The sequence below is a fragment of the Shewanella sp. Isolate13 genome (assembly GCF_022398325.1).
GTDB lineage: Bacteria > Pseudomonadota > Gammaproteobacteria > Enterobacterales > Shewanellaceae > Shewanella.
Genome location: NZ_JAKEVD010000012.1, coordinates 57,672 through 115,342 on the forward strand (window position 1 = coordinate 57,672; position 57,671 = coordinate 115,342).

The following is a 57,671-nucleotide window of genomic DNA, read 5'->3' on the forward strand; positions in this document are numbered from 1 at the left end:
AGCGCACTGGTCGTAACCCACAGACGGGTAAAGAGATCAAAATCGCTGCAGCAAACATTCCAGCATTTAAAGCTGGTAAAGCTCTAAAAGACGCTGTTAACTAAGAAAGTTAGCAATGCAGCCTTTGTAAGGCTATTGTAAGAAAGCACTGCTTGGCAGTGCTTTTTACAAATAGAGAGGGCAATAATTGAGGTTACCCTTAATTTTGCCAGCAGGAGTCTGAAGAGATTACTTTTCATCTCCTTTAAATTACAAAAAGGCGCATCCAGACAGTGATGCGCCTTTTTATTTTATCCATCGCAACCAGCGAGAAGTCTGATGTTAGAAAAGATTCGCGAAGGCTCACAAGGTGTAATTGCAAAAGGCATTTTAATCCTTGTGATACTTTCATTTGCATTTACAGGCGTGAGTAGTTATTTAGGTTCTTCAACTGAGGTTGCAGCAGCTACCGTAAATGGTGAAGAGATCAGCAACTCAGCGTTAGAACAAGCCTATCAAAACGAGCGTAACCGCTTAGAACAACAATTAGGTGATATGTTTGCCACTCTGTCTGCCGATGACAACTATATGCAGAGCGTAAAGCAAAGTGTATTGGAACGCTTAGTTGCAGATAAGCTACTGGATCAAAATGCTGCAGAGCTTGGATTACGCGTATCTGATGAGCAGATTAAAGCCGCAATCATGAGCGAGCCTGCTTTCCAAACTGATGGTGTCTTTGATAACGACCGTTACCAAGCGATTCTGCGTCAGTTAGGCTACCAGGCAAACACTTTCCGCGACATGATGCGTACCGATATGACTCGCCGTCAGCTTGTTGCGACCTTGGTGGGTTCTGAATTCGTTCTTCCTGGTGAAGCCAAGTATTTGGCCGATCTACAAGGCCAGACCCGTGATATTGACTACAAGGTTATTGACGCGACTCCGTTCCTTGCTGACATCAGTGTTACCGATGAGCAGATCAAAACTTATTACGACTCTAATCTAGATCAGTTCATTCGCCCTGAAGTAGTTAGTCTTGACTATATCGAGCTAGATGCAAAAAATTTAGCTAAAGATGTAAAAGTGACTGATGCTGAAGCACAAGCATACTACGATGAACACAAAGCAAATTACACACAAGCTGAGAAACGCTTAGCTGCACATATCCTTGTTCAAACAGGTGACGATGACGCAGCGGCTAAAGCGAAAGCTGAAGCCATCTATAAGCAACTTCAAGACGGTGCTGACTTTGCTGAAGTCGCTAAGGCTGAATCTGAAGATACCTTTAGCGGTGAGCAGGGCGGTCAACTAGATTGGTTTGAAGCGGGCGTTATGGAGCCTGAATTTGACCAAGCACTGTTTGCGCTTAACAAAGGTGAGTACTCAAATGTTGTGAAAACAGACTTTGGTTACCACATTATCAAGGCTCTTGATATTCAAGCCGGTGCTCAAGCACCATTTGCTGACGTTAAAGAAAAAATCATTGCTCAGCTTCAAGATAAGCAGGCAGTAGATAAGTTCTATGAGCTACAGCAAGTTTTGGCTGACACCAGTTACGAAGTACCTGATACGCTAGCTGAGGCGGCTAAGGACCTCGGTGTTGATGTTAAGACAACTCCGGAGTTCACACGTACTAATCCGCCAGAGTTGTTCTCTAATCCTGAGCTATTAAAAGCGGCATTCTCTTCTAACGTACTACTCGATGGTATGAACAGTGATGTACTAGAAGTTGCGCCTAATCACGTTGTTGTGATCCGTGTTAACACCCATAAGGCTGCTGGCACTATGGAGCTAGCCGACGTTCGCAACGCGATTGCTAACCGCTTAAAGCAAGAGCAGGCTAATGAAGCTGCGCGTAAGCAAGCACAAGAAGCGATGACTGCTGTTGAAGCTTCAGGTGTAACAGCTGACTTTATTGTTAAAGACAAGCTAGGTCGTTTCGAGCAAGACGTTGATGGCGCAATCGTAAATAAAGCATTTGCTATGGCTCAGCCAAGTGATAAGCCTTCAGTTGATACTGTTGCGCTAGCAAACGGTTACGCGGTAGTGGTATTGAAGAAAGTTAATCCAGCTGAAGGCGTTGATGCAAATCTTCTAGAAGCACTTAAGCAGCGTTTAAGCTCTCAATACAGTGAAAACGATTACCGTGCAGTGATCGCTTCTCTAAAGGCTAAGGGTGAAGTACTTTACCCTGTTGCTGAATAAGAGTCGCTGAGTAAGCGTTACTGGTTAAGTATCAGTGAGCCTCACATGAAGCATTAAAAAAACCGGCTAAGGCCGGTTTTTTTATGGGCGCGAAATGAGGTGGCTAAAATATTTCTACTTGTGAAGCCATATAGGCTGGCTCAAGGGGCACATGACTTGTCATCAAGCGCTTCGCTTTAACGAAGAGCAGCGAGGAAAAGCTTATGGCTTGAGCTGTTGCCTTACTTCTTAGCGGTGAGTTTGTGGCTTTCAGTGTTTAATCGTGAGTCGATTAATCCCATCAGAAGTGGTCACAGCAATGCCTAGAAGTAGTGAATGGGTAATAAAAAACGCCGCAATGTAATATTGCGGCGTTTAACTTTCAGGCTAAACCAGCTATTGCTAGTTAGATTGAAACTACGTCAAACTCAACGTGTGGATTGACGTCTGCTTCGTAGTCGATCCCTTCGATACCGAAACCGAATAGCTTTAGGAACTCTTCCTTATATTCGCGGTAATCGGTTAGTTCCGCTAAGTTTTCTGTAGTCACTTGTGGCCACATATCACGGCAATGTTGCTGGATCTCTTCACGAAGCTCCCAGTCATCTAAACGAAGACGATTTGAATCATCCACGTCTGCCGCGCTACCATCAGCCTTATATAGGCGCTCGCTAAACATACGGTTAATCTGCTCGATACAGCCTTCATGTAGACCTTCTGCGCGCATCTTCTTAAATACCATAGCGATGTATAGTGGCATAACAGGAATTGCCGAGCTCGCTTGTGTTACAACGCTCTTAAGCACTGCAACGTTAGCGCTACCGCCAGTTGCTGAAAGCTTATCATTTAGGGCATGTGCTGCGCGGTCAAGATCCATTTTGGCTTTACCAAGTGCGCCGTGCCAGTAAATAGGCCAAGTAAGCTCGGTTCCGATATAGCTATAGGCAACGGTCTTGCAGTCGTTGCTTAGCACGCCAGCTTCGGATAGCGCTTGCATCCACAGTTCCCAGTCTTCACCGCCCATGACCGTCACTGTATCGGCAATTTCTTGCTCTGTTGCCGGTTCAACACTGGCTTCGATGATGGTGTCTTTATTGGTATCAACCGCTGTAGCAGTATAAGTCTCACCGATAGGTTTAAGTGATGAACGTACAAGTTCACCGCTATCTGGCATTTTACGCACTGGTGATGCTAACGAGTAAACCACCATATCGACTTGACCAAGGTCTTGCTTGATAATCTCAATGGCTTTTTGTTTAGCTTCATGGCTGAAGGCATCACAATTGATGCTCTTAGAGTAAAGCCCTTCCGCTTTAGCAAACTTATCGAACGCAGCAGAGTTGTACCAACCAGCTGTGCCAGGTTTAGTTTCGGTACTTGGCTTTTCAAAAAACACGCCTAACGTGGCGGCATCGCTACCAAAAGCTGCAGTAATGCGTGAAGAAAGACCGTATCCACTTGAAGAGCCAACGACTAAGACTTTCTTAGGGCCATTAGCAATTTTACCTTTAGCTTTGGTAAAGTTGATCTGTTCAAGGACATTGGCTTCACAACCAACAGGATGGGTCGTAGTACAAATAAAGCCACGGATTCTAGGTTTGATGATCATATTTTTTGATTCTCTTAAAAAATTGTCTCTAGGATAATTAAACCGACATCAAATGGCACTCGTTTTTCTTGAAAATCGGCTTTTTTATCAGTGGTTGGAGCAGTTTACTCGTTGCAAACAACATGGTCTTGTATGTTGCCGACATACATAAGACATTCCCTTCATTCCTGAAGGACTGATGTTGTGAGAGCCATTAATGCAGAAGCAATTCACGGCGTTGCTTCAAAATAGCTAAACTCTCACTCAGCGAATACATCTCTATAAAGATTAGTATTATTTCTTACGTGTAAACAGGCTTTGCTCTTGAATTAACCTTTGGGTGTACTCATGTTGCGGTTGATTAAATAGTTGCTCTGTTGTTGCCTTCTCAACCATGACCCCTTTTTTCAGCACCATGATTTTATCGCTAACATGACGAATGATATTCATATTATGGGATACGAATATATAAGACAGCCCCATCTCTTGTTGTAGCTCTAACAGCAGGTTGAGGATCTGTGATCTTACCGAAAGGTCCAGCGCGGTTAAGGCTTCATCAGCGATGATAATTTTAGGATCAAGCATCAAGGCGCGAGCGACTGCTACGCGTTGTTTTTGTCCCTCTGAGATCATATGGGGATAGAAATCGGAGTGCTCAGGCAATAGGCCTACTTTTCTCAGCTTATCCATGACCTGAGCTTTGCGCTCGCTGCTGTCCAAGTCGGTATTGAACTTTAAAGGCTCATCTAATAGCTCACCAATGGTCAACCTTGGATTGAGTGAGGTATTTGGGTCTTGGAAAATCATCCGAATAAGGCGGCAGCGTTGCTTAAGATCGTGTTTATCTAGTGGCTCACCTTCAAAGAAGATCTCGCCGCCACTTCTGATCTCTGCCCCCACCAAAATACGGGCAATAGTGGTCTTGCCTGAGCCAGCTTCACCCACTATCGCCAGTGTTTCACCTCGATTGAGTTCAAACGACACAGGCGATAAGGCATGGTTATATTGGCGCTTAAACCGCTTGTAGCCAGCGTAATAGCTTTTGCGGAGATCATTAACTTTAAGAAGTGGTGTCGTCATTACATGGCTCACTGTGATAAGGAAAATGACAAGCGAAATAGCGGTCTTTTTTGTGGCATAGGCTAGGTTTACTGACGCAGCGCTTTTGCGCCTGCGGGCAGCGTGGCCCTAAGCGGCAGCCGATAGGCAGATGCTGCAAGGCCGGGGCGGAACCAGGCAAGGTACGCATCACCGATTTATGGGCAAGGGCACCGGAATAGTCAGGCATATTGTCCAGAAGTGCTTTGGTGTACGGATGAAAAGGCTGCTCGAGTACTTCGGCTGTAGGGCCTGACTCCATGACTTGGCCACTGTATAGAACCGTGAGTTGATCGCACCAACCGGAAAGGGTATCTAGCTCATGGCTAATTAGAAGGATAGATACGCTGTGTAGCTGATTGAGCTTACTTAGAAGTCTAAAAATTTGTGCCTGAGTGCTTAACTCCATCGAGTCTGTGGGTTCATCGGCAATCAACAATCGCGGCTGGTTGGCAATCGCCATGGCGATCATCACTTTTTGGCATTCACCCGCAGAGAGTTCCCATGCATAGCTGCTCATGACCTCTTCAGTATTCTTTATGCCGACTTTATGTAGCCATTTTTGTGCGGTAGCCTTACGTGTCTTGTTCCGCTTCCAGAAGGGAACTTGCTTATCCTTTGGCATGGCTTCGATAAGTTGACTACCCACTGAGATGGCTGGATCTAAGCTACCTGTGGGGTCTTGGAAAATAACCGCAATCTCGCTGCCCATTAGGTTGCGCCGCTGCTTAGCCGACATATCCATTAGGTTTTGGCCATCCCACATCATGCGGTCAGCAGTAATACTCCAGTTATGGCCTGGTACTCCTAAAATGGCACGAGCCAGCAGGGTTCGGCCAGAACCTGATTCACCCACTAAACCATGTAGCTCACCGGGGTTAATGGTTAGGCTGACACGTTCCAATGCTTTGACACGTCCATGGGGCGTATCCAGTTCGATGGTAAGATTTCGAATATCGAGTAATGGCATAATATTAGTTTCTGATGGGCGATAACGCCGATCTCAATCCGTCACCAACTAAGTTGATAGCCAACACACTACATAATATAGCGACACCAGGAATTGTTACCGTCCAAGGGGCGGTCAATAAATTATCGAGTCCTTGTGACACCATGGCTCCCCACTCTGGACTTGGGGCCTGAGCGCCAAGGTTCAAAAAGCCGAGGGCGGCAATGTCCAAAATGGCGGCAGAGATAGCGAGTGTGGTTTGAATAATCACAGTTTCCCATACGTTAGGCATAATCACGTACCAGAAAATCTGAATTGAGTTGGCGCCATCGAGTTTCGCCGCTGTCACATAATCTTTTTGCAGCTCCTCATGTACCGCTTGATGAATGGCTCGTACAAATTGCGGAGTCAAGGCGATACCGACGGCCCAAAACACGTTTTCTAGACCCGGTCCCATGACGGCAACAACCAAAATGGCTAATAGCAGTGACGGGATCGATAATAAAGCGTCCAGTAGGTGACTTAATATCGAAGACTTAAGTCCCTTCATCATGCCGGAAATAGAGCCGATGATAAAACCGACCACTAATGAGGCCAGTACGATTCCGAGTGCCATGCCAAAAGTCAGGTGAGCGCCATGGAGTAGGCGACTGAAGATATCTCTGCCTAAGTCATCGGTGCCAAGGAAGTGCTCAACCGTACCGCTAGCATCCCATGATGGCGGCAACAGCAGCGCTAACGGATCTTGTTGCTCCGGAGAGAAGGGGGCAATCCAAGGACCAAAAATCGCTAGGGTGAGCATACAACACACAGCCCAAAGGCCTATCAGTGCAAATGGGTTATCGGAAAACGCCTGCCATACCTTTTGTGTAGGTGAGAGAATATGGTCTTCTTGATAAATTCTAATTCGCGGCATAGATCTCTTTCCTGCTTAGCGGATTATAAGCGTTGTGTATGACTTCAATTAAGATACTCAGGAATATAATGGTCAATGCGACGCCTAATACACCACCTTGAATAACCGTGTAATCTCGCTGGTAAATACCAGATACCAACCAACTTCCTACGCCAGGCCATGAAAAAATCACCTCAACAATCATGGCATAACTGGCAAAAGTACCTAACATCAGGCCCATATTCTTTAAAACTGGGATCAGCGCGTTTGGCAGTGCATGACGCAACACAATCGTACTGGTATGTAAACCCCTAGCTTCGGCTGCCTTAATATAGGGCAGTTCCATGATGTTTAGCATGGCCGCACGCGTGATACGCACAACCACAGTAAAGGGCAGTACGGCCAACGTTATCGAGGGTAAGATGATATGAAATAGCGCATCTTTAAAGGCTGAGAACCGATAGACGGAGTCCCAAAGTAAGGTGTCGATAAGCATAAATCCGGTAACAGGTTCGATTTCGTATAGCAGGTTGATCCGACCTGATACGGGAAGCCAACCCAGCTTAACCCCAAACCATAAAGACAGGGTTAGTCCTAGCCAAAATACCGGAATGGAATAGCCTGTTAGGGTGATCGCCATGATGCTGTGTTGGGTAACCTTGTTTTTGCTCAGTGACGCAAACACTCCTAGCGGTACGCCGAGAAAAACCGCAATTAACCCTGCAACCATCGCAAGCTCAAAAGAAGCTGGAAGTGCCTGAGTTAGCTCCTCAATGACAGGGCGCTGAGATGTGATAGAGACCCCTAAATCACCGCTCAAGCGGTTTTTGGCGTAGGCGAAAAACTGCGACAGCTGGTTTGAGTTTAACTGGTATGCCTCTTCGATATCCTGTATTTGCGCCGATGTGGGGGCGGTAATACCGGTTAGCGCAACGAACTTATTGGTAGGAAAGTAGCCCGTCGTGATGAATAGAACCGCTATCAAGACAAAGCTGGTAGCTAGAAACAGATTCAATCTGCGAAGAAGATAACGACCCATTATTGCGTTTCCTCTACTGTAATTTTCTTAGCACGTTCAAATGAGATCCCACCAAAAGGCGTAAGCTGTGTTTGCTTAATATCCTTGCTCTTAAAGGTCAGCTGTGTGGCATGAGCAAATGGCATCATAGGAACATGTTCGATAAACAGCGACTCTGCCTGTTGATATAGGGCTTTTCGCTGTAACTCTGAAGTTGTTGCTTTGGCCTGCGCTAAGATCCTGTCCATTTCTAGATTGCACCACTGGGCACGGTTACTCGATGATTGTAGTGCATCACAGCTCATCATAGGTGAGAAGAAGTTGTCGGGATCACTATTATCGGCATTCCACCCGATCAGTACCGAGTCATAGTCATTAAGGCTGAGCTTTTGGTTAAATACACTCCAATCATAGGTGACTATGTTGACATCCACGCCTATATTGGCCAAATCTGCTTGAATAAGCTCGGCGGTTTTCAGAGCGTTGGGATTATAAATGCGTGCAACCGGCATCGCCCAAATATCGATGCTGAGCTTATCTATGCCAGCTTCATCTAATAATGCTCGTGCTTTTTCAGGGTTATATTGATAAGTGCTCTTATTATAGTGATAGGCCCATGATTGCGGTGGTAGCATACCAGTCGCTTTAATTGCCGTCTCTTGGTACACCGCGCGCAGAATATTTTGCTTATCAACGGCGTAAGCCAATGCTTGACGCACTCGGACGTCATCGAAAGGCTTTTTCTTGGTATTAAACGCCCAAAATGCAACGTTGAAGCCCAATTGAGTATCTAATTCCAGATTAGGATGCTCTTTGATGACGGGTAACTCGCCAGCTTTTGGCAGTGCCGATACATTGCAGTCTCCAGTGATTAACTTGGTTAATCTCGCGCTGCTTTGGGGCGTAATATTAAAGACTAATTGCTCAAATTCCGGCAGGGCACGCCAAAAGTTATCATTGCGGTGATAGCGAATAAGTTCATTCTTCACGTATTTGACTAACTTAAAGGGACCTGTGCCGACAGGGTTTCTATCCAATAGCTCCGGTGTACCTTGAGCCAAGAGATTATCGGCGTACTCTTTAGAGAGAACCACTGAGAATCCGGTTGCCAGATTGGAAAGGAATGAGGCGTCAGCTTGATTCAAGTGAAATACCACTTCATCATCGGCGACTTTTTCAATTTCGGTGACGCTTTGGCCAAAGCCGATACTTTGAAAAAACGGATAACCAGTTTTGGAAATCCTATGATATGGATTGTCACTATCGATAATTCGATTAAAAGAGAACAACACATCATCGGCATTAAAGTGACGAGTCGGCGTAAATAGTGGCGTTTGATGAAACTGTACCCCATGGCGCAATTTAAAGCGGTAGCTTAGGCCGTCATCAGAGGTTTCCCATGATGTAGCAAGCGCTGGTACTATTTCACCAGAAACAGGATCGTAATCAACTAGACTGTCGTAGAGTTGTTGCGAGGTCGCATCAATCGTGGTTCCTGAGGTCACCAGTTGCGGATTGAAGGTCTCGGGATTGCCTTCAGAGCAGTAGACTAGCCCTGTAGGAACTTGCTGTGGGCCACAGGCGGTGAGTAACAAGTTAATCGCAGAGATCCCAGTGATTAACTTTATTCTCTTTAGCAGCTGTTTCATTAAGCCATCATTTTTGAGCTGAACGTTATTAGCTATTTTAACAGTGCCCGCTAGCTAACAGCAATTATTTATCCAGCAAGTTGTATTTCTTTAAGATCCCGCGCAGTTGATGGTAGCTTAGCCCCAGTAGTTCAGCGGTTTTCTTTTGATTAAATTGCCCGGCTTCTAACGCTTGTTTTAAGATGCGTACCTCACCTTGCTCACAGTGGGTTTTAAAGTCGATAGGAAAGCTTAACGAGGCCTCTGTTTGAGGGCCATTGTTAGCACTCACTACTGTATTGCAATCGGCTACACTAGGCTTGGCATCGCTTGATGGCGTTTGTTGGCGTTCTTTTGTTTTGACACGCTTAGTTGGTCGGTAAGGTGAAGCGAATGGGTCGATAATTATCTGTTCTATCGCGGCATTGGTATCGGCGTTTCGATAGACGCTACGCTCGACCACGTTTTTAAGCTCACGAATATTGCCCGGCCAATGATATTCCATTAGTTGCCGGGAGGCAGCGCTGCTAAAGCCTTCAAACAATTCCAATTTTAGCTGTCTTGCCATGCCTACTGCGAAGTATTCTGCTAACGGCATGATATCTTCCGCTCTGTGCCTTAATGGTGGCAAAGTGATTACATCGAAAGCCAGCCTATCGAGCAAGTCCGGTCTAAATTCACCCGCTTCAGCTAAAGAGGGCAAATCTTCGTTAGCGGCGCAGATAAGCCGAACGTCTGTTTGCACGGTTTTGCTGCCGCCGACCCGCTCGAACTCGCCGTACTCAATGACGCGGAGTAATTTTTCTTGAATAAGGCCAGAGGTATTAGCCAGTTCATCTAAAAATAGTGTGCCGCCATCGGCACGTTCAAAACGGCCCTCATGTTTCTTATTGGCGCCGGTAAATGCCCCTGCATCATGGCCAAATAGTTCACTTTCTAGTAAGTTTTCACTTAAGGATGAACAGTTGAGTTTAATAAAGCTCTGATCCCAGCGCTTGGACAAATAGTGTAATCGCTCGGCGATAAGTTCCTTACCTGTGCCGCGCTCACCAATAATTAATACTGGCTTAGATAAAGGCGCCACTTGTGAAATATGTTCAAGGACTTCCAATAGGGCATTGGACTGTCCGATAAGATTATCTTGCTGAAATTGATTGGTCACAGTAAGTTTTAGTCTTTCACGCTAATTATTGGTGAAAATAATAATATGATGCCCAGTTTATAAATGAAAGAAAAAGTTAAATATTTGTTTAAGTGTATGTATAGTATTGAAAAGTTAAAGTTGGCACGGAATATGGATTGTAATTATCGAATCCAACGTTAATTTAGAGGAAATCATTATGGGAATCTTTTCACGCTTTGCAGACATCATTAACTCGAATATCAGTGCATTACTCGATAAGGCTGAAGATCCGGAAAAAATGGTACGTCTGATCATCCAAGAGATGGAAGATACGTTAGTTGAAGTGCGCTCTACCTCTGCAAAAGTTTTAGCCGAGAAAAAAGAGATCATTCGTCGTATCGCTAAAGTGCAAGAGCAAGTACAAGATTGGGAAAGCAAAGCTGAGCTAGCCTTATCGAAGGACCGTGAAGATCTTGCTAAGGCGGCTTTAGTTGAAAAGCAAAAAGCCAACGACCTAGCGCAAAGTCTTGCCGATGAGTTAATTGTGGTTGAAGAGCACATTTTACGTCTTAAGGATGAAGTGAACTTACTGCAAGAGAAATTAGCCGATGCTAAGGCGCGTCAAAAGACCATTATCATGCGTAAGCAGACAGCTTCATCTCGTTTAGAGGTGAAAAAGCAGCTTGATTCAAGCAAGATTGATAATGCGATGAATAAGTTTGAGCAATATGAGCGTCGTGTAGAAAGCCTTGAGTCCCAAGTTGATTCTTATGATTTAGGCAATAAGAAGACGCTTAATGATGAGTTTGCAGCGTTAGAAGCTGAAGATTCAGTGAATGCAGAGCTTGAGGCGCTTAAGGCGAAAATGAAGGGAAGCAAAACCAAAGCTAAGTAATAAACGAGATCAGAGGTAAGTTATGAACATGGATATTTTGATAGCCCCAATTATTGTTTTTCTGGGATTTGTGGCTCCGATATGGCTGATACTTCATTACCGCAGTAAGCGACAGGTTAGCCAGGGACTTACTGAAGAAGAGTTTAACCAGCTAAATGAACTAATCGCTAAGGCGGATAAGATGTCGCAGCGCATCGAAACCTTAGAAGCCATCTTAGATAGTGAGGCACCGCAGTGGAGGAGTCGTAATGATTAAACATAATCGACTCATTGCAGTAGGTAAGCGTCACTATTTAATGAACTAACAAGGAGGAAGTAGAGATGAACGAAGGCAATAGAACGTTATATCGAATTCCTCAGTCGGGTAAAATTGCGGGTGTTTGTGCGGGCATTGCAGATTACTTTAATTTTGAGACTTGGCTAGTCAGAGTGTTAGCCGCTTCCATCTTTCTATTAGGTGGTTCGGGGATTGTCCTGATTATCTATGTGCTGCTTTGGATGATATTGGATATCAAACCTGGCACAGGGAAGAATGATTCTCTAAATAAAGAAATTGGACTAAAGAAGAAGGTTTGGCAGTCTGGCGAACCAGCTAAAATGGCATTAAGGGATGTGAATAGCCAGTTTAGAGCGTTAGAGGTACGGTTACAGAACCTAGAGCGCCATGTGACTTCTGATAACTACGATCTTAAAGATCAAATTAACAATTTATAGTCAATCATCTATAGCCAATCATCTATAGTTCAATGACGGGGCAGGCTATACTGCCCTAGAACTATCTCATTACGGGTTTCACTTCATTTTATGGCGAGTCTTAAACAGTCACTTAGAAAACTCGGTAAGAATACTCAAGCCGTCGCGCTAAGAACCACAGATAGAAATTTACGATTAGCGGTCACGGGGTTAGCCGGAGCGGGTAAAACAGCCTTTATTACAGGGTTAGTTAATCAACTGCTTCATTCCGGCATTGCCGAGACAAGCGCTCAATTACCTTTATGGCAAGTTGCTAGAGACGGTAGACTCTATGGCGTTAAGCGCGACATGCAGCCTGACTTGACCATCCCAAGCTTTAATTATGATGGGGCAATAAAGTCCTTAACGACAGAACCGAAATCTTGGCCTGTTTCCACCCGCAATATTAGTGAGCTACGACTCGCTATTAAGTATCGTCCTGCAAAAGGTCTGTTAGCTAAAGTCACCGATAGTGCGACCCTGTATTTAGATATTGTCGACTATCCAGGAGAGTGGTTACTGGACTTGCCGATGCTAAAGCAGTCATTTCAGCAGTGGTCTAATACGCAGCTCGAACGAAAATCAGTCTTTGAGCGTTCGATGCATTTTAGTGCCTTCTCACAGGCGCTAGATAGTGTCGATCTTGCAAGCCCTGCCGATGAACTGAAGCTGCAGGAGATAGCAGACCTTTACCAAAACGTATTACAGGACTGCGTGAGTAATCATGGATTTTATTACGCGCAGCCCGGACGGTTATTATTACCAGGTGAGTTAGATGGCACACCCGTGTTGGCCCTATTTCCTCTGATTAATATCGATGATGAAGGGGTTCAATCGTTGGAGCAGTCACAGTCCAATAGCTTTTATCACACCTTAAAGCGGCGCTATAAAGAGTATGTCAGCCGTGTGGTTAAACCTTTCTATCAGGATTACTTTGCCAAGTTTGATAGGCAACTGGTATTGGTTGATTGTTTTACGCCGCTTAATCGTGGCCGTGCTCAGTTTGATGATATGAAGTCGGCGATTCATGCGGTGATGGAAAGTTTTCACTTCGGTCAATCGAGTCTACTGAAGCGATTATTCTCACCTAAAATCGACAAGTTACTGTTTGCCGCAAGTAAGGTTGACCATGTGACGCGAGATCAGCAGGGCAATGTATTGTCACTGCTAACTCAGCTTGTGCATCAGAGCCAACAATACGCCAAATTTGAAGGCTGCGAAGTCGAGACGATGGCAATCAGCGCGATTAAGTCAACCAGTCACGGCATGGTGAAGCAAGATGGCAGAGAGATTGAAGTGGTTCGGGGCTGTGAGCTTGGCCAACAGCAATCTGTGACGCTGTTTCCCGGAGAAGTGCCTAAGTCTCTACCCGCTGCCGATTTTTGGGATAAGCAGGGATTCGAGTTTATCAACTTCGCCCCCGCTACTAATCAACATATCCAGCGCAGTAATGCCGATTTTGAGCACATACGTTTAGATCATGTGTTGCAGTATTTGCTGGGAGATAAGTTAAAGTGATTTTGAGTAAGTGAGTCATTATGTCACACGGTGATAATTCCATAAGAAAGCAGCAGCGATTTGATAGCGATGCTAACGAACCAGAACCCAAGCTTGCCCACGGCGTCAGCTTCGAGTCCAAAGTTGAATTTATTGAAACTGAAACGATAGCCGAACCTGAGCTTAATACCCTTGTCGATGAGCATTTCTGCGGTTTTGAACCCGTTGATTTAGAGCAAGACAAACCCGCTAAGGCTAAACGTAGCTGGTTAGGAAAATTATGTTTAGCTGGCGTTGCAGTGGTGATTTCAGTAGAAGCCTTTTTGGGGCTGCAAGCGGCTTTTACACAAAGTAGTTGGTTATTCGGCTTATATGCCGGTGTAACGGCATTAGTCATGCTTTGGGCGGGCAAAGTAACCTTTGTGGAGTGGCGTAAGCTTAAAGCACTTAAACATATCGAAGATAGCCAATCCATAGGTAACCGTTTAGTGCACAGTATGCAGATGGGGGAGGCGGACCCTTTCATCGATGGGATTGCTGCTAAGTTGCCAAAAACTACCGAACTAATGAAGTTCGAACAAAGTATCACGCCAGAGCATAATGATGCTGAGAAGTTGATGTTATTCGACTCTATTGTCTTAACCGAGCGAGACTTAGTCGCTAAGAAAATCGTGCGTCGTTTCGCTCAGGAATCGGCATTGCTCCTCGCAGCTAGCCCGCTAGCGGCATTGGATATGGCAATCATTCTTTGGCGTAACCAGAGCATGATTAATAAGCTTGCCGCTTGCTATGGTGTGGAGCTTGGCTATTGGAGCAGAATAAAGCTGATCCGCAGTATTATCGGCAATATCATCTATGCTGGTTCAAGTGAGATCATTACTGACTTAGGCACCCAGTTATTGTCGGTTGAGATGTCAGGTAAACTGTCGGCGAGACTCGGTCAAGGTTTAGGTGGCGGGCTATTAACCGCAAGACTCGGTTATCAAGCCATGGCATTGTGTCGTCCGCTTGAGTTTAATGCCCAGTCTAAGCCTAAACTCTCTGGGATCCATAAAGAACTGCTGCTTAGTTTGAAAGAGCTCTCGGCGAGCGTACTGTCTAAAACTGTGAAAGCCGAAAAGAGTAAAGTCCATAAAGACTAATTGTTATCGAAAGCTAAATGATATCGAAGCGGCTTACCTAAACTAGAGCTCACTATAGCTAGAGCTAATCACAGAAGTCCACATAGAAAGTCCAGTTCATCATAGGCCGCCAACCTGCGGCCTAATCATTCTCTATCCACCCCTTGCAACTTATTCGTTTGTAACAATCGCTTTACAACTAGATTGAGGCAAATCGTATTCAAATAGTATGATCTTTATCCAGACTAGTTCATCTTGGTTGCGAAACTCACACCAACCTTTGCTGTTTCAATCGTTCTTCTGAATGGGTTGGTTAATTCAGCCAAAAATATTTGCAAAGAACTGATATCAACAACTATTAAAAGATCAGTCGTCATCAAGTTGGGAGAGCATTATGCAAGATAGATGGCAGCTTGCCACAAAAGTGATCCATGCGGGACGTGAACGTAATGAGTCCGGCGCACTAGTGACGCCTCTGTGCCAGAGTGCGACATTCGTATTTGACAGCGCCGAGCAGGGCGCGGCGAGGTTTTCGGGGAGTGAGCAAGGTTATATTTATACTCGATTAGGCAATCCAACAACGGCGGAGCTTGAGCGTAAAATTGCCGCCCTAGAGGGCAGTGATGCCGCTGCTGCAACCGCTTCAGGGATGGCAGCGGTGTCGGCAGCCTTATTAGCAAACTTAAGTCATGGCGATCATTTAGTGGCATCCCATGCCGTCTATGGCTGTACCTTCGCCTTAATGACTTCACAACTGGCTAAGTTTGGCATAGAGGTTACTCTGGTTAACTTTATCGATGAAGCCGCCATTGAAGCCGCGATAAAGCCTAACACTAAAGTCCTATTTTGCGAGACGCCTGTTAATCCTCATTTGAATGTCTTTAACCTCGATGTTATCGCACAGATCGCTAAGGAGCATAATCTTGTCAGCATAGTGGATAACACCTTTATGACGCCTCTGCTGCAGCAACCGATTAAACATGGCATCGACATCGTTATTCACAGCGCAACAAAGTATCTCAATGGTCACGGTGACGTGATAGCGGGGATTGTGTGCGCCAGTTTTGCACAGATGGAAGTGATCAAGTTTGAAGTGCTTAAGGATGTTGGCGCGGTGATCTCCCCCCATGATGCCTGGTTGATTTTGCGAGGCCTAAAAACTTTAGATGTGCGCCTCGAGCGCCACTGTAATAATGCGGAGAAAGTGGCGAGCTATCTTGAGCATCATCCAAAAGTGTCAAATGTGTACTACCCAGGGCTTGAAAGCCATGCAGGGTATAAATTGCTAGGCTCACAGATGCGTAGAGCGGGCGGCGTTATCGCCTTTGAGTTAGATGCGAGTCTTGAGCAGTCAATCAAGTTTATAAATCAGGTATCACTGTTTTCTATTGCGGTAAGCCTTGGGGATGCGGAGTCATTAATTCAGCATCCAGCATCGATGACGCACTCACCCTATACCGAAGAGGAGCGAATTGCTGCTGGGATCACCGATAATCTATTGAGGATCTCTGTCGGTCTCGAGTCTGTGGAGGATATTATTCAGGCTCTTGAAGGTGGTTTAGCAAACTTGGGCTAGATGCGAGAGAAGAAAGCCCTGCCAAAGAAAGGCAGGGCAGGAGTTTTTAAATTTCCCAGAAAGTATGGGCGATGATATAGAGCACGACCATGCTGATAAAGTTGATAATCACACCCGCCTTCATCATCTCAGACTGTTTGATATAACCAGAGCCATAAACGATGGCATTAGGTGGTGTCGCAACAGGTAGCATAAAGGCGCAAGAGGCGGCGATACCGATCAATACCGAAAGCATCACCGGAGAGAGACCCAGCGCTTCGGCGATGGCGGCAAACACCGGAACCAACAATGCCGCACTCGCTGTGTTACTGGCAAATTCTGTCAGCATCACTACGAAGGCGATGACTGCAAAGGTAAATAGCGCCATATGGGTGTTACCGAAAATGTCGGTGATCCAGTGAGCTAAGAACACACTCGTGCCAGTCGCTTTTAACACAGCGCTTAAGGTTAATCCGCCCCCGAACAGGATGAGTACACCCCAATCAGTTGTCGTTTCGATTTTTTTCCACTTAACTAGGCCTAGACCGGCTAAAAGTACGACTGCGCCGAGTGCCACAATGGTGTCGAATTTTGCGATTCCACCTAGGGCTTGAGAAATGGGCTTACTGAAGATCCAGCAACATACTGTAGTGATAAAGATCAGCAGCGTGAGTTGTCCTTGAAAAGTGAGTGATTGCTTCTCAGTTTTGACTTCGCAGATCATAGAGAGATCCGGCTTAAAATACAGGTAGAGTGCAATGAGCATCATCGGCAGCATGATAGCAACGGTGATCAGGCCGAACTCAAGCCAATCGGCAAATGAAAGACCTACTTGAGCCGCCGCGATAGCATTTGGCGGACTGCCGACTAAAGTACCAATACCGCCAATATTTGCCGAATAGGCGATACCTAATAGCAAGAACAGATAGGTACTCTTATGTTTCTTGATATCGATCTGGTGCAAGATCCCAAGTGCTAGTGGTAACATCATCGCAGTCGTTGCGGTGTTACTGATCCACATTGAAAGACCCGCGGTGATCCCGAATAGCATCAAGCAGGCGACAGACAAGCGTCCTTTTGATGCTCCCAGAACTTGTTGGGCAATTAATTTATCTATACCTTGGTAATTTAGCGCGGCCGCTAGTACAAATCCGCCGAAGAACAGATAGATAATGGGGTTAGCAAAGTTGCTCATGGCCGCTTGGGTTTCGAATACACCAAATAGCACAGCTAGAATAGGAATTAAAATAGCGGTGACACTGATATGAATTGCTTCTGTTAGCCATAATATTGCCGCGAACACTAGCATTGCTAAGCCTGTGTTGACGCCTTGCTCGAAGGGAAGGAAGTTATACATCAAAAATAACAGCAGGATATCTGCAGCGAGAATGACGATGTTCTTCTGCTGCTTTGACATTTTGCCATCAGTATTATCGGGTACTTTTGTTGATTCAAATGACATTGGAATGTCCATTATTATTTTAGGTTGGCTCACTCTAGTCTAGGTTTACTTAAGTTCAAAATTTTAAACTCGGTTAAAAACTTTCAAGTTTGACCTGCTTTTAATGTGCTACTCATCACGCTTGCCCCGCAATTTAAGATACCTATCACCTTGGCTTGTTTTGTTATTTCGAAATTAATCTGTCAAAGGGGCATTTAATACAGAAGTCATGCAAGTTACTGAAAGTTAGCTGTCATGCTCTAGCTGTGATCGTGATCACTTTAATCGTCAGCGTCATGTGATGCTTGTCCGTTATTGGCTGAAACCGAGGTCATGATCTACATTAACATTGTGGCTAAGGAAAAGGGATTGAGGCCACACCTTTAAGGATAAATAAAAGGAGAAGTTCATGAATAAAGTATTTTTGTCTGTTTTATGCCTATCTAGTGTATTAATGTTCCCCGCTTTAGCGGAAACTAAAGTGGCAGAAATGCCAACCTCCCAGCAGCAAGCCAAGCAATCAGTAGCTAAGTCAGAGTTGATTAAGATTAATAGCGCGACGGCAGAGGAGTTATCGACTCTCAATGGTATTGGTGAATCGAAAGCTGCCGCAATCGTGGAATATCGAAAAACTCATGGGAATTTCAGTTCTGTCGAACAACTGACTAACGTAAAGGGGATTGGTGAGAAATTGATTGAGAAAAACCGCAGCCAATTAAGTTTGTAACGATTTTCGCTTGTAAATACCCTAAAAGCCCTTTTTAAAAGGGCTTTTGTTTATAGAATCATCGATCAAACCAAAACCGGGCCAAGTTGGGCGATAATCACTTGATTGATGGCGGTGCATGGTAGATAATGCAGCCGTTCTTTGGAGTTACCCTCCAAAAGAAATCAGTGGTGACCCTAGGGTCCCCCCGCAATGATAACTTGTGAACTCGGCCAGGCCTGGAAGGGAGCAACCGCAGCAAGTGACTCATGTGCCGGGGTGCGGCTCTAGGGGAGCCTCCAAAACTCCCCTCTAAAGTAATAAACCCCTGATTTTAATAGATTATTTGACTGACCACTTTAGTTGTAACCTATAAATCGACCTACTTGTACAATTCGTGTGTACCACCTTGTCAGAGTATATAGCGTCTTGGCTTACGAGGGAGCAACCGCAGCAAGTGACTCATGTGGCTGATATAGTCAATGTGCGGCTCTAGGGGAGCCACCAAAACCCCCTTTTAAAGTAATAAACTCCTGATTTTAATGGATTATTTAACTGAAAATTTTAGTTGCAACCTATAAATCGACCTACTTGTACAATTCGTGTGTACCACCTTGTCAGAAAATATGGCGTCTTGGCTTACAAGGGAGCAACCGCAGCAAGTGACTCATGTGGCTTATATAGTCAATGTGCGGCTCTAGGGGAGCCTCAAAACTCCCCTCAGTTCTTAAAATTCAACTGTTTACCTTAAATTTATAAGATGATGCTGCAAGTGGTACACTTGGTGGTACATATTGGCTATTCAAATTTATCAATCTCGTCATAACATTTGGTGTGAGCGAATAGTCGTAGCTAAAGAATAGATACGCCCACTTAAAAAGGTGTGAGCTTGGTTAGTAAGTGTTTTATAACTGCTCAATAGGTGGGGGGGGGCAGAGGCACTCAGGAAGCGACTGGGTGACCTTTTCAGTGAGGCAACACTTAGCCCGAAATTATTTGGCTTAAAATCAATTGTTATGAAGCTAATTGTTTTGAAATTAAATAGCCTGGAATTTGTTTTAAATTAAAAACTTAGCACTATCAAGTCAATTGTTTATTAGCATCTTTTAGGAAAGCGCGAGACTTCTCTAGTGCTTGTTGAATTTCCGCTTTCATCTGTTGCAGTTCGTTATAGTCTTCAAAGAAGTAAGTATCGACTAAATGGCGGATGTAACGGACAGGGAGCTGGTTTAGAGTGACACAACAGAGATCGGCTAAGTAGTCCTCTGGTAGTTCATCCAGCAGGCCCTCATCAGAAAGCTGCTCGAGTAGTAGTACTTCATAGTAGTTTCTAATTTCTAGTTGCATATAACGCTCCTTGTTTGGTGCTATGGGCTGCTTACAATATAGTGCGCGCCTATAAGCTTGAACCTGTCGATTGCCAGATGCTATTGGCGGCAATAAAAAGTTGGCTATGAAGCAGACTGAGTTTTACCATGTCTTTACTGTAGCCCCCTCCAATAACACAAGCAATGGGTATTTTTGCCATTTTTGCTTGGCGGATGACTTCATTGTCGCGCTCACGGATCCCAGCTGTTGATACATCGAAGTAGCCTAGGTTATCGTCTGTATGAATATCGACCCCAGCATCGTAAATAATGAGATCCGGTTTATGCAGTCGAATAAGATAGGCAAGGGTCTGCTTAACCGTTTCTAGATACTCCTTATCACTCGTGCCTCTTGAGAGCTCGATATCGTAGTCTGATATCTGTTTTCGCGCAGGGAAGTTCTGCTGGCAGTGGATTGAGCTGGTGATAATCTCATCGTGTGATGTCATCATGGTCGCCGTGCCGTCACCTTGGTGGACATCACAGTCGAAAATAAGCACGGTTTCAATATTGTCAATTTGCAGACTATATACAGCGGCGAGGGCGAGATCGTTAAAGATGCAGTAGCCACTGCCAAAGTGCTGGTGGGCATGGTGGTAGCCGCCACTTAAATGCAGAGCGCAGCCGTGTTTAATGGCTAGCTTACAGGTGAGTGCGGTTCCTGCAACTGAGTATAGGGTTCGCTTGACTAAGTGCTCGCTCCATGGAAAACCGATGCGACGCATTATTTTGCTATCCAGTTCACCTGAAATAAAGTCTTCCACATAGCCTTGCTCATGTAATGCTGCGAGATATTCAAAATCGGCTTTTGTCGGAGAGATAAATTGAGATGGCGTAGCAATACCTTGGTTAAGTAGGTAGTCGTATAAGGCGTGGTATTTGCTGATTGGGAATCTATGGTTGGAGGGTAACGCCAGCTGAGAGTAGCTGGCGTGATATACCAAAGGGAGCGTGCTCAATTTAGAGTCGACTCTGATAATTTCTTTACAAATGCTTTAAAACAATAGCTTAAAGTTGTTTAATTGCCCAGCTCATGAACTCTTTGCGAGTCTGCTCGTCGGCGTGTAACCACCAGTACTGTAACATCTGCTCGGCTTTTGCTGCATCTTCGGCTGAAGTAGCGGGTGTTGTTGCGTTAGCAGCAGCAACTGCTGGCATAGTCGCAGCTGCGGCTGGAGAAGGCTTGCTTACAGGGGCTGTTGGTGCAGGTGTTACAGCTGCTGCGGAGCCCGTAACTGCTGCGGCCTCGGCATCGATGTCAGTTGCGTCATTACCACTGAATAGGCGAGAAACAAATGACTCTTCGCTAATGTTGGTTTGGGTTACTTTGTAGTTAACTAAACCGTTATCTTCGCGGATCACAACAACTTGTGGCGCTTTGGCGAAGCTTTTAGGGTTTTTGACAAATTCGCCGTCGGCTGGCTTTAGCTGATAGCTAAAATCACCGTCGACATCGATTGTCACGATAAAGGCGTTAGACTTTACATTGGTTTCACTGTCGCTAAAGTCGTCTTCAACAAGATCGTTATAGCGGATGGCAATCTTGTGAGTACCTTTATCTAGTTCAATCTCTGACTTATGGTTAAACAGGCTAGTCTTAATCTCTTGGCCATCGACTGCGATGTATTCAAAAGCCATTGGGATGTTGAAATCAGCGGCAAAAGCGGCTGAAGAACCACATAGAGCAAGAAGTGCGGTAATGGTTAAACGTGGTTTCATTTTTGTTCCTTAACGATTTTGACTCTTAAAAGGTCGCTCGAATAGTTGGATGCGATCTTCAATATAGCTGGTAGCTTGCCGACACTTACCGAGACGACTGTGCAGAGTAAGGATCTCATTCTGCAACTTGATTTTGTCAGCACTATGACAGTTTTCAAGAGAAGATTGCAAATTTTCAATTTTTTGTTCAATAATCTTAGCCCAGTTCAAATGTTTATTAAGCTCTTCATAGAGTTGATGGCTATTTTGCATCACATTTGAAGCGATCCAGCTGAAACCACTTTCGTTGTGAGACTTAATGCCTCGCTTAATGGCATAGGCTCGGCGGCTGCGTTTTTCCTGTTCAATGGACTTAACATTGATGCCTGTGGTTGATAAGGCACGCCTGAGCGCACTAAACCTATCTTGTATTTTCTCGCAGCTTGAGATGATGGTGTAAGGCGAGCGTTTAGCCTTCAGCAGTTGCTCAAGTTGGGCAATACTCTTGGCTAGCTGGTCGATACAGGGCTGAAGTTGCCCGCCAACTTGAATAAATAACTCGTTGTTGAAACGTTCGACATCTTGCATCATCTTACGTTGACCTGGCGGTAAGCGAGAGTCATGTTGCAACACTTCCTGCTCTAGTTGTTTGAGCTGTAACTTGAGTTTTCGAACCAGTTCGTCGGTTGTCATAACCATGCACTCCAAACTAACTGCGCCGCTATTAATAGTATAACGGTAATGAAAATAGGGCGTATAAACGGCAGACCAAACTTAATGGCTGAATGGGCACCGATATAGGAGCCAGCCATCATGCACACCCCCATAGACAATCCTATGGCAAGGTTCACCTTTCCTAATGCGATGAAGATTATCAAGGAGGTTAGGTTGCTGGTAAAGGTCATGGCTCTGGCGAGTCCACAGCTATAAAGCAAGGGTAGCTTGTGTAAGCCTGTGCTCGATACAGTCCAGAAGGCTCCAATGCCTGGTCCTGCAAAGCCATCGTAAAAACCTAAGGGCAGCCCCTGTAGCCACTGTTTAACTTTGCTTTTGGCCTTAGTGGGAATTTTGTGATTGCTATCGCCCATGGCATTAGGTTGAAACAGAGTATAAAGGGCAATGGTAATGATCATAATGGGCAGCCACTTTTCTAACCAGCTGTTATCGATGAGATAAACGATAAAGGTACCCATTACTGCGCCGATAAAAGTGGCAATAAAGGTGTGGTACCACAAAGCGGGCGAAAACAATCGCTGCTTATAATAAGTATAAGCAGCCATTGATGAGCCAAAGCTCGCCGCGAGCTTATTGGTTCCTAGCGCTAAATGCGGTGGTACGCCCATAGTGAGCAATGCCGGAATCGATAATAGTCCGCCGCCGCCCGATACTGCATCGATAAATCCAGCAATAAAACCCACTAATGCGAGTATGGCCCAGCTACTAGGGTCGAGAAGTAAATCCAAAGCGTGTCCTATTCAATCACACGGCGAAACGGCGGTAGAGCATCTAGCAGGGATTTTCCGTAGCGCTTAGTCACTAAGCGTCTGTCTAGAATTGAAATCCGACCGTAATCTTGTTCTTTACGTAATAATCTACCACAGCTTTGCACCAGTTTGCGTGAGGCATCGGGGATTGTAAGCTGTAAAAACGGGTTTCCGCCTTTTATCTTGATGTATTCTGAGTGCGCTTGCTCCACGGGGGAGGTTGGCACTGCAAATGGCAGCTTAGTAATAATCAAATTGGTCAGATAATCTCCAGGTAAGTCGAGTCCCTCTGAGAAGCTGCCAGTACCAAAAATAATGCTTGGCTTGCCTTCATCACAGCGGGCCTTATGTTGCTTTAAGAGCTCCTGCCTCGGCGCCGTTCCCTGAATGAGCAGACCTGTTTTGATTTTGCTCTCAACTAAGTCGGCGACTTTCTCCATCTGCCAGTATGATGCAAACAGCACTAAGCTTGCCATCTCATCTTCGACTAGGGCAATAATGTGCTTTGCGAGCTCATCCGTATATCTATCATCTGTTGGCTCACTCTCCATCTTAGGCAGGAACAGGGTCGCATTTTGCTCAAAGTCGAACGGTGAATCTAAGGCTAGGTAACGGCTACCGTCATTGATGGATAATCCAACCTGGTGAGTAAAATGGTTGAAGTTATTTAGTGCTCTTAAGGTCGCACTACATAGCACCACGCCGGCTGCCTTGTCCCATAGTAGGTTCTCCAGCATAAAACCGACTTCGATCGGCGAGGCGTTGAACAGATAGTCGGATTGTTTACCTGTTAGCTGCTCAATCCAACGAGCCATGGGGGCACCCTTTGGGCTATCTTCTTTGGCCATCATCTTCCAAAGTTTCTGAAGATTTTCTAATCGCTGCAGCATAAAGCCTGTTTCGGATAGCAGAGCCTCCGATTGATGCTTAGGAATTTCACCGTCTTTAATCGCCTCATTTAGTAAGCTCAGCATCTTATTAAACTGCTTTAGCGCGACATTAGATGCGGTGGCTAGGTTCTCTGCTTGTACTAATAGCGCAGGCGGCAGCTTTCCATGCTCGAAGCGAAAGCGACTCTCTGGGTTATCAAACCTAGCAGCTTGAGTATCACAAAATTGGGCGACTTGGTTTAATAGTCCGGTGATATCGCCAATATGATCGAGCATGGCTTGCGCCGGGGCAATAATATGGTTGCTCTTAATCTGGTTTTGTAACTTGCTGGTGGTCTTGCTGAGTTTTTCAAGCCAGTCATTTGCACCGCGCACGGTTGCCTGAGCACTACTAAAGTCCCTAGCAACGATAGGAAGGTGGTGTGCCTCATCTATGACATAAAATAGCTCTTCAGGATCGGGCAGGATGACGCCACCACCCAGCTCTAAGTCGGCAAAGAGTAGGCTGTGGTTAGCGATCAGTACGTCCCAAGTATCGATATCTTCGCGCGCCTTATGAAAAGGGCAGTTACGATGGCTGGCAAGTTGGCGGTGACAGCTGTGTTTGTCACAGGCTATTTGCTGCCACAGATGATCGGGCAGTGGCTTGGTCAATGTGTCACGCTCACCGTTCCAAAGGCCAGACTGATAATCTTTTAATAAGCCTTCGAGCATATCGACCTGGCTCTGATCGGGCTTGGTCTGCCACATCGCCATTTGGCTGCTGTTATCTGGGCCAACCAGCATCTCAAGTTTAGATAAACAGACATAGCGTTGACGACCTTTCACAAGGCCAAAGGTAAAGTCGAGTCCGGATTGCTGTAAAAAGAACGGCAGGTCTTTATGCAGTAACTGCTCTTGCAGCGCAACGGTTGCGGTTGCGATACAGACTTTTTTCTTACTTGCGAGCGCGAGCGGTATAGAGCCTAGAATATAGGCCAACGACTTACCGATCCCGGTGCCGGCCTCAACCACTATGATGCGACGGTTCTTGTCATATTCGCCCGCAAGCGTTTTTGAGATCTCCGCAACAATATAGTTCTGCTCTCGGCGAGGGCGAAAGTTAGGCAGTGAGCTAGAAATGCCTTTATATATAGTACGAATTTGAGTTTTAACGTCTGCGGATAACATGAATGCACTAAGCTAATAAATAGTGCTGTACATAATAACAGTGATTACTTAGCCTAAGAAGCGTTTAGTGATTAATAGTGTATTTAATTGAGTGAAAACGATGAATTCAGGTTCGGGTGAGCAACAACTTATCAAGGGACGGGTGTTAACTCGTCATGCTCTACATAGGCAGGGCAATTTAGTGTTGCAGTATTTTATTCAGACCGAATCGGGGCCAGTGACTGTAGAGCTGTCCAATCAAGAGTATGTGTGCTTTGTATCGGAAAGTGATGCGAGCAAATTACTTTTGAGCCCAGAACTTAGGGGCGTTCGGCGCAGTACTGTCGGCCTTAAAAGTTTTACTCACACACCCGTAGAGGCACTTTATTGTGCTGATGGCCGTCAGCAACGAAACTTGATTAGAGCGGCAAAAGATCTCGATATTGAGTTATTTGAAGCCGATATTAAAGCTGAACATCGATTCCTAATAGAACGTTTTATTGCGTTGGATGTGGAGTTTTATGGTCAGTTTGTTGAGCGTTCAGCGGCCAATAGCTTCTCTTCCCGTTCATCACCGTCTTTGCAGCAGGCTCAGTACCAGCCGCTATTTGTAGCTAGTAGAGCTCGCCACTCTAAGTCGACGATAACGCTTAATGCCATCTCTTTAGATTTTGAGTGCAGTTTCTCTGGCGAGCTGTACTCCGTTGGTTTATATGGCCAAACACCAGATGCTTGTGTTTATCAAAAGGTCATTATGGTCGGGGAGTCGCAGGAGTGTGAGTCGAATTACATTGAGTGGGTTGATGACGAAGCTGCTTTAATCAAGCGTTTGATAGTTTGGTTTCAAGAGTACGATCCTGACATCATTATCGGCTGGTCGGTAGTGACCTTCGATCTGGCTCTGCTCTATCGCCGCGCAAAATACCATGGTATTGCACTTAATATTGGTCGCGATAATCATCCACTGAGTTGGAAAGTCGAGGATAAGTACCGTCCTGAAACGCTATCGCTACCAGGTAGGGTGGTGCTCGATGGCATAGACTGGCTTAAAGCGGCGTTTTATCAGTTTGAGCGCTACTCACTAGAGTTTGTCTCACAAGCATTACTGGATGAAGGCAAGGCAATCCATAATGTTGATAATCGTATGGGGGAAATCAACGATCTGTTTTTTAATGATAAACCAGCACTGGCACACTATAACCTTACCGATTGCCGATTGGTGTGGGATATTTTTGAAAAGACTCACTTATTTGACTTTGCGATAGAGCGAGCCAAATTGACGGGTCTCGAACTGGGACGCGTTGGGGCGTCAGTTGCTGCATTTAATAACTTATATCTGCCTCATCTGCATAGAGCGGGTTATGTGGCACCGAGTCAACCGATAAGTGATGGTATAGAAAGCCCCGGTGGCTATGTGATGGACTCAGTGCCTGGTTTGTATCGACATATTTTGGTGTTAGATTTTAAAAGCCTTTACCCATCGATTATCCGCACATTCTTGATTGATCCTAAGGGCTTGGTTGAGGGGCTTAACTTAAGCTGTAATCAAAACCTAAGCTCTGGTCAAGAGCTTAGCAAAACCGTGCCAGGTTTTCTGGGAGCGCAGTTTAGTCGTGACAAGCCCATTTTACCTATGTTGATTAAAAATCTGTCAGAGCAAAGGGAGCAGGCCAAGCTAAATCAAGATGGGCCTCTGTCTCAAGCGATAAAAATCATCATGAACTCTCTATATGGCGTTCTCGGCTCCAGAGGCTGTGTGTTTCATGATGCAAGGCTAGCGAGTTCGATCACCATGCGTGGTCACGAAATAATGAAACAAACGAGGCGTTGGATAGAAGCTGAAGAATATGAGGTGATCTATGGCGATACAGATTCAACCTTTGTCTGGCTAGGTGATGATTTTGAACAGGCGAATGTGCAGCAAACTGGTAAGGCGCTAGCACAGAAGGTGAATCAATTATGGGTTGATAAGCTTAGCAGCGAATTTGAACTTGAGAGCTTCTTAGAGCTGGAGTTTGAAACCCACTTTGAGCAATTTTTTATGCCCACACTACGAGGCTCGGTAGAAGGTTCTAAGAAGCGCTATGTGGGAACTAAGCGAAATAGTTTAGGTCACTCGGAGCTTATCTTTAAAGGCATGGAACAGGTGCGCAGTGATTGGTCGCCACTCGCAAGGCGAATTCAATATGAGTTGTATGAACGATTATTCCAACAACAAGATGTTGAGTCTTACTTGAGAGATACCGTAGATAAATTAAATCGTGGTGAGCTCGATAACGAGCTGGTTTTTGCAAAACAGTTACGCAGAGATCTCGAGGAATATACTGCTAAGTCGGCTCCCCATTTGAAGGCAGCCCGTAAGCTATGTGACGCCACTGGCGATCCCCTGTACGGTAAACGTGGGGCTAGAATTGAATATGTCATGACATTAAATGGTGCCGAGCCAGTTCAACATACAACGGCATTGATGGACTATAACTACTACCTTTCTCGGCAATTGGAACCCATTGCTGAACCTATACTTTCAATATTGAAAACTACTTTCAACCAGGTTACCACTAATCAAATGTCGTTAATTTAGGGGGTGGGAAATTAATGGGGTGCTAATTTTGTGTTAACAGATGGTTCAAAGTCTCGCTATTAGTGTGTTTGCTGGTTAATTCAGTGCAAAATCTAACAAATAATGTGATGTTCGTCTTTGAGTGGTTGCTAATCTTTTGCTAATCTCGAATTCTATCAGGAAAGAAAGAAAACAACGGAACGGATGACAATTTGAATGAAGCAGACTGAACAATATTAAGGTTAGGCAAATAAATGAAAAAGACTCTAGTAGCATCGGCTTTGGCCGCAGTGATATTTGTACCAACAGCATCAGCAATTGAAGTTTATAAAGATGACAAAAACGCGGTAGAAATTGGTGGTTATGTTGATGCTCGTGTCATCAACACTCAAGGTGCTACAGAAGTGGTTAACGGCGCGTCACGTATTAACTTCGGTTTTACTCGCCAGATGACTGATGGCTGGAAAGCTTTTACAAAACTAGAGTGGGGCGTTAACCCATTCGGTAACACAGACATCGTATACAATAGTGATAGTACATTAGAATCTCAAAGCGGTGATTTCTTAAACAACCGCTTAGGTTATGTTGGTCTTGCTCACGATACTTACGGTTCGATCACTATTGGTAAGCAGTGGGGTGCATGGTACGACGTAGTTTACAACACTAACTACGGTTTCGTATGGGATGGTAATGCTTCAGGTACTTATACATACAATAAGGCTGACGGCGCTGTAAACGGTACTGGTCGTGGTGACAAGACTGTTCAATACCGTAATGCATTCGGCGACTTCAGCTTCGCACTTCAAGCTCAGTTAAAGCAAGACTCGTTTGAAGTTGATGAAGTTCCAAGCGCTTCAAACCCAGCATTCCCAGCAGACTTCATGTCAGCTAAAGTTGCGGGTGTTAACACTTCAGATGCTGTGACAACGGTTGAATATAACTACACTTACGGTGGTTCTGCGACATACAACGTAACAGAAAACCTAGTAGTGACTGCTGGTTTCAACCTAGGTGAGTTTGAAGCGACAACTTCTGCAGGTAAGCGTCTAACTGAAACTGACTCTATCTATGGCTTAGGTGCGAGCTGGGGTAACTGGGGCGGTGAAGGTGTTTACGCTGCATTCAACGTAAACAAGCAAGAGTTCCACGACACAGATAATCTAGGTCGTATGATGCCAGAAGCATGGGGTCTAGAATCTCTAGCTTCATACAAGTTCGATAATGGCATCCGTACTTTCGTTTCTTATAACATCCTAGAAGCGGGCGATGAGTACGAAGCTGCATACAATGGTGACGTATTCAAGCGTCAGTTTGCTGTAGCAGGTGTTCACTATGTTTGGGATACAAACACAGTACTTTACCTAGAAGGTCGTAAAGATTTCAGTGACTTCACAAGCACTGACAAAGCTCAACAAGCAGCGATGGAAATCTCTGAAGATGACGGTATCGCAATCGGTATCCGTTACACACTTTAATTTGTTTAATTAATAGTGATAAAAAAGCGCCTTTAAAGGCGCTTTTTTTGGCCTAAATATTTTTGAAGAGGGCGATATTAACCAATACGAATGTTGTTTTGACATCTGGCATAAGCCGAAAGCAAAGTTGGATCTAACTAGGACTCTCTGAAACCATCAATATATCGAGGTGCAAACATAGCTTTAGTGTACTGTGAGCCTCTTACTACCTGCTAATAAATAATATCTCAAGCGAGAGGGTGACTATTTATAGACCAAAATAGTTTGTTGCTTGACGGGAAATAATGACGTTAGCTCGAGTTTTTGGTTGGTCACAAAATTGACGCTGCCGAATTAATAGGCAGTTGGTGCGCGCCTTGATGTAACCAATATTTTACAAGTGTGCATATTTGTATCGGTCTTAATGTGTTTATATGATTAAAAAACAATCTCAAAAGTGAAGGTTACCACGTGAACTTGAGGATGTGTGAGTTGTTTTTCTGAATAGTTAACTGGCGTTTTTGACCATAGCTTCAGTTCGTATTACCCTCGAACTTTTAAACTGGGTTATATTGTTTCTCTTTATTTTTTAGTTGGTTACGTAACTGGCTCCCCTTTGTGCGTGTAAAGTACCTCAGTTGTTACCGAATAGCCTTTCTTAAGCTGCGGCCACACCAAAACCTAAATCCGTTATCTTTTAATGACCTAAATAAGCGTTATGTAGTTAATCTATCTCTAAATATAAAACCTGTATCTATATATCGTTTCAAGTGTTGTAAAAATGTTTCGATTGTGTTTTTATTTGTGTGCGTTTCGCGAGGGTTGTAACTTATTGTTAAAGAAGTTGCTTGCGTAACTAAAAAAATAAAAGAGAGTCCAGGGAGATTTACAATGTATAAGAATAACTTTCTAGCTAACTCTGTGCGTTTAGCGCTAGTTAGTGGCGCAATGACAGCAGCCTTTACCGCTCCAGCGGCATTAGCGGCAGAAGAAGATACTGTTGAACGTATAGAAGTAACAGGTTCAAGAATTAAAAGAACAGATTTAGAAACGGCATCACCAATGACGACCATTACAGCCGAGCAAATGGCTGTGCAAGGTATTCAGGATGTGGGCCAATTCCTACAAAATAGTGCTGTTATGTCTGGTTCGCCAGCGATGACAACCACTAACAACGGTGGTAGTGGCGGTACTTTTGTAGAGCTTCGTGGTCTAGGTTCTTCACGTACACTTGTTTTAGTCAATGGCCGTCGTCCAGTATCCTCTGACTTCCAATCAATCCCAAGTTCAATGATTGAGCGAATTGAAGTATTAAAAGATGGTGCTTCAGCGACATATGGTGCAGATGCTGTAGCGGGTGTTGTTAACATTATTACTCGTCGTGACTTCGAAGGAATCGAGGCTACTTTCCAGACGAGTAACTCTTTTGATGTTGATGTTAATAAACAGAATAGTTTCAGCTTAGTTGCTGGTAAAGCATTCTCTGACGGTCACATGGTTGTTGGTGCAGACTATGTTAAGCAAGATGCTGTTTACCAAGGTGACACAGATGTAGATTTTTTAAATAATCCTTGGGTTATTTGGGGAGCTGATGCCGAAGAGTCATTTTGGAAAAATGGTCTAATTGGTGAAGGTCCAGATTCAAATGCATACTTCCTAGGTAGTGGTTCAACGCCATGTGGTCAGTACTATTTGGCTTCAGGACCAAGCCAAACAAATGGTACATGTGACGGCGGTATTGCTTCGCTAGATGATATGCGTGACTTTACCGATGCCGACACATATAACTACAACCCGGTAAACTATTTGCAAACACCTTACGAAAAACTGAACTTTTTCGTAGAAGGTCACTTCGATTTTAACGATAATGTATCTGTTTACTCAGAAACACGTCTTAACCACCGTAAGTCACGTCAAGAGCTTGCAGCGGTTCCATATGACACTCGTTATGACCCTGCATATTCTGGCACTACTCCTGATGGAACATCATTCAATGGTGTTTCAAGAGATAACTTCTACAACCCGTTTGGTGAAGATGTTCTACGTTCACGCCGTCGTATGTTAGAAGGTGGTCGTAGCTTTGAACAAGATGTGACTCGATTCCAGCAGGTTATTGGTTTCGAAGGTGATCTTGGTGATAATTACTACTACGATGTGAACTACAACTATGGCCATAGTTCAACAGCATCGACTGACTTTGGTCAGCTATATGGACCGAACCTTGCTAAGGCGATGGGACCTTCGTTCCAAAATGCTGACGGTGATATCGTGTGTGGTACACCAGATGCGCCAATCGAAGACTGTGTTTCAATGAACGTGTTTGGTGGTCCTGGCTCTGTAACTCAAGAGATGCTTGATTACGTTTCAGCTCCATTAATTGACTCTTCAACATACACTCTTCAAACAGTTACAGCATTCGTAGGTGGTGATCTGTTTGATTTACCAGCTGGCACCGTTTCGGGTGGTGGTGGTTACGAATACCGCAAAGAAGAACTTAACGCAGTTAATGACTCTGGTAAGTTCATGGGTGAAGTAACTGGTAACAAGGGTAAAGGAACTTCTGGTTCCCTAGAAGTTAATAGTTTATTTGCTGAATTTGTTATTCCTGTATTAGCTGAACTTCCTGCAGTTGAGCGTTTAGACTTAAAGGCTGGTGTTCGTTACGATGACTTTGACGCATTTGATTCTTCTACGACATATCAGCTAGGCCTAGAATGGGGAATTATCGATGGTCTACTATTCCGTAGTACATACGGTACAGTTTTCCGTGCTCCAGGCATTTATTCATTATACGCTCCTGAATCTGATTCGTTCCCAAGCGCAACAGATCCATGTAGTTCAGGTAACTGGGCTAACCTAGATGCAACTCAACAGGGTAATTGTACCGCTGCTGGCGTCCCAGTAGGCGGTAGTAACAACAGTGACTCACAACAGTTGGCGCAAGTTGGTGGTAACACTGAGCTACAGCCTGAAGAAGGTGATACATTTACTGTTGGTCTAGCATACTCTCCTAACTTTATCGATGGGTTAGGTTTAACAGTCGATTACTGGGCTATTGAACTAGACGACGTTATCGACTCTATTGGTGCGGCTGATTCGTTAGATGGTTGTTACTTAGGTGGTGTTGCTACTTTATGTGATAATGTCGAGCGTACTAATGGTGAAATCACATATATTAACGAGAAGTCAGTTAACCTAAGTCGTATGACTGCTAAAGGTCTTGATATCGAAGCTAACTATGCGTTAGAAGCATTAGCGGGTGATTTCGCATTCAACCTTTCTTGGACTCACTTCTTAGAGCGTGAAAACCAAGTTTATAATTCGTCAACTAATACGTTTGAAATGGAAGATCTAAATGGTCGTTTCAAGAATGACACTAGTTATGCGACTGATAAACTTAACTTTACAGCGGGTTACACTTGGGAAGATCTTTCTGTTAACTACAACATGAACTATATCTCAGGTCTTGAGTATGATGATCTAACATATTGGGGAACAACTCCTAATGATCCAGATGACCCAAGTAAGGGTAATCACCAATATAAAGTTGATTCATTTATCTACCATGATGTAACTGTAGCTTATAGCTTTGATTTTGGTACGAAGATCAGCGTTGGTGTAACAAACATCTCTGATGAGCAACCTCCTTATATCGAGCCTGCGTTTAACGGTAGTACTGATGAGAGTACATATCGTCTATTTGGACGTAGCTGGTTTGCTCGTATTAGCCAGAAGTTCTAAGCAAGCAATATAGGTAAACTTATTAAAACCGCTAATATCTATTAGCGGTTTTTTTTTAGCTATAAAATACTTTCTTCAAAGTGTCACGCTTTACTGGTGGGGAGTTGGGTGATTATGAGGTTAAGGGGTCTCCTGCTGAGGGGATTTTATTTAATTTGCCCTCATCATAATGAGATTGGCTAATGCACGTGTAGCTTCAAATCATTAGAAATGTATACAATAACGATATGTATCGTAACGACTAAGTACAAAGCTGTCTCAGAGTTCAACAGCTAGTAAAATGAGTTCCAGTCCAATGTTTTTATCAGCTAGAGGTTGTGGAACAAGCTAATTAAGCGTGTATTTTAAGTAAATTATTTACTGGTTATACCAGTGTGTGTTAATAGGATGTTAAATCGCAATTAGTGCTTCACCTTTGGTTTTTCCTTTTTCTTACAGCTGCTTACGTGTTTTGTCTGATGTGTTGCATTTTGTTGTTTTCAATTTCTTTTACACACTTACCTTAAAAAAGTCACTTCTGATTGTTTTCCATCCTTTAAGCTCGTTTTCTGATAGTTTTTGCTGTTTCCAAATGTTGACACAGGTCAACATTTTGTGAAATGATGCCAGCGGGTCTACATCCTCGAAGATGTAGAAAAGGGAAGATAATAATTAACAATCACAATAGAAAGACAGGCTTAGGCAATAGGGAACTAAAGCAAAATAAGCGTACGCACCCTGTTGTCGATAAGTTAAAGCTTTTTTAATCACTTCAAATTGGTTGGGAACTATGTCCAAGGTAAGCAATAAAACAAAAATCGCTACAGCGCTCATTGGCGCACTAGCCTTAGCAGGCAGCAACTTAGTGATTGCCGATCCTCTTTCTGATGTTCAGAAAGCTGACGCTAAAATTCACGCGGAAGCCGCAACATCTCAAAAGAAAGTCGATAAGTATTTTGACCAGGCTCAGGACATGTTGTTCGAGTACGGTTCAGTTGCTGATGAACGTGAATCACTAAAATCTTATAACGACTACGTAGCAGGTCTGGTTGCAGACCAAGAAGCTACCATGAAATCTATTCAAGATGACATCAACGGTGTCGATGCATTACGTCAAGGCGTAGTGCCATTGATGTTCAAGATGGTTGATGCATTAGAGCAGTTTGTTGCTCTTGACCTTCCATTTAACACTGAAACTCGTGTTGCGCGTGTTGAAAACCTAAAAAATCTACTAAACAGTGCAGAGGTAACTCTGGCAGAAAAGTATCGTCTAATCCTAGATGCATACTCAATTGAACGTGAATATGGCGGTTTCGTTGCCGTTAAGACTGGTCAGCTAAACCTAGATGGTAAAGAAGTACTTGTAGACTTCTTCAACCTAGGCCGTGTTGCACTATATGCTCAAAGCTTAGACGGTAAGTCAGCTTGGATGTATAACGATGAAACTAAAGGCTGGGATAAGTTAGAAGATAGCTACCTACGCGAACTAACTAAAGGTATTCGAATTGCACGTAAACAGGGTGCACCGGATCTATTCTCGTTACCAATTCCTGCTGCGGAGGCTGCACAATAATGAAGAAGTTTATCACTACAGCAATCGTTGCTGCGAGCCTGTCATTAACGGCCGGTATTGCTCATGCTGCAGACGCACCTAAAACTATCGATCAACTACTTGACCAAGTAAAAGTTGAGCGTGCCAATGCATCAAAGACAAATGCGAAGCGTGAGCAAGAGTTTAAAAATGAACGTGGCGACAAAGCTGCACTGCTAAAGCGTGAAAAGGATGCTTTAGCGGCAGAGCGTCAACGCGGTAAAGACTTAAACCAAGCGTTTTTGGATAACGAGCGTAAAATCGGTCAGTTAGAAGAAGACTTAAAAACGGCTCAAGGTGACTTGGGTGAAATGTTTGGTGTTGTTAAAGGTGATGCGGGCGACTTCGCTGGTAAGCTAGCGGGTTCTAACATCTCTGCACAGTATCCAGGTCGTGACGTATTTATCGCTGACCTTGGTGCACGTAAGCAGCTTCCAAAAATTGACGAGCTAGAGCGTTTCTGGGAAGAGCAGCTGTTTGAAATGGCTGAGTCTGGAAAGGTTGTTAAGTTCGAAGGTTCTGTAACTGGTATCGATGGTAGCGTGACTAACACGACTATCACTCGTGTAGGTGCATTTAACCTTTTAGCCGATGGCAAATATGTTGTTTATAACGCAGACCTTGGTCTAGTTCAGGAGCTTTCACAGCAACCTGACGGCTACCAGACTAAGCCTATCGCTGCGTTTGAAGCGACATCTTCAGGTGCTGCAAAGCTTTATATCGACCCGATTAGAGGCACGCTACTTAACATCTTCACTGGTAAAGCAACGATTGAAGAGCGTATTGAAGCGGGTGGCACTATCGGTTACATCATTATGGCTCTACTAGCACTCGGTGCGCTTATCTCTATCGAGCGTCTAATCACACTAGGTGTTGTTGGTGCTAAGGTTAAGGCTCAGCGTAAGAACATTGATAATCCAGGTAACAACGCATTAGGTCGTGTACTTAAAGCTTACCAAGATAACAAAGATGTCGACGTTGAGACCCTAGAGCTAAAACTTGACGAAGCGATTCTGAAAGAGACACCAGCACTTGAGTCACGCATCTCAATCATCAAGGTTCTAGCGGCTATCGCGCCTATGATGGGTCTACTCGGTACAGTAACGGGTATGATTGCAACCTTCCAAAGCATTCAGCTGTTTGGTACCGGTGATCCTAAGCTAATGGCGGGTGGTATCTCTATGGCACTGATGACTACGGTTCAAGGTCTAGTTGCAGCACTACCTCTAATGCTTATGCATGCAGTGGTTATCGCACGTAGCAAGTCTATTGTACAAGTACTTGAAGAGCAAAGTGCTGGCATTGTGGCAGCGCACGCTGAGAAGAGGAAAGACTAATGTTATTCCTGATGGATATCTGGGATTCCGTCAGGGGCTTCATGGCCTCCGGAGGCGACGTCCTCTGGTTAGTGGCTGGTGTATTGTTTGTTATGTGGGTATTGATGCTTGAACGCTACTGGTATCTAAATTGGGTATCACCAAAACAGCACAAAGCAATCATTACGGCATGGGAAGCACGAGAGGATTCAACCTCTTGGTATGCACACCGCATCCGTGAAGCTTGGGTATCCCAAGCGAAGCAAGATTTAACTGCACGTATGCTGATTATCAAAACTTTAGTAGCAATCTGTCCAATGATAGGCCTACTAGGTACCGTAACAGGTATGATTTCAGTATTCGATGTGATGGCAGTTCATGGGACGAGTAATGCTCGTATGATGGCAGCTGGTATTTCAATGGCGACCATGCCGACAATGGCGGGAATGGTAGCAGCATTATCAGGCGTATTCTTTAGCACACGTCTAGATGCAAAAATGAAAATCAGTTTAGCAAAGCTAAAAGACAGCATGCCTCACCACTAGAGAGAGATTGAACATGGCACGTAGAAAGCATTCAAGCGTAGAAGAAGAAGCTGAGATTGATATGACCCCGATGCTAGACATCGTGTTCATCATGCTTATCTTCTTTATTGTAACAACATCGTTTGTAAAGCCATCAGGTCTTGACTATAACAAGCCTGAAGCATCACAAGCGACTAAGAAGCCTTCTGCTAACATCTTTATTGGTGTGAGCAAGACCGGCATCATCATGATGGAAAACCGTCAAGTTGATATCGAGCGTGTAACTGCAAACGTTGAGCGTATGCTTGCAGAAGCACCAGAGGCTGCAGTATTGATTCAAGCAGACCAAGAAGCTAGACATGGTTTAGTGGTTAAGGTCCTTGATAACGTTAAAGCTGCAGGTATCGATAAGATATCTGTATCGGCGGGGAACGAATAATATGCTGAGAGGAATAGTATCACTGATAATTGGTGCTGCTGTGACTTTTGCTTTGTTTGTCTTCATGGCTTTCTTGGTAGGTGGCGGTCCAACCCGCCACGATACCTCGACAGAGACTCCTGTCATTGAAATTACCATGAACAGAGATGACGCATCAGCGCAGAAAAAGCCAAGGGTTAAGCCTAAACCGCCTACACCCCCAGAGCAGCCGCCAAAACCGGATACTACGCCACCAGATAGTTCATCTGACATTGATACAAATATGTCATTTAACATGGGTGGAGTTGAAGCCGGTGGTGCAAACACTGGTTTCAAACTAGGCAACATGATGACGCGAGATGGTGACGCAACACCTATCGTTCGAATCGAGCCTCAGTATCCAATTAAAGCGGCACGTGATGGTAAAGAAGGTTGGGTACAACTTAGCTTTACGATTAACGAATTAGGTGGTGTTGAAGACGTTAAAGTCATCAAGGCAGAGCCTAAGCGCTTATTCGATAAAGAAGCACGTCGTGCACTTAAAAAGTGGAAGTACAAGCCAAAGATTGTTGACGGTAAAGCCCTTAAGCAACCTGGCATGACAGTCCAACTTGATTTCACACTAGACAAAGGAGGCAGATAATTATGCGTAAAGTTAATACTATTGCTGCTGCTTTATTACTTTGTTTAGGTGGAAGCGTAGCGGTTGTTCCGACAGCCGCAGCCGCTGAAAAGTGTGCGATTGAAAAGCGTAAATCGAAAGCTGTTGGTCAAAGTGCGTCTAAGAAAGTGCAAAGATCTTTTGAAGCATATACCGAAGGTAATGTGGATGAAGCGATTGCAATTCTTCTAGAAGCGAACCCAAAGAATGATTTCGATAAAGCCTATATTGACCGTATGTTAGGTAACTTTTATGCGGAAAAAGGACAGATGGGTACGGCTGTTAAGTACCTTAAGTCTGCAGTTGATGCAGATATCCTAGGCGGCGTTGATCACGCTCAAACTCTAAGACTCTATGCTGACCTCCTGATTGGAGAAAAGAAGTTTAAAGAGTCAATCCCGATGTATTACCAGTGGATGGAGTTTACCTGTAAAGAAGATCCGCAAGTCTATAAGCGAATAGGTATTGCGCTTTCTGAGCAAAAGCAGTGGGACAAGGTGCTTGAGGTTGCTGATAAGGGCATAGCTCTTTCTGAAAAGCCTGACAAAGGCTTATATCAGATGAAGCTAACGGCTTACTTTAACCAGAAGAAGTACAAACAAGCTGTTGAAGTGCTCGAAATCATGGTGCCAATATTCCCTGATGACAAACGTCTGTGGGTTCAGCTGGCCCAGTTTTATCTGATGACTGAGGACTATACAAAGTCACTAGCGACATATGACTTAGCTTATATGAATGGATTTTTGGAGACAGCGGGTAACATTACTCGTTTGACCCAGCTACTTGCACAGAATGGTTCGCCATACCGTGCAGCGCAAATCTATACTAAGCATATGAAGTCAGGGCTAATTAAGGAAGATGAAAAGACCTTAACTATCCTCGCTGGGTTTTACCATAATGCTAAGGAGCTAAAAGAAGCTGCTGATACATATGGTAAAGCGGCTGCTGTTAATAATGCAGGTAAGCTGTATTTGAGACAGGGACGTATTCTTGCCTTAGATGGCAAGCATAAGTCTGCAATCGCTGCTCTTAAGAAGGCGTTAGACGCTGGCATTAAGAATCCAGGTGAAGCGCAGTTTGAATTGGCGTTATCTTATATCAATTTAAAACAGTACAAGACAGCATATAAGTATGCCAAGCTTGCTGCTGATGATAAGAAAACTGCACGTTCAGCTAAGAGCTACCTTGCTTACATTAAAGAAAAAGCACGCGTTCATAACGTAACGCTTTAATTTAATAAGCCGTAAAAAAAAAGCCCCTGTTTAGGGGCTTTTTTGTCGCTGTGACTTACATATAACTCTAGCCGTTATCGTAAAAGATGTTATAGGTGAATAAGCCTGTGCTCAGTGGCTTTAGGTAAGCGCATTTGCTCGGTATGTCGCTCTACGGTTTCAAACAGTGTATCTAGGTATAAGTCTCTGTTTGGCCGACAAACACAGCCACCAAGTTCATACTCTATTTCGCCATGATGCTGCTGTTGAAGATTATGATTAAAATCCCCGATAGTCTGCTCTAATCTATCGATAACCACATGAGCACCAGTGTCATCGACTTCAAATATACCAAGAGCGAACGCATTGTTATCGAGCCTTGCAAGTAGATCTGTTGAGCGTAACAGTGCTTGTTGTACTTGCTTCATGAATAATTCTAACAATTGTGGTTGAGAAATAGTTTCATGAATGTGTGGGCATAGATACAATAAGGCCAGACTCTGATGGTCACGGATATGGCGATGCCATTCACGGTTAAATACTTCCATAAAATAGGTTTGGTTATATACCCCTGTTTCTGGATCCCTAAAGCCAGAGTTACTGAATGAATAAATCATTAAAGGCTCCTTATATACCCAAGCTACCTCAAGATGCTCGTTTCAGAGCTCCCGTAGGATAGCTGGACAAGGCCGTGATTGAGGATAATGGTTATTCCCTTACCGATATCACATTTGTCTCTGGTGTTAAGTATAGAAAAGATAGAGCACTAACAATAAATAAAAGGAATATTAAAATGAGGAAGGCGGTACTGGCGTTGTCTATTGGCGCAATCTTAGGGCTAACTGCTTGCGGTGAAACTGAGAGTAAGCAAACCCAACAATCAGCGCAAACAGGGCAACAAGCAACAGAGCAAGTCGTTGAGAGTCAGTCTGCACAGCAAGCTTATTTGCAGTTAGTGGATAACTACTTTAAAGATATATTGAAGTTAGAGCCTATCTACGCAACATTTGTTGGTGTGAATGACTATAACGACCAATTTGGTGACGGCCTATCTAATGAATATTTAACCCAGCGACACAAGCTGAATACGCGTTATTTAAAAGAAGTAAAAAAAATAGATCGTGACCAGTTACCGAGTGAACTAAAGCTAAGCTATGACATGTTCACCTATGACCGTAATGTGGCATTGGCTGACGAAACCTTTCCTAATCACTTCATGCCGATGAATCAATTTTATAGCACTGTGATCAGCATGGTTCAGCTTGGTAGTGGTGAGAGCGCTCAGCCCTTTAAAACGGTCGAAGATTACCAGAATTGGCTGAACCGCCTGCAAGGGTTTATTGAGTGGATGAAGGTTGCGCAGGTGCGCATGAACGAAGGTATCGAGAGTAAGGTTGTGCTGCCTCGTGTGCTTGTCGAGCGTATTATTCCTCAGTTGACTGCTCAGCTTGTTGATAATGTTAATGACAGCTTATTCTATACACCGATCAACCTGATGCCAGAGTCGTTTTCCGATGAAGATAAACGAGCTATTACCCAAGAGTACACCAAGTTAATTGGCGAGCAGTTGATACCAGAGCTGACTTCACTACGTGATTACTTTCAAAATACCTATATTAAGTCGTCACGTGCAACAGACGGCTGGTGGGGACTACCTAACGGTAAAGTATGGTATCAGCACCTAGCAAACACCCATACTACAACGACTATGCCTGTGGATGAGATCCACAAAGTGGGACTAGATGAAGTGGCGCGGATCTTATCTGAAATGGATAAAGTGCGAGTTCAAGTTGGCTTCGAAGGGGATTTAACGGCATTTTTTGCATCACTTTCTTCAGAGCCTCAGTATTTCTTCAGTGATCGTCAAGGTTTAATCGATGGTTACATGGTGCTTAAAGATAAGATCAACCTTGAGCTACCAAAGTACTTCAATGTGATGCCAAAAGCCGATTATGTGGTAAAACCGGTAGAGAGCTTTAGAGAGCAATCTGCAGCAGGCGCATCTTATGATGCTCCAGCGGTTGATGGCTCCCGTCCGGGCGTGTTCTACATCAACACATATAACTTAAAGGCACAGCCAAAGTGGGGCATGACAACTTTGTCACTGCATGAAGCTGCACCGGGACACCATTTCCAGATTGCTATTAAGCAAGAGCTAACTGGAGTGCCAGAGTTTCAGCGTTTTGGCGGTTACACGGCTTTCGAAGAGGGCTGGGCGCTTTACGCTGAGTACTTAGGTATAGAGATGGGCTTGTTTAACGACCCATATCAATACTTTGGTAAGTTATCTGATGAGATGCTACGCGCCATGCGCCTAGTGGTGGATACCGGCCTGCACGCTAAAGGCTGGACTCGCGAGCAAGCGATTCAGTATATGAAAGATAACTCGCCAATGGCAGAGTCTGACATCATCGCGGAAGTTGAGCGTTATATGGCAATCCCTGGCCAAGCGTTGAGCTATAAAGTAGGCCAATTAAAGATCCTGTCACTGCGCGCACAAGCTGAAAAAGAGTTGGGTGACAAGTTTGACTTAAAGGCCTATCACGATCAGGTATTAACCTCAGGCTCGCTGCCAATGGAAGTGATGGAGCTAAAAGTGAACGATTGGATTGCTTCACAGAAGTAACTTATTCAATCTGTAATAACCCAGCTGGGATACGCCATAAAGAATGGTATATACTGGCTGGGTTTTATTTTGCCTTAAAGGCATTACATTTAATTTTTGGAGAAAACCATGGTACAAGCAACTGCAAGACACCTACTAGTAGATACCGAAGAGCAGTGTCTAGAACTTAAGCAGCAGATCCTTGATGGTGCTGATTTTGGTGATGTAGCTAAAGCTAACTCATCTTGCCCATCTTCGGCTCAAGGCGGCGACTTAGGTTCATTTGGCCCAGGTATGATGGTAAGAGAATTTGACGAAGTGGTATTTAGCGCGCCACTGAACGAAGTTCAAGGTCCAGTTAAAACTCAGTTTGGTTACCACCTTCTAGAAGTGACAAGCAGAGGCTAATCTGCTGTTGTTTCTATTGTAAGAAGGAATATACATGCTCGAACTGTATACCGATAGACTCAGGTTAAGAACTGTTGTTGCCAGTGACTGGGACAACTTTTTATATACTCACTCAAATGAGCAGCTCAATGAGTTTGTACGCAAGCCTCAGGCAGAATCGGTTATACGAGAGAAGTTCGAGCGTGTTTTAGAAAACCGAGATTTGAGTGAAGGTGAGTGGTTGCTCACTATTATTGAGGATGCTCATACACAAGATTTTATCGGTTTTATTGGCTTGCAGAATAGCGATGCTGAAATGGGGCAGATGCAAGTCGGCTATATGATCCATCCCAAGGCCCACGGACAAGGTTTTGCCAGTGAAAGCCTGCAAGCGATTATTGATTGGGCTTGTTTAGCCTATAAGCCGCATAAGTTTTTTGCTTACTGTATAGAGCAAAATATTGCTTCAATCAAAGTACTGGAAAAGTGTGGTTTTGTACGCGAAGGCCTATTGCGAGAAAACTGTAAAATAGGCGAACAATGGTTTAATGACTGCCTTTATGGGCTTTTGGCTGCACAAAGGTGTTAGAAACCATACACTCGCATGATAAATTGAGTGCTATAATGCCGTCAGTTCTAGTTATTTAAGGCGAAATACAGTGAGTGCAGATACTCCAACGCTGACATTAAAGTCAGGCGAAGAATACATCGAATTATACAAAGTATTGAAAGTCCAAGGAATGATGAGTGCAGGTGGCGAAGCCAAGCACGTTATTTCTGAAGGACAAGTGACCGTTAACGGTGAAGTTGAAACCCGCAAGCGCAAGAAAGTGATTGCAGGTGAAGTGGTTAGTTTTAACGGCGAAAGCGTTAAAATTATTGCTGAGTAACTAAGAAGAGAGGATAAACATGCAGTTTCCAGATGATGACAATGGCAAAATGCTTGAAGCGATGGCTGATGCCGGTATCGACTTATCAGCAGCCCTTGATGTTGATTTCTTCTTAGTTTTTGAAGATCAGCGCGATGCTGAGTCCGCACTTGAAGAGCTTGGTCAATCTGATCTTGAAGGCGAAGTTGAACTACTACTCAACGATGACTCGGGTAAGTGGGAACTGATCGTTTGCATAAACATGGTTCCTGAGTACGATGCAATCGTAGAGCAAGAGATTAGTTTGCACGAATTTGCCCAAGAGTTTGGTGGCGTCACCGACGGTTGGGGAGTGATGCAGCATCAAGAAGGCGATGATGATTTCGCTGACGACGCGCATGAATGTGGCGATGGCTGTAAGCACTAAAATAAGCTAAAAATCTTTTCAAAATAAGCCACTTATATTAGTGGCTTTTTTGTGCCCAAAAGTTAAGAATACGGACAGTCCAACATAAATATTAATTGCCACCGAAGGAGAAAAGAATGGCAAGAATGATAAGTTTTGGCACACCGGTTAACGATGCTGAGCGTTGGGCATTTTCCCTGCTAGCCGATGAACTACCAGAAGATTATATCCTGCTAACCAATGTTGAGATCCCTGCTAAATCAGGTCAAGCCATGGAGGTCGATGCGCTAGTTATTGGCGAGTGGGGAGTGTACGTTGTCGATGTAAAGGGCTATATCGGCCGATTAGATGCAGGCTTGCACGCTTGGTCACTCGATGGTCGTGAGGTGGATAACAGTCTTGCCAAGGCAAACTATGTTGCCCGTGTTTTAGCCGGTAACGTCAAGCACAAAATCCCAGTGGGAGTCTATGCGCCTTGGTGCCAAGGTATGGTATTTGTTACTGGCCGTAAAGGTGAAGAGATTGAGCTTGAGAAACAACAAGGCTCGCTTAGTATCTATACTCCAAAGCAGATTGTGGCTGCGCTAACAACGGAGTGGGGTCTCACTGCCCCGAAAAAGCATCAAGTCACCGATACCCAAAAAGAGCTGGTACTCGAAACCATAGGTCAGGTGGCAATCGTTGAGCAGCGTAATAATAAGATCCAAGACTTTACTAAGCTCAAGTGTCTGTTTATTCAGAGTGGTCTCGAAGTTTGGCAGGCTGAATATAATCCCGGTGAGTGGACCGCGCCTTGGCTGTTGAAGGTGCTCATTCCAACCCAATTTACTGACAGTGAGCAGTCCCAGGCTCATGAGGCACAGTTAAGGCGAGAGTTCCTGCGACTGCAATCTCTTTCAGGTTGTTGTGGTGTTCCCTATTGTGCGCCGCTTATTCAAGATGGCGAGCAGTTGGTGTTACCAATCCGTATGCCCCGCGGTGTACCGCTCAATGTGCTCGAGTCAGAGCAGATGACCACTTACCAACTACTTGAAATACTTCGACGAAGCGTCACAGGACTACAGCAGATCCATCGCCGCGGCTTTACTGTGGGAGGCTGGACAAGTAACTGTATTTTTGTTTCCGATATGGGAGACGTCGAGTTTATCGATATTAAAGATAATGTGAGTACGAGTGAAGATATCAAGGCCTACGCCGAAGGCTTTCTCGCTATTGCCGAACAGACTCAGCAGCCTAGAATTTATCAATGGTATCGCGAGGCTGTCGTTGGTAGCACGACGGATCTTGATGCACTGCGTAGTGACTTGTCAGCACTAATCGATCACGGCGTGTGCGATACGGTACCGGAAAAAGTTGAGATTACGGCTGGTGCGATTATCGATCATCACTTTAGGCTAGAGCAGTTTATTGCCGCCACCGAAACGAGCCAGTTCTGGCGAGCAACGCATATGCAGGGGCAATATCAGTGCGGTATCTCAATTTACAGTAAGGTTGAAGCAAACTGGCCGATGCTAAGTAATACCTATCGCAGCTTAGCCAAGGTTTATCATCCTCATATCGAAAAGGTACTCGCCTTTGGGCAACTGCCTCAAAGCGAGAAGCTATTCATTGCTAGAGCTTGGGAGTATGGGGTATCGATTGATGATCTCGAGGAGATCCAACTTGGCCAGCCCTTAATGTGGTTTACTCAGCTGTTAACGGGTTTGCAGTATATGCATCAGATGGATATCTATCATGGTGCTATCTGCCCTAAAAATATTATCTGTAACCCAAATAAAGCGATACTGGTTAACTTTGGAGTTGGGCTTGATATTGCGGCGAGCCATTATGCTTGTCAGTATGCCGATCCAACACTGTGGGAAGTTGAAGGTGACGCAGAAAAAGATCTTTATGGCCTTGTCGCGAGCTTTATCGATGCCATGGCACCCGATAGCTTGAAGGGCGATTTGTGCCAGCAAGGAATGATTAAGGCACTAGAAGCCTTTGACCGTGAATGGTTTGGTGAAGCACTTTATGATGTTTGTTATAAAGTGCTTAACTTTGACTTGAGCGTGCATTCGGGAATGAATTATCTAGAGATGTTTGATCTAGCGGATAAGGAGATCCTCTAACTATTTATTCATGCCGATATGGCGCAAACAGTTCGAGTAACCAGTCGATAAAGGATTGCACTTTTAACGGCAGGTTACTCGATTTTGGCGTGAGTAAATAGTAACGATAGGGGCTAGTGAACTTCGCATTAAAATCGGCACCAAATGGGAGCACTAGCTTGCCTGATTTGAGTTCATCTTCAATGAAGAAGCGTGGAATAAGCGCCACCCCCATGCCACTGACCGCGGCTTGACTGAGCATATAAAAATGCTCAACACCAAACTTTTTCTCTGTCGTTAGCTCCAACCCCATGCTGTTGGCCCAAAGTTGCCATAATCCAGGGCGAGTGGTGTGTTGCAATAGCGTCATCGAGTTGATGTCATCAAGGGTTTGGAGTTGCTCTGCTAACTCTGAAGCGCAGACTAAACACAAGTCCTCATCCATTAAGGTCATGACATTTGCAGCCTTAGGCACAGTCGTGCTGCTGCGAATGGCGATATCGTAATTGACCTTATTAAAGTCCACCTCAAAATCACCGATAGACAGATCCACATAGAGGTGTGGATAGCGAGATTTAAATTCCTCCATCCTTGGAATGAGCCAGCTAATGGTTAGGCTAGGTAATACATTGATGGCTAAGGTTTGGGTACGAAGTGGCTGGGTGATTAAGTCACTCGTGGCGTTATTAAGTGTCTGCAATGCTGCTTGCACATTGATAAAGTAGCGCTCCCCCTCATCGGTGAGTTTAAGGCTGCGATGCTGCCTAATGAACAGTGGCATTCCGACATAGTCTTCCAATAATCTAATCTGCTTACTTATGGCACCATGAGTGACAAATAGTTCTTTGCCAGCAAGGGTAAAGCTCATGAGACGTGCCGATGCCTCGAAAGCTCTCAGTGCATTAAGAGGGGGAAGGTGTGAGTACATTAGGTTTGCCTTAACTGTGTTTTTGCGTGAGAAAATCTCACTTAAGTGGGACAATAACTCCTTTGCGTTCTAACTGCAAACCACGTCTAATAACGACACTTAATTTTTCAATCTATTTAATCATGACCTTAGATCTTACTTTCGAGCTTATCGCACTGCTGTTTTTTGTGGCCATGTTGGCCGGTTTTATCGATGCGATTGCAGGAGGCGGTGGACTGTTAACCATCCCCGCACTGCTATGGGCAGGCCTTCCTCCAACCGTGGCGTTAGCGACGAACAAGCTTCAAGCTTGTGGCGGTAGTTTCTTTGCTAGCTTCTATTTTGTGCGTAAAGGCATGGTGAAGCTCAGCGATATGAAGCTCAGTATTGCCAGTGCATTTACGGGAGCGGCATTAGGCACGATAGCGGTTCAGATGATCGATACCGCATTCTTAGAGGTGTTCTTGCCATTCTTGATGTTAGCCATCGGTGGTTACTTCCTGTTTTCTAAAAAAATCAGTGAAGAAGATAAACAGCAACTGCTGACCCCAAGCCTATTTGCTTTTACTGCGGCTCTTGGTGTCGGTTTTTATGATGGTTTCTTTGGCCCAGGAACGGGGAGCTTCTTTGCCCTCGCGTTTGTCACCCTCGCAGGTTATGGTCTGGCAAAAGCGACGGCTCATGCCAAGATTCTAAACTTCTCCACTAACATCGCCTCACTTATTTTCTTCGCCATCGGAGGCAAGGTGTTCTGGATGTTGGGTGGAGTCATGCTTATCGGCCAAGCGATAGGTGCAACACTGGGTTCGCGTCTTGTGCTCACTAAAGGTACTAAAATCATTAAACCGTTAGTGGTGATAATGTCGATAGCCATGAGTGTTAAGCTGCTATCGGCCCAGTACGATCTGTTTGCATGGTTATAAAGGATATTTCAAGGATGAACTTTTGATAAAAGTGTTTCAGTCTCGCCATACAAATTTAAAGATGAGTCGCAGGGCCGCGCCTTTCTGCGGTTTTGCTATTGCGTTATCGGTCTTGCTCATCACGCCTTTTCATGTGTCGGCAGCACTCGGTGAGCGCCCAGATTGGCAACAATATTTTGCTCACCATGATGCCAAGGGCACGATAGTGGTGCGTGATGAACGCGGCGAGAAAGCTGAGACTTGGGTTGTTGATAGCAAACGTGCTCAGCGTCGATTGTCACCGGCATCGACCTATAAAATTCCGCACACACTATTCGCTTTGGATGCCAAGCTGGTTAAGGATGAATTCCAGATATTCAAATGGGATGGAGTAAAAAGAGGTTTCTCGCCACACAATCAAGATCAGAACCTGCGCTCAGCCATGCGATACTCCGCAGTGTGGGTCTATGACGGTTTTGCAAAGCAACTAGGCGAGAGAAAAGCTCGGCAATATCTAACCTTACTCGATTATGGTAATGCCGATCCAACATTTGAAAAAGCCATCGAAGATAGTGACAGTTACTGGATAGACGGTAAGCTGGCGATCTCTGCCGTTGAGCAGGTTGAGTTTTTACAAAAACTTTATCGAAATCAATTGCCCTTTGAATTGTCTGCTCAGCTCTTAGTCAAAGATATTATGATTAATGAGGCCGGTAACGATTGGATATTGCGGGCAAAAACCGGTTGGCAGGGCCGCTATGGCTGGTGGGTCGGTTGGGTTGAATGGCCTACAGGTCCCGTTTATTTTGCGCTTAACATTGATACCCCAAACAGAATGAAAGATCTCTATAAACGTGAAGCGATAGTGCGAGAGATTTTGCAATCAATCGAGGCGTTACCTGTTGAGCCGTAATTGGGTTTGCTGATTTAAATTGCGCTAACGACTTTTAGCGTTTGCGGTTATTTCGAGTAGTGCGAAGGCTTATTGGGCTCATTTACTGTTAGATTTTGCCCTTAAAAGACAATGTATCGCTTGCTTGTTCGGTCCAGAAATAAAGCCCCTTAGTATTAAGCTAAGGGGCTTTGTTATTTAACAATTAAACCTTAATTAATATAATCAATGGTTTCAGGTTTTATCTTAGGCTCGGTTAGGGTTAATGACTCAAGGTAATTAATGCCTTTAGCCGTAATCCCCCCTTCATAGTCACGGCTACCATCGGCTGTGATCACTGAGGCTTCACTTGGATTCCAAGCTTCAAAGAAGCTCTTTAGATTGTAACCCGAGACTGCAGAGGCACAGGCCATCAGCAGATCGCCTTCACTTAATCCATGGGGATTGCTAATGGAGCACGATGGGTTTGAATTTCTCGCCTCGTGATGCATCATGATGATCATATTCCAGCCTTCATCCTCACCGTAATAAGCTGGGATTGATTGACTATCAAAGTGATCAGCAATTTTGAAGTGAGTTTCTGCCCAGACTTTTAGCTGAGCAAACATCACTAAACGCGTCCCAGCATTACCATGACTCCATACATGGCCATTATCACGACTTATCATCATTGGGGCTTTTTGAATGTCGGTTTTAACTCGGTCCATACTGCCTTTGCCCATGTCACGCAGATCCTGCATATACAGGGCTAGCAAGTTATTAGCCACCTCAGTCGCACCATTCACATTAAAAGGCGCGGCAGCCAAGTTATGACCCACCTCGTGCCACAACAACCAATCATTATCAGGTATTGTTGGGATCACATTTGAGTTGCGATTATAAGTCGTGCTCATCACTGGGTAGCCTGAATGAGCCGCACCAATTGAGATCTGTACATCATTAACAAATCGATGGCTGTGCTCAGGTAATAACTCACCGGTAAAACGCATATTGCCTTCGCTGTTATCTCTTGCATGGAAGTCGCTGGCTTTTTCAGCGAAGTCGTTCATCCCATCTGCAAACGTTTGAATATGGGTGTCGGCTACGTTGTTAACGGGCGTGGTGTAAACAAAGTGACCCGTGATGATTTCGGCTAGCGGAACACCTGGATTGACAGGGTTTTGCCATTGGCCGTTTTTCCATAGTGACGCTTCCAATACCCCAGTAAAGTTAAACTCCACGCTATTGGTGGTATCTGTACTCGCAGGCTTGATGTAAATAAGACCGCCGTAAGGGGCAATAATCTCGGTGGTAGTGCCAGCTTTATGGCGCCAAGACTTTTGCACGCGAGGAGGGCGCTTCAATGCCAATTCATGCTCATGCTTACCCGTTACATCATCCACTAACGCCACAGTGATCGTTGCGTCATGATTACCACTGACGGAGACGACACCACGCTTAACGGCCCACAGTCCAGTTGATTGCATATTGTTAGCTGTGCCCACAACGGCATTATTGAATGTTTCAATATTGACCTTGGCATTGCCACCTGTCTCGCCGGTATTACCTGGATAGCTTGAGGTATCGACACTAATGTCATTATCCCAGTATGAACGGCCAAGCATGATGCGAGTTAGTGGTTTTTCTTGGTAGTTCAATGGATAGCTAGGATTGAGTTCACCGCTTTGGGTTAACATGCCATAGCTTAATAATTTTTCGCGGGTTTCAGTCGTGCAGGCATTATCTGGCTGATGTACGTCTAAGGTATAACAGTTGAGGAATTCTGTGGCTTTTTTAAAGCCTAATTCATCCTGCACTGCAGGGTTATAGTGATATTGTTCGTCATTCCAAAACCAAATAGACAGGTTGTCATAAGTTTGGTTTAGCTCGTTCAATGACAAACGGCTGCCCTCTTTACCTTTACTGCGATAATAGATTTCATGTTGATATAGCTTCTCAACATTGCCGCCGAGATTAGCGGCTTTAACCATAGTGCTCACCACATCAGGACTGATTTCGTAGCGAGTAAACCTAGGTCTGTAGTATCTATGCCCCGTGGCGTAGCCATGACCCTGACGGGTTTCAATACAACCTATTTCGTAGTCATAACTGGTATCAGTACACTCTTTTACTTTTGGAAAGGCCGCCTGAATTTTGGCAACAGCGGCTAAACGCTCAGCTTCAGTATTAACGCCGTAAAATGCGAAGTTATTGTGCTCATTGCCATCGCTGTCTATTGTTTTATATTCGGCAATACCAAACTTTGGTTTGTCGATTGGAGATGGAAAGGTTACGGTACCATCTTCGTTAATTACAAACTTGGATATATCATCAAACTTCTCATAGGTGACGAGAGTGCCAGTAAAGCTTGCGCGAGGGTTCGGGTATGGCGCTTGGCAGTAATAGCTTTCGCCACAGTAAGCCTGTCTCGTTCTTGCAAGGTTGGCACCGCCTATCGATATACCGGCTGTATCGGCTAAACGGGCAATTGGCTCAGGGTTCAATTGCTCGATACCATCCATAAATAAGACGTTGCCGCCAGCATTAATGTACTCAATCAATGCGGTAATATCAGCCGCAGAAAGTAGAGGCTTATTAATGTCGGCGAGGACTTTAACGCTCATGCCATCGCCAAACAGCCCCGTTTCATAGGCTTGTAGGATTAACACTGGCGTTGTTTTAGGATCTAGGCCATCGTAACTACCCGATGAAAGCGGATCTAGGTTGAGACGATAAGACTCATCGATAAAAAAGTCATAAGTCTGATTGTAATTGACGTTGGATTGCCACACTTTATCGATGTTTGAACCGACATTAATGGCAGCTTGGCCATTGGCATATTCGGCAGTAAACCAAGTAAACATATTCATAAAGAATTTAGGCATGCTGCCGTTGTCTTTACCCGCGTCTTCACCACCGGCCCAGTAACTATCAGGTTTGCTGAGAATATTGGGGTACATACTGTTGCCCATAAACACCACTTTGCCCTGTCCAATTTCACCGGCGGTGATAACGGGCAAGTTATAGGTAGCGGTATCTTTGCCAACGGTTTCTGGGCGCTTTAGAATAACATCAGAGTTCGCATCTATTGTTTTAGCATCAGTAACATAAGGGAAACCGTCATCACGCCTATAGGCTTGTTCTGAACCAAATGGTAGCCAGTAGTTAACGTCATTGCGTGGCATTAACACCGGGAAGGCGGTATTTGATGTGTTCATTGAGCGCATAAAACGCGCGAAACCCACCTCACCATAGAACGCAGAGTTATCGTGAAATACGTGGAACTGGTCAACATCAGTATAAAGCTGCTGTAGGGTATCAGTAACATAGCCGCCTTTTTGCAAAAGAGGGCTGACGTGGTGTCTAGCAGTTGGATTTAAATTCAGTTCAGTGTCAATTATTTGGGCGAGTCCGGTACTGAATTGTGCGTTAAATTCGTCAGGTACAAAGTAACCACTGGCCTCGATCTCTGCACCATTTGGTAGGTTGAGGTTGATGAGCTCATTTATCACGTTCGGGTATTGGCCAAACACTCTATGTACATTAGCGCCAAAAGTGACACTGTCAGCCGTTTGGGTGGCATAACGATTGATTAGCGCATCGATGTTTTGTTTTACAATTTCATTTTCAGACACATCGGAAAGAGTGTACTCAACCTGATTTCCTTTCACCGAGCCAAAGGTAAAGGTATCGAGTCCAAAAGTAATGGTCTCACCCCAAATGTAAGACACGATACCACTCGCGTCTGTTACTCCTCTTGAAGACTTGGTGTAGTAATTAACGCCGGCAATAGGTTTGCCCTGACTGTCGGTTAATACACTGTCAGTCAGCACAAGAGCGTCTTCGCTCGGTTGATAGCTGTAGGCATCTTCTGCGGAGGCCGACACGAAGTCTGCGTTGATGTCTGGTTTAGCGCCGGCAGAAACTTCAGGGGTCAAGCTGCTATCGACGTGTGAGCTTGGCGCCTTATCAATTTCATCGGTCTCTTCGGCTGCTGGTGGATTTAAAAAAGCGTCAATGTCAGCGGCATCGCCGTTTGAAAATAGAGGGGAAACATCGAAGCTGTCGATTTCGTCAACACAGATCTCATTGGTGAGAGCCGGGCAGGTGCTCACCTTACTCATCACTTTCGAAGCATCTGTGACGCTAATTGCATGTGCCCAGTCATTTTTCATGTCTAGGGCCATCGCATTATGACTGTCTCGAGTCCAGCCATCCGGTAGTGGAATATCCTTGTTTAACAGCTCTAATGAGCCGTAAGTACAGCTGACGTTATCGCCATCTTTAAAGGTGAAAGTACCACTATGGCCCAATGTTTGTCCGTTACAGCTGATATGACCCGATAACTTTTTGCCACTCAGTAGTAAGGTACCCTGATAAGTCTGCTTAGCAGGGATCAGATCGGTAGGAGGAATACTCTGCACTGTGCCTGTAAAACACTGATTGTTAGTGTAGATTTCGCGTTTACTGATCACGCCGTTCAGGTTCGATTGGCAAAGTTCGAGGCTTTGGTAGCTATTAGCTGTTAATGCCTGGCTGTCGCCAATGTTCTCTTCTGCATCGGTACTACAGAAGAAGTACTCATTTCGAGATAGCTTATCGTTAAATTGATTTTCGCAAAGTGCGTTATCAATAATATCGAGTAACGGATTTGATGGTTCTTGGGGGGTATCGCTGTCGGAACAGCCCGCCAACAGATTGCTGATAACTACAGCAAGGAGCAATTTTTTCATTTTATTTTCTCAATAACCACAAGCAAAGTTGCTTTCTCTAAAATCTATCCTCGAATAAGTTTTAGAGAATATGGCTTCCGGTTAAAACGAGTATTAACAGTAGGTTTTTGGCGTTAAGGAATAGGGGGGATGAAAAGTTAAGGCGACTGCTGACTAACAAACTTAAGTGATTTCCTGAATATGGCTAAAAGTAGACTGAGTATTATCTCAATTTTATAGTGGAATTCATAATGATATATTTAGCTAACTGGTTAATTATTATATGAAATGTGGCTTAAACTTGACCGTTCGTTGCTGAGCTGTGCCTGAGTTTATAAGGCTTATCGGCAGTGCTGAACAATCAGCTATAACCCCAGCAATAATGTTTTGCGCAATCGCTTTAATAAGCCCAATATTGTGATGCGGGGTCACAGGCTATTACATGTCGCCCGTTACCTTGTCTGGCTTAAGCTATTGTTAAATCGACTCAGTTTTCTTACTATCTAATAAAATGGAAAACCATCACGGTTACTCTCCAGTATCTCCCTCATTTTTAAACGAGAAAGCATGAAATTTATCCATACTTCTGACTGGCACATCGGCAGACAGCTTCATAACCAGAGCCTGCTCGATGATCAGCGTTTTGTTCTCAATCAGATTATTGAACTTGCCACCGAGCATAGTGCTGATGCGGTGGTGGTGGCGGGGGATATTTACGATAGATCGGTTCCCCCGGCTAATGCGGTAGCCTTATTGGATGAGGTGGTCAATCGCTTGGTCAATGAGCTCAAGATCCCGCTGATCATGATTGCGGGAAACCATGATGGCCATGAGCGCTTAGGTTTTGCTTCTCGGCAGATGAATAACAGCGGCCTACACATCGTAGGCCCATTGACCAAAGAAGTTAGAGCCATCGAGCTTAACGGCAAAGCGGGCTCTGCTGTGTTTTACGGCTTGCCCTACGCCGATCCTGCTACTGTTCGTCAGGTGTTCGATTGTGAGGTCAACACCCATGAAGAGGCGATGGCGAAACTGCTTGAACAGGTTGATGAGCATGACAGTAAAGGCTTACCTAAAGTGGTTATCAGTCACTGCTTTCTCGATGGCGGCAGTGAGTCAGAATCGGAGCGGCCACTGAGTATTGGCGGCGCCGATAAGATCTCACCCAAATTATTTACCCCATATAACTATACGGCGTTAGGGCATCTGCATGGCCCGCAATATAAGGGCGCCGAGCATGTACGCTACAGCGGCTCAATGCTTAAATACTCCTTTAGTGAGCAGCACCAAAACAAGTCGGTTACCTTGGTTGAACTAGACAGTGACGGCAAAGCCAGCTTCGAGTTACTGCCTTTGAAGGGCATGCGAGATGTGCGCATTATCGAAGGTGAGTTAGCTCAGCTACTTGAGTCAGGCAAAACCGATATTAACCGTGAAGATTACCTGATGGTGAGGCTCAGTGACAAAACCGCTATTTTGGACGCCATGGGCAAACTGAGAAGCGTGTATCCGAATGTGCTGCACCTCGAGCGTACAGGCTTGATGAGTGAGAGCGGCAAGGTGGAGCTAAGCCGTGACCATATTAAGAAGGGTGAGCTAGATATGTTTACCGATTTCTTTACCCAAGTGTCGGGCGAGGCAATGACAGAGGCGCAGCAACAAGCCATGAGTGCAACTATCGATGAGTTACATAAAGCGGAGCGCACATCATGAGACCCATTACCCTTGAGATGTCTGCTTTTGGCCCTTTTGCGTCGACGCAAACTGTCGACTTTTCCGCATTAGGCTCAAACCCGCTGTTCTTAATCAACGGTCCTACAGGGGCGGGTAAGACCACACTGTTAGATGCTATCTGTTTCGCCCTCTATGGTAAAACCACGGGGGATGAGCGAGAGGGCAGCCAGATGCGCTGCGACTTAGCACAAGATAGTTTGCTTACCGAAGTGACGTTTAGTTTCGCGCTGGGGGATAAACAATACCGTATTCGCCGAGTACCCGAGCAACAACGTGCTAAAAAGAGTGGCGATGGCTATACACTGCAAAAGCCCGAAGCCCAGCTTTACCGTATCGACAGTGATGGCACTGAGCATCTGCTGGTGGCGAGTAAGGTCTCTGAGGCCACGGCCGAAATAGAGACGTTAACTGGCCTCGATGCCGATCAGTTCCGTCAGGTGATGGTGTTGCCACAGGGTAAGTTCCGCGAGCTCTTAATGGCAGACTCAAAAGACAGAGAGAAGATTTTCAGTCAGCTTTTCCAAACGCAAATTTACCGCAAAATTGAAGATAAGCTAAAGTTTCAAGCCGCAGCGATTAAGAATGAAGTGCGTGATCACCGTAATAAACGTGATGGCATGCTGCACAATATCGAGCTTGAGTCTGATGAGGCGCTACATAACGAGCTTACGCAGCTCGAGCCTAAGCTTGCTCAAGCGTTAGAGGCTAAAGAGCAGGCTAAACTTGGGTTAATCGATGCCAATAAGCGGTTTGAGTCGGCCAAATTGCTCGTTAGTGACTTCGATGCACTGGATAAACTTCAGCAAGTCGCTGTGCAGCTGCAAGAGCATAAAACCGTTATCACCCAACGACAGCTACAGCTTGAAAGTGGCCAAAAGGCATTGCAGTTAAAACCTGTTTTAGATGTGTCTTTGGCGCGAGAAACTGAAGCCGCTCAAGCCGAGGCCAGCCTGACTCAAGTGCAAGCTGCTAAGCAGCTTAGTGAGCAGGTGCTGACCCAAAGTCAGGCGCAATTTGATACCCTGCCTGAGCAAGAGCGGCAACTGCAGCAAGTGCAAAATAGCGAGCAAACCTTAACCCAGTTGGTGCCTCAGCTACAAGGACTCGATGGCCTGCAAAAAGCCTTGACTGAGGCAACAATTGCACGCGACCAAGCGAAACAGAAAGGCATTAAAGACAAGGTAAGTTTAGAGAAACTGTCGACAGAAAAACTCGCAGCAGAGCAGCTCATCCCTCAACTTGAGCAAGTTGCGGCCGAGCAGGTTAATGTCCAGCAAGCTGTCACGGCTCAACTTGATCTGATTGAGCGTTACGGCCAGTGGCAACAGGCTGGCAATGATACTAGTCAAACAGAGCAGGCGCTATTACGGGTAATGGAAAAAGGCCAGCAATTGCGCGCCCGTTTTATAGAAGCCCAGACCAATAACAAACAGTTGCTACTGGTATGGCATCGCGGCCAAGCTGCAAGCTTGGCCTTGCAGCTCAACCCTGGCCAGCCTTGCCCAGTATGTGGCAGCAGCGACCACCCACATCCAGCTAAAAGTGCAGAGCAATTGCCAACGGAAGAGGAGCTACAACAGGCTCAGCGCCATGAAGAGTTGGCAAATGAAGCGCTTAACCAAGCGAAATCAGAATATTCAGGGTTAAAGACTAAGCATCAAGAGCAGTTAAAGCGCGTCGATGAGCAGTTACAGCGCATTGGCGACAACAGTGCTCAATCCATTGAGAGCCTACAGCTACAATTACAGCAGTTACAGCAGCAGCTTAACCAAGCTACTGGCGCTGCTCAGCAGTTAACTCAACTCAGAAGCCAAATACAAAGTTGGCAGGCTGCAGAGCGAGAGCTGCAAGTGAAGCTCGAGGCGGAGCGAGAGCGTTTTCAAGCCTTGCAAGATCAGGCTTCGAGCCTCAAAGGACAGGTGGAGCAAGCGTGCGCCGCTATTCCGGAGCAGTATCGCAGCTTAGATGCACTTAATGGGGCAATTGAGCAGGTTAGGGCGCAGGTAACGGCGTTTTCGCAAGGGATCAACACCATTCGTCAGAGCCATACCAAAGCCTTAGAGCAAGACTCAGCGCAATCAGCAGCCGTTGTAGCTGCTCAAGCGAGCCTGGCTCAGGCAAGGGAGCAAAGTGACAGGGCGTTATCAGAGTTAAATCAGCAATTGGCCAGTTCAGGCTTTGCCGATAAACAGGCATTAACTCAGGCGCTATTATCAACTGAAGCCCTGAGTGAAATTGCCAATGAGTTGGCTCAATATCAGCAAGACTGTACCGCTAACCAAACGACATTAAGCCAATTGAGCGAGAAGTTATCTGGGCTGAGCAAACCTGATATGCCAGAGTTTGAGACTCGCCTTGAGAGTATTCAAGCTGAGCAGCAAGCGGCTGAAAATAAGTGGCAAAGCCTGCAGAGCCGTGTGACGCAGCTGATGCAAACGCAAAAGCAGCTTAAAGAGGCCGACGCTAAAGCCAAGACGCTTGAAGACGAGTATGCGGTTGTTGGTACCTTATCTGAGGTCGCCAACGGTCAAACCGGTAATAAAATTAGCTTGCAGCGTTTCGTGCTCAGTGTACTGCTTGATGACGTGCTGCTTGAGGCGAGCCACCGTCTGCAACTCATGAGTAAGGGCCGCTATCGTTTGCTGCGTAAAGAGGAGCGCGCGAAGGGTAATAAGGCATCGGGGCTTGAACTCGAAGTTGAAGATGCCTACACCTCTAAGGTGCGTCCTGTAGCGACGCTCAGTGGTGGTGAGAGCTTTATGGCGGCGCTTTCTATGGCACTGGGTTTATCTGATGTGGTGCAGGCCTACGCGGGCGGAATTAAGCTCGATACCCTGTTTATTGACGAGGGCTTTGGCAGCCTAGATCAGGACTCGCTGGATTTAGCGGTCAGAACCTTGATGGATCTGCAATCATCGGGTCGCATGATAGGGGTGATCTCTCACGTCTCAGAGATGAAGGAGCAGATAGGTACGCGCCTCGATATCAATAAGAGTGCAATTGGGAGTGAAGTGAGTATCGTTCTGCCTTAACGGCTTATCGCAATCGCTGTACTTCGGAGTCGGCGGCTTGCTACTTGTTTGTATTAACCCTGTTGAAGTTGATGATTTATCCTTCTTCTTCAATAGGGTTAGCTTTTCATTTCGTCCGAGCAATATTTCTCAAGTCAGCAATTTGTGCAGCAGATCGGTTTGTAAGTTGAATTTTTTTTGATATAACTTGGCATCAAATCTCGATTTGACGAGTTTTTTCGGTCAAATAGATAATCATAATAATGAAAGTTGAGGCATAGGTTGCGCGCAGGTAAATTTTCTTTTTCAAATATGTCTAAAAACCGTTTTGCACGATTGCCTTCTTTTCATCGGAAAGTGCTTTTAGGCTCAGTACTCATCGTCGGTGCTGCGATTTTACTCCCTCGTCAGCAAGAACTGCTACCGCAAAGGATCCCTGTTCAGCTGGATATTGAATCTTTTCTCGCCCAAAACGTGTCGATTCCCAGTGCAGAGCTGTTAGAGCCAAAGCCTGCATTTCAAAAAGTGATCGTAAAAGGCGATACCTTAAGCGGCTTGTTTGAGCAAGGCGGGGTCGATCAGCAGACCATGCACCGCGTATTAGAGGCCGATCTGAATGTCTTGGCATTAGACACATTAAAGCCCGGCAATAAGATCCAGTTTTGGCTTAATGACGCGGGTGAGTTGCAAAAGCTAACGCTTTACTTTAATGCTGCTAGACAGGT

46 protein-coding genes and 1 other RNA gene (2 of these 47 cut by a window edge) are annotated in these 57,671 nt (G+C 45.0%); 30 read left to right on the top strand and 17 right to left on the bottom strand.

Going from position 1 to position 57,671, the window contains the following annotated elements:
• Together hupB and L1D44_RS10030 are read left to right on the top strand one after the other, a co-directional pair.
• Positions 1 to 104: the 3' end of a nucleoid-associated protein HU-beta gene (gene hupB / locus L1D44_RS10025; protein WP_012155904.1), read on the top strand. The gene continues 169 nt to the left of window position 1, outside the view; the window shows 104 of its 273 coding nt (coding positions 170-273); its start codon lies beyond the left edge, outside the window; its stop codon occupies positions 102 to 104.
• 214 nt (positions 105 to 318) lie between these two features.
• On the top strand, positions 319 to 2,184 hold the full coding sequence (locus L1D44_RS10030) for a SurA N-terminal domain-containing protein (protein WP_239890307.1): 1,866 nt from the start codon (positions 319 to 321) through the stop codon (positions 2,182 to 2,184).
• A 385-nt stretch (positions 2,185 to 2,569) separates the two neighbouring features.
• On the opposite strand, the gene fabV is transcribed toward L1D44_RS10030, so the two are convergent.
• The 7 genes from fabV to pspF form a co-directional block, all read right to left on the bottom strand.
• Positions 2,570 to 3,772 carry an enoyl-ACP reductase FabV gene (fabV, locus tag L1D44_RS10035; RefSeq protein WP_239890309.1) on the bottom strand — a complete coding sequence of 401 codons (1,203 nt, stop codon included), beginning with the start codon at positions 3,770 to 3,772 and terminating at the stop codon, positions 2,570 to 2,572.
• Between the two features lie 273 nt (positions 3,773 to 4,045).
• Positions 4,046 to 4,831, bottom strand: a complete 786-nt coding sequence (locus tag L1D44_RS10040; protein ID WP_239890310.1) for an ATP-binding cassette domain-containing protein — start codon at positions 4,829 to 4,831, stop codon at positions 4,046 to 4,048.
• Positions 4,812 to 5,819 carry an oligopeptide/dipeptide ABC transporter ATP-binding protein gene (locus tag L1D44_RS10045; protein ID WP_239890312.1) on the bottom strand — a complete coding sequence of 336 codons (1,008 nt, stop codon included), beginning with the start codon at positions 5,817 to 5,819 and terminating at the stop codon, positions 4,812 to 4,814. Before L1D44_RS10045 ends, L1D44_RS10040 begins: the two co-directional genes overlap by 20 nt.
• Before the next feature lie 4 nt (positions 5,820 to 5,823).
• The gene (locus tag L1D44_RS10050; RefSeq protein WP_220768188.1) at positions 5,824 to 6,714 is read right to left on the bottom strand and encodes an ABC transporter permease subunit; all 891 of its coding nucleotides are present in this window, start codon (positions 6,712 to 6,714) and stop codon (positions 5,824 to 5,826) included.
• The gene (locus tag L1D44_RS10055; RefSeq protein WP_239890314.1) at positions 6,701 to 7,732 is read right to left on the bottom strand and encodes an ABC transporter permease; all 1,032 of its coding nucleotides are present in this window, start codon (positions 7,730 to 7,732) and stop codon (positions 6,701 to 6,703) included. The genes L1D44_RS10050 and L1D44_RS10055 overlap by 14 nt, the downstream gene beginning before the upstream one ends.
• Positions 7,732 to 9,360 carry an ABC transporter substrate-binding protein gene (locus L1D44_RS10060; RefSeq protein WP_239890316.1) on the bottom strand — a complete coding sequence of 543 codons (1,629 nt, stop codon included), beginning with the start codon at positions 9,358 to 9,360 and terminating at the stop codon, positions 7,732 to 7,734. Before L1D44_RS10060 ends, L1D44_RS10055 begins: the two co-directional genes overlap by 1 nt.
• A gap of 64 nt (positions 9,361 to 9,424) precedes the next feature.
• Complete coding sequence (pspF, locus tag L1D44_RS10065) at positions 9,425 to 10,501, bottom strand: phage shock protein operon transcriptional activator (RefSeq protein ID WP_239890318.1); 1,077 nt, start codon at positions 10,499 to 10,501, stop codon at positions 9,425 to 9,427.
• 178 nt (positions 10,502 to 10,679) lie between these two features.
• Between pspF and pspA the strand changes: the two genes are divergently transcribed.
• The 6 genes from pspA (at position 10,680) to L1D44_RS10095 (ending at position 16,283) form a co-directional block, all read left to right on the top strand.
• Positions 10,680 to 11,357 (top strand): phage shock protein PspA, encoded by a 678-nt coding sequence (gene pspA / locus L1D44_RS10070; RefSeq protein WP_202721515.1) that lies wholly within the window; start codon positions 10,680 to 10,682, stop codon positions 11,355 to 11,357.
• A gap of 22 nt (positions 11,358 to 11,379) precedes the next feature.
• Positions 11,380 to 11,613 carry an envelope stress response membrane protein PspB gene (pspB, locus tag L1D44_RS10075; RefSeq protein WP_220768183.1) on the top strand — a complete coding sequence of 78 codons (234 nt, stop codon included), beginning with the start codon at positions 11,380 to 11,382 and terminating at the stop codon, positions 11,611 to 11,613.
• 65 nt (positions 11,614 to 11,678) lie between these two features.
• Complete coding sequence (gene pspC / locus L1D44_RS10080) at positions 11,679 to 12,071, top strand: envelope stress response membrane protein PspC (RefSeq protein WP_239890320.1); 393 nt, start codon at positions 11,679 to 11,681, stop codon at positions 12,069 to 12,071.
• A 90-nt stretch (positions 12,072 to 12,161) separates the two neighbouring features.
• The gene (locus tag L1D44_RS10085) at positions 12,162 to 13,607 is read left to right on the top strand and encodes a YcjX family protein (RefSeq protein WP_239890322.1); all 1,446 of its coding nucleotides are present in this window, start codon (positions 12,162 to 12,164) and stop codon (positions 13,605 to 13,607) included.
• Positions 13,608 to 13,627: 20 nt separating this feature from the next.
• On the top strand, positions 13,628 to 14,728 hold the full coding sequence (locus tag L1D44_RS10090) for a TIGR01620 family protein (RefSeq protein ID WP_239890324.1): 1,101 nt from the start codon (positions 13,628 to 13,630) through the stop codon (positions 14,726 to 14,728).
• A gap of 373 nt (positions 14,729 to 15,101) precedes the next feature.
• A complete protein-coding gene (locus L1D44_RS10095) occupies positions 15,102 to 16,283 on the top strand; it encodes an aminotransferase class I/II-fold pyridoxal phosphate-dependent enzyme (protein WP_239890326.1) in 1,182 nt (393 codons plus the stop codon).
• Between the two features lie 46 nt (positions 16,284 to 16,329).
• On the opposite strand, the gene L1D44_RS10100 is transcribed toward L1D44_RS10095, so the two are convergent.
• Positions 16,330 to 17,724 (bottom strand): DASS family sodium-coupled anion symporter, encoded by a 1,395-nt coding sequence (locus tag L1D44_RS10100; RefSeq protein ID WP_239890328.1) that lies wholly within the window; start codon positions 17,722 to 17,724, stop codon positions 16,330 to 16,332.
• 388 nt (positions 17,725 to 18,112) lie between these two features.
• Between L1D44_RS10100 and L1D44_RS10105 the strand changes: the two genes are divergently transcribed.
• Positions 18,113 to 18,430 carry a ComEA family DNA-binding protein gene (locus tag L1D44_RS10105; protein ID WP_239890330.1) on the top strand — a complete coding sequence of 106 codons (318 nt, stop codon included), beginning with the start codon at positions 18,113 to 18,115 and terminating at the stop codon, positions 18,428 to 18,430.
• A 176-nt stretch (positions 18,431 to 18,606) separates the two neighbouring features.
• Positions 18,607 to 18,703, top strand: an RNA gene (gene ffs, locus L1D44_RS10110) — signal recognition particle sRNA small type.
• Between the two features lie 786 nt (positions 18,704 to 19,489).
• On the opposite strand, the gene L1D44_RS10115 is transcribed toward ffs, so the two are convergent.
• The 6 genes from L1D44_RS10115 to dinG are packed head-to-tail and all read right to left on the bottom strand — an operon-like array spanning position 19,490 to position 25,018.
• Positions 19,490 to 19,756: a late competence development ComFB family protein gene (locus L1D44_RS10115; RefSeq protein ID WP_239890332.1), complete on the bottom strand. Its 267-nt coding sequence runs from the start codon at positions 19,754 to 19,756 to the stop codon at positions 19,490 to 19,492.
• A 49-nt stretch (positions 19,757 to 19,805) separates the two neighbouring features.
• Complete coding sequence (locus L1D44_RS10120; protein WP_239890334.1) at positions 19,806 to 20,735, bottom strand: histone deacetylase; 930 nt, start codon at positions 20,733 to 20,735, stop codon at positions 19,806 to 19,808.
• A gap of 49 nt (positions 20,736 to 20,784) precedes the next feature.
• Entirely contained in the window at positions 20,785 to 21,495 is a 711-nt protein-coding gene (locus tag L1D44_RS10125; RefSeq protein WP_239890336.1) for a DUF2057 domain-containing protein, read from the bottom strand.
• Between the two features lie 9 nt (positions 21,496 to 21,504).
• Positions 21,505 to 22,167, bottom strand: a complete 663-nt coding sequence (locus L1D44_RS10130; RefSeq protein WP_239890338.1) for a primosomal replication protein — start codon at positions 22,165 to 22,167, stop codon at positions 21,505 to 21,507.
• Positions 22,164 to 22,937 (bottom strand): TSUP family transporter, encoded by a 774-nt coding sequence (locus tag L1D44_RS10135; RefSeq protein ID WP_239890339.1) that lies wholly within the window; start codon positions 22,935 to 22,937, stop codon positions 22,164 to 22,166. Before L1D44_RS10135 ends, L1D44_RS10130 begins: the two co-directional genes overlap by 4 nt.
• A gap of 8 nt (positions 22,938 to 22,945) precedes the next feature.
• The gene (dinG, locus tag L1D44_RS10140) at positions 22,946 to 25,018 is read right to left on the bottom strand and encodes an ATP-dependent DNA helicase DinG (RefSeq protein WP_239890341.1); all 2,073 of its coding nucleotides are present in this window, start codon (positions 25,016 to 25,018) and stop codon (positions 22,946 to 22,948) included.
• A gap of 100 nt (positions 25,019 to 25,118) precedes the next feature.
• On the opposite strand from dinG, the gene L1D44_RS10145 reads away from it, so the two are divergent.
• From L1D44_RS10145 to L1D44_RS10185, 9 genes are all read left to right on the top strand, one after another.
• Positions 25,119 to 27,578 (top strand): DNA polymerase II, encoded by a 2,460-nt coding sequence (locus L1D44_RS10145; RefSeq protein ID WP_239890343.1) that lies wholly within the window; start codon positions 25,119 to 25,121, stop codon positions 27,576 to 27,578.
• 233 nt (positions 27,579 to 27,811) lie between these two features.
• Positions 27,812 to 29,032 carry a porin gene (locus L1D44_RS10150; protein WP_239890345.1) on the top strand — a complete coding sequence of 407 codons (1,221 nt, stop codon included), beginning with the start codon at positions 27,812 to 27,814 and terminating at the stop codon, positions 29,030 to 29,032.
• A gap of 870 nt (positions 29,033 to 29,902) precedes the next feature.
• Positions 29,903 to 32,752 carry a TonB-dependent receptor gene (locus L1D44_RS10155; RefSeq protein WP_239890347.1) on the top strand — a complete coding sequence of 950 codons (2,850 nt, stop codon included), beginning with the start codon at positions 29,903 to 29,905 and terminating at the stop codon, positions 32,750 to 32,752.
• A 769-nt stretch (positions 32,753 to 33,521) separates the two neighbouring features.
• A complete protein-coding gene (locus L1D44_RS10160; protein WP_239890349.1) occupies positions 33,522 to 34,304 on the top strand; it encodes a DUF3450 domain-containing protein in 783 nt (260 codons plus the stop codon).
• Positions 34,304 to 35,659, top strand: a complete 1,356-nt coding sequence (locus L1D44_RS10165; protein WP_239890351.1) for a MotA/TolQ/ExbB proton channel family protein — start codon at positions 34,304 to 34,306, stop codon at positions 35,657 to 35,659. The genes L1D44_RS10160 and L1D44_RS10165 overlap by 1 nt, the downstream gene beginning before the upstream one ends.
• Positions 35,659 to 36,183, top strand: coding sequence for a MotA/TolQ/ExbB proton channel family protein (locus tag L1D44_RS10170; RefSeq protein ID WP_202721488.1), 525 nt, complete (start codon positions 35,659 to 35,661; stop codon positions 36,181 to 36,183). Before L1D44_RS10165 ends, L1D44_RS10170 begins: the two co-directional genes overlap by 1 nt.
• 13 nt (positions 36,184 to 36,196) lie before the next feature.
• Positions 36,197 to 36,601 carry a biopolymer transporter ExbD gene (locus L1D44_RS10175; protein WP_108947027.1) on the top strand — a complete coding sequence of 135 codons (405 nt, stop codon included), beginning with the start codon at positions 36,197 to 36,199 and terminating at the stop codon, positions 36,599 to 36,601.
• A 1-nt stretch (position 36,602) separates the two neighbouring features.
• Complete coding sequence (locus L1D44_RS10180) at positions 36,603 to 37,223, top strand: energy transducer TonB (RefSeq protein ID WP_202721487.1); 621 nt, start codon at positions 36,603 to 36,605, stop codon at positions 37,221 to 37,223.
• 2 nt (positions 37,224 to 37,225) lie between these two features.
• Positions 37,226 to 38,473 (top strand): tetratricopeptide repeat protein, encoded by a 1,248-nt coding sequence (locus L1D44_RS10185; RefSeq protein WP_239890352.1) that lies wholly within the window; start codon positions 37,226 to 37,228, stop codon positions 38,471 to 38,473.
• 89 nt (positions 38,474 to 38,562) lie between these two features.
• Here L1D44_RS10185 and L1D44_RS10190 read toward each other — a convergent pair whose 3' ends face one another.
• A complete protein-coding gene (locus L1D44_RS10190; RefSeq protein WP_239890354.1) occupies positions 38,563 to 39,069 on the bottom strand; it encodes a diguanylate cyclase in 507 nt (168 codons plus the stop codon).
• A 176-nt stretch (positions 39,070 to 39,245) separates the two neighbouring features.
• On the opposite strand from L1D44_RS10190, the gene L1D44_RS10195 reads away from it, so the two are divergent.
• The 6 genes from L1D44_RS10195 to L1D44_RS10220 all read left to right on the top strand — a co-directional run bounded on the left by L1D44_RS10195 (position 39,246) and on the right by L1D44_RS10220 (position 44,830).
• Positions 39,246 to 41,078 (top strand): DUF885 domain-containing protein, encoded by a 1,833-nt coding sequence (locus L1D44_RS10195; protein ID WP_239890356.1) that lies wholly within the window; start codon positions 39,246 to 39,248, stop codon positions 41,076 to 41,078.
• Positions 41,079 to 41,186: 108 nt separating this feature from the next.
• Positions 41,187 to 41,465 carry a peptidylprolyl isomerase gene (locus L1D44_RS10200; RefSeq protein WP_220770748.1) on the top strand — a complete coding sequence of 93 codons (279 nt, stop codon included), beginning with the start codon at positions 41,187 to 41,189 and terminating at the stop codon, positions 41,463 to 41,465.
• 34 nt (positions 41,466 to 41,499) lie between these two features.
• A complete protein-coding gene (locus L1D44_RS10205; protein ID WP_239890358.1) occupies positions 41,500 to 42,033 on the top strand; it encodes a GNAT family N-acetyltransferase in 534 nt (177 codons plus the stop codon).
• A 70-nt stretch (positions 42,034 to 42,103) separates the two neighbouring features.
• On the top strand, positions 42,104 to 42,334 hold the full coding sequence (locus L1D44_RS10210; protein ID WP_012155868.1) for an RNA-binding S4 domain-containing protein: 231 nt from the start codon (positions 42,104 to 42,106) through the stop codon (positions 42,332 to 42,334).
• 19 nt (positions 42,335 to 42,353) lie between these two features.
• A complete protein-coding gene (locus L1D44_RS10215) occupies positions 42,354 to 42,740 on the top strand; it encodes a ribonuclease E inhibitor RraB (RefSeq protein ID WP_220770750.1) in 387 nt (128 codons plus the stop codon).
• A 116-nt stretch (positions 42,741 to 42,856) separates the two neighbouring features.
• Entirely contained in the window at positions 42,857 to 44,830 is a 1,974-nt protein-coding gene (locus L1D44_RS10220) for an NERD domain-containing protein kinase family protein (protein ID WP_239890360.1), read from the top strand.
• Positions 44,831 to 44,834: 4 nt separating this feature from the next.
• Here the strand turns inward: L1D44_RS10220 and L1D44_RS10225 are convergent, their stop codons facing one another.
• Complete coding sequence (locus tag L1D44_RS10225; protein ID WP_239890362.1) at positions 44,835 to 45,737, bottom strand: LysR substrate-binding domain-containing protein; 903 nt, start codon at positions 45,735 to 45,737, stop codon at positions 44,835 to 44,837.
• Between the two features lie 122 nt (positions 45,738 to 45,859).
• Between L1D44_RS10225 and L1D44_RS10230 the strand changes: the two genes are divergently transcribed.
• Positions 45,860 to 46,639 (top strand): TSUP family transporter, encoded by a 780-nt coding sequence (locus L1D44_RS10230; protein WP_239890364.1) that lies wholly within the window; start codon positions 45,860 to 45,862, stop codon positions 46,637 to 46,639.
• Positions 46,640 to 46,700: 61 nt separating this feature from the next.
• A complete protein-coding gene (blaOXA, locus tag L1D44_RS10235) occupies positions 46,701 to 47,531 on the top strand; it encodes a class D beta-lactamase (protein ID WP_239890373.1) in 831 nt (276 codons plus the stop codon).
• A 191-nt stretch (positions 47,532 to 47,722) separates the two neighbouring features.
• Here blaOXA and L1D44_RS10240 read toward each other — a convergent pair whose 3' ends face one another.
• Entirely contained in the window at positions 47,723 to 52,222 is a 4,500-nt protein-coding gene (locus tag L1D44_RS10240; protein WP_239890366.1) for an SslE/AcfD family lipoprotein zinc metalloprotease, read from the bottom strand.
• Positions 52,223 to 52,768: 546 nt separating this feature from the next.
• On the opposite strand from L1D44_RS10240, the gene L1D44_RS10245 reads away from it, so the two are divergent.
• From L1D44_RS10245 to L1D44_RS10255, 3 genes are all read left to right on the top strand, one after another.
• On the top strand, positions 52,769 to 53,914 hold the full coding sequence (locus L1D44_RS10245; RefSeq protein ID WP_239890367.1) for an exonuclease SbcCD subunit D: 1,146 nt from the start codon (positions 52,769 to 52,771) through the stop codon (positions 53,912 to 53,914).
• Entirely contained in the window at positions 53,911 to 56,967 is a 3,057-nt protein-coding gene (locus L1D44_RS10250) for an SMC family ATPase (protein WP_239890368.1), read from the top strand. The genes L1D44_RS10245 and L1D44_RS10250 overlap by 4 nt, the downstream gene beginning before the upstream one ends.
• Positions 56,968 to 57,228: 261 nt before the next feature.
• On the top strand, positions 57,229 to 57,671 hold the start of the coding sequence (locus L1D44_RS10255; protein ID WP_239890369.1) for a peptidoglycan DD-metalloendopeptidase family protein. 844 nt of this gene lie beyond the right edge of the window; only the first 443 of its 1,287 coding nucleotides appear in the window; the start codon lies at positions 57,229 to 57,231; the stop codon falls past the right edge of the window.

What these genes read in the sequence shown, in the direction of transcription:
- L1D44_RS10030 (WP_239890307.1), top strand. Translation starts at nt 319, where the DNA reads ATGTTAGAAAAGATTCGCGAAGGCTCACAAGGTGTAATTGCAAAAGGC.
- fabV (WP_239890309.1), bottom strand. Translation starts at nt 3,772, where the DNA reads ATGATCATCAAACCTAGAATCCGTGGCTTTATTTGTACTACGACCCAT.
- L1D44_RS10040 (WP_239890310.1), bottom strand. Translation starts at nt 4,831, where the DNA reads ATGACGACACCACTTCTTAAAGTTAATGATCTCCGCAAAAGCTATTAC.
- L1D44_RS10045 (WP_239890312.1), bottom strand. Translation starts at nt 5,819, where the DNA reads ATGCCATTACTCGATATTCGAAATCTTACCATCGAACTGGATACGCCC.
- L1D44_RS10050 (WP_220768188.1), bottom strand. Translation starts at nt 6,714, where the DNA reads ATGCCGCGAATTAGAATTTATCAAGAAGACCATATTCTCTCACCTACA.
- L1D44_RS10055 (WP_239890314.1), bottom strand. Translation starts at nt 7,732, where the DNA reads ATGGGTCGTTATCTTCTTCGCAGATTGAATCTGTTTCTAGCTACCAGC.
- L1D44_RS10060 (WP_239890316.1), bottom strand. Translation starts at nt 9,360, where the DNA reads ATGAAACAGCTGCTAAAGAGAATAAAGTTAATCACTGGGATCTCTGCG.
- pspA (WP_202721515.1), top strand. Translation starts at nt 10,680, where the DNA reads ATGGGAATCTTTTCACGCTTTGCAGACATCATTAACTCGAATATCAGT.
- pspB (WP_220768183.1), top strand. Translation starts at nt 11,380, where the DNA reads ATGAACATGGATATTTTGATAGCCCCAATTATTGTTTTTCTGGGATTT.
- pspC (WP_239890320.1), top strand. Translation starts at nt 11,679, where the DNA reads ATGAACGAAGGCAATAGAACGTTATATCGAATTCCTCAGTCGGGTAAA.
- L1D44_RS10085 (WP_239890322.1), top strand. Translation starts at nt 12,162, where the DNA reads ATGGCGAGTCTTAAACAGTCACTTAGAAAACTCGGTAAGAATACTCAA.
- L1D44_RS10090 (WP_239890324.1), top strand. Translation starts at nt 13,628, where the DNA reads ATGTCACACGGTGATAATTCCATAAGAAAGCAGCAGCGATTTGATAGC.
- L1D44_RS10095 (WP_239890326.1), top strand. Translation starts at nt 15,102, where the DNA reads ATGCAAGATAGATGGCAGCTTGCCACAAAAGTGATCCATGCGGGACGT.
- L1D44_RS10100 (WP_239890328.1), bottom strand. Translation starts at nt 17,724, where the DNA reads ATGTCATTTGAATCAACAAAAGTACCCGATAATACTGATGGCAAAATG.
- L1D44_RS10105 (WP_239890330.1), top strand. Translation starts at nt 18,113, where the DNA reads ATGAATAAAGTATTTTTGTCTGTTTTATGCCTATCTAGTGTATTAATG.
- L1D44_RS10115 (WP_239890332.1), bottom strand. Translation starts at nt 19,756, where the DNA reads ATGCAACTAGAAATTAGAAACTACTATGAAGTACTACTACTCGAGCAG.
- L1D44_RS10125 (WP_239890336.1), bottom strand. Translation starts at nt 21,495, where the DNA reads ATGAAACCACGTTTAACCATTACCGCACTTCTTGCTCTATGTGGTTCT.
- L1D44_RS10130 (WP_239890338.1), bottom strand. Translation starts at nt 22,167, where the DNA reads ATGACAACCGACGAACTGGTTCGAAAACTCAAGTTACAGCTCAAACAA.
- dinG (WP_239890341.1), bottom strand. Translation starts at nt 25,018, where the DNA reads ATGTTATCCGCAGACGTTAAAACTCAAATTCGTACTATATATAAAGGC.
- L1D44_RS10145 (WP_239890343.1), top strand. Translation starts at nt 25,119, where the DNA reads ATGAATTCAGGTTCGGGTGAGCAACAACTTATCAAGGGACGGGTGTTA.
- L1D44_RS10150 (WP_239890345.1), top strand. Translation starts at nt 27,812, where the DNA reads ATGAAAAAGACTCTAGTAGCATCGGCTTTGGCCGCAGTGATATTTGTA.
- L1D44_RS10155 (WP_239890347.1), top strand. Translation starts at nt 29,903, where the DNA reads ATGTATAAGAATAACTTTCTAGCTAACTCTGTGCGTTTAGCGCTAGTT.
- L1D44_RS10160 (WP_239890349.1), top strand. Translation starts at nt 33,522, where the DNA reads ATGTCCAAGGTAAGCAATAAAACAAAAATCGCTACAGCGCTCATTGGC.
- L1D44_RS10165 (WP_239890351.1), top strand. Translation starts at nt 34,304, where the DNA reads ATGAAGAAGTTTATCACTACAGCAATCGTTGCTGCGAGCCTGTCATTA.
- L1D44_RS10170 (WP_202721488.1), top strand. Translation starts at nt 35,659, where the DNA reads ATGTTATTCCTGATGGATATCTGGGATTCCGTCAGGGGCTTCATGGCC.
- L1D44_RS10175 (WP_108947027.1), top strand. Translation starts at nt 36,197, where the DNA reads ATGGCACGTAGAAAGCATTCAAGCGTAGAAGAAGAAGCTGAGATTGAT.
- L1D44_RS10180 (WP_202721487.1), top strand. Translation starts at nt 36,603, where the DNA reads ATGCTGAGAGGAATAGTATCACTGATAATTGGTGCTGCTGTGACTTTT.
- L1D44_RS10185 (WP_239890352.1), top strand. Translation starts at nt 37,226, where the DNA reads ATGCGTAAAGTTAATACTATTGCTGCTGCTTTATTACTTTGTTTAGGT.
- L1D44_RS10190 (WP_239890354.1), bottom strand. Translation starts at nt 39,069, where the DNA reads ATGATTTATTCATTCAGTAACTCTGGCTTTAGGGATCCAGAAACAGGG.
- L1D44_RS10195 (WP_239890356.1), top strand. Translation starts at nt 39,246, where the DNA reads ATGAGGAAGGCGGTACTGGCGTTGTCTATTGGCGCAATCTTAGGGCTA.
- L1D44_RS10200 (WP_220770748.1), top strand. Translation starts at nt 41,187, where the DNA reads ATGGTACAAGCAACTGCAAGACACCTACTAGTAGATACCGAAGAGCAG.
- L1D44_RS10205 (WP_239890358.1), top strand. Translation starts at nt 41,500, where the DNA reads ATGCTCGAACTGTATACCGATAGACTCAGGTTAAGAACTGTTGTTGCC.
- L1D44_RS10215 (WP_220770750.1), top strand. Translation starts at nt 42,354, where the DNA reads ATGCAGTTTCCAGATGATGACAATGGCAAAATGCTTGAAGCGATGGCT.
- L1D44_RS10220 (WP_239890360.1), top strand. Translation starts at nt 42,857, where the DNA reads ATGGCAAGAATGATAAGTTTTGGCACACCGGTTAACGATGCTGAGCGT.
- L1D44_RS10225 (WP_239890362.1), bottom strand. Translation starts at nt 45,737, where the DNA reads ATGTACTCACACCTTCCCCCTCTTAATGCACTGAGAGCTTTCGAGGCA.
- L1D44_RS10230 (WP_239890364.1), top strand. Translation starts at nt 45,860, where the DNA reads ATGACCTTAGATCTTACTTTCGAGCTTATCGCACTGCTGTTTTTTGTG.
- blaOXA (WP_239890373.1), top strand. Translation starts at nt 46,701, where the DNA reads ATGAGTCGCAGGGCCGCGCCTTTCTGCGGTTTTGCTATTGCGTTATCG.
- L1D44_RS10240 (WP_239890366.1), bottom strand. Translation starts at nt 52,222, where the DNA reads ATGAAAAAATTGCTCCTTGCTGTAGTTATCAGCAATCTGTTGGCGGGC.
- L1D44_RS10245 (WP_239890367.1), top strand. Translation starts at nt 52,769, where the DNA reads ATGAAATTTATCCATACTTCTGACTGGCACATCGGCAGACAGCTTCAT.
- L1D44_RS10250 (WP_239890368.1), top strand. Translation starts at nt 53,911, where the DNA reads ATGAGACCCATTACCCTTGAGATGTCTGCTTTTGGCCCTTTTGCGTCG.